Origin of the sequence: Novosphingobium sp., from assembly GCF_030696665.1 — a bacterium.
In the GTDB taxonomy this organism is placed as follows: Bacteria; Pseudomonadota; Alphaproteobacteria; order Sphingomonadales; family Sphingomonadaceae; genus Novosphingobium.
Window position 1 is genome coordinate 57,672 of record NZ_JAUYRV010000046.1, and the last position, 57,671, is coordinate 115,342.

At 60.9% G+C, this 57,671-nt stretch carries 50 protein-coding genes and 3 tRNA genes (1 of these 53 only partly in view); 27 read left to right on the plus strand and 26 right to left on the minus strand.

Annotation, left to right across the window (positions count from 1 at the left end; genetic code table 11):
- From lpdA to Q8R81_RS13185, 3 genes are all read left to right on the plus strand, one after another.
- Positions 1-924, plus strand: partial view of a dihydrolipoyl dehydrogenase gene (gene lpdA / locus Q8R81_RS13175; RefSeq protein ID WP_305618536.1) — the 3' portion only. 489 nt of this gene lie to the left of the window's left edge; only the last 924 of its 1,413 coding nucleotides appear in the window; its start codon lies off the left edge, out of view; its stop codon occupies positions 922-924.
- A gap of 181 nt (positions 925-1,105) precedes the next feature.
- Positions 1,106-4,159 (plus strand): adenylate/guanylate cyclase domain-containing protein, encoded by a 3,054-nt coding sequence (locus tag Q8R81_RS13180; protein WP_305618537.1) that lies wholly within the window; start codon positions 1,106-1,108, stop codon positions 4,157-4,159.
- Between the two features lie 270 nt (positions 4,160-4,429).
- Complete coding sequence (locus Q8R81_RS13185) at positions 4,430-10,042, plus strand: Calx-beta domain-containing protein (protein ID WP_305618539.1); 5,613 nt, start codon at positions 4,430-4,432, stop codon at positions 10,040-10,042.
- 233 nt (positions 10,043-10,275) lie between these two features.
- Here Q8R81_RS13185 and Q8R81_RS13190 read toward each other — a convergent pair whose 3' ends face one another.
- Both Q8R81_RS13190 and Q8R81_RS13195 read right to left on the minus strand, forming a co-directional pair.
- A complete protein-coding gene (locus tag Q8R81_RS13190) occupies positions 10,276-10,854 on the minus strand; it encodes a hypothetical protein (protein ID WP_305618541.1) in 579 nt (192 codons plus the stop codon).
- 43 nt (positions 10,855-10,897) lie between these two features.
- Positions 10,898-10,987: transfer RNA gene (locus Q8R81_RS13195), tRNA-Ser, on the minus strand.
- A 102-nt stretch (positions 10,988-11,089) separates the two neighbouring features.
- Here Q8R81_RS13195 and Q8R81_RS13200 point away from each other — a divergent pair.
- From Q8R81_RS13200 to mazG, 10 genes are all read left to right on the plus strand, one after another.
- On the plus strand, positions 11,090-12,136 hold the full coding sequence (locus Q8R81_RS13200; protein ID WP_305618543.1) for a lytic transglycosylase domain-containing protein: 1,047 nt from the start codon (positions 11,090-11,092) through the stop codon (positions 12,134-12,136).
- Entirely contained in the window at positions 12,120-13,061 is a 942-nt protein-coding gene (locus tag Q8R81_RS13205; protein WP_305618545.1) for an RlpA-like double-psi beta-barrel domain-containing protein, read from the plus strand. Before Q8R81_RS13200 ends, Q8R81_RS13205 begins: the two co-directional genes overlap by 17 nt.
- 36 nt (positions 13,062-13,097) lie before the next feature.
- Positions 13,098-14,279 carry a D-alanyl-D-alanine carboxypeptidase family protein gene (locus Q8R81_RS13210; protein ID WP_305618547.1) on the plus strand — a complete coding sequence of 394 codons (1,182 nt, stop codon included), beginning with the start codon at positions 13,098-13,100 and terminating at the stop codon, positions 14,277-14,279.
- Complete coding sequence (gene tmk / locus Q8R81_RS13215; RefSeq protein WP_305618549.1) at positions 14,276-14,902, plus strand: dTMP kinase; 627 nt, start codon at positions 14,276-14,278, stop codon at positions 14,900-14,902. The genes Q8R81_RS13210 and tmk overlap by 4 nt, the downstream gene beginning before the upstream one ends.
- On the plus strand, positions 14,899-15,855 hold the full coding sequence (locus Q8R81_RS13220; RefSeq protein ID WP_305618551.1) for a DNA polymerase III subunit delta': 957 nt from the start codon (positions 14,899-14,901) through the stop codon (positions 15,853-15,855). The genes tmk and Q8R81_RS13220 overlap by 4 nt, the downstream gene beginning before the upstream one ends.
- Before the next feature lie 35 nt (positions 15,856-15,890).
- Positions 15,891-17,456, plus strand: coding sequence for a methionine--tRNA ligase (gene metG / locus Q8R81_RS13225; protein WP_305618553.1), 1,566 nt, complete (start codon positions 15,891-15,893; stop codon positions 17,454-17,456).
- Complete coding sequence (locus Q8R81_RS13230; protein ID WP_305619387.1) at positions 17,456-18,232, plus strand: TatD family hydrolase; 777 nt, start codon at positions 17,456-17,458, stop codon at positions 18,230-18,232. The genes metG and Q8R81_RS13230 overlap by 1 nt, the downstream gene beginning before the upstream one ends.
- A complete protein-coding gene (locus Q8R81_RS13235; protein ID WP_305618554.1) occupies positions 18,229-18,996 on the plus strand; it encodes an MBL fold metallo-hydrolase in 768 nt (255 codons plus the stop codon). Before Q8R81_RS13230 ends, Q8R81_RS13235 begins: the two co-directional genes overlap by 4 nt.
- Positions 18,993-19,163, plus strand: coding sequence for a hypothetical protein (locus tag Q8R81_RS13240; protein WP_305618556.1), 171 nt, complete (start codon positions 18,993-18,995; stop codon positions 19,161-19,163). Before Q8R81_RS13235 ends, Q8R81_RS13240 begins: the two co-directional genes overlap by 4 nt.
- 70 nt (positions 19,164-19,233) lie before the next feature.
- Positions 19,234-20,010, plus strand: coding sequence for a nucleoside triphosphate pyrophosphohydrolase (gene mazG, locus Q8R81_RS13245; RefSeq protein ID WP_305618558.1), 777 nt, complete (start codon positions 19,234-19,236; stop codon positions 20,008-20,010).
- Here the strand turns inward: mazG and hflX are convergent.
- The 7 genes from hflX to dusB form a co-directional block, all read right to left on the minus strand.
- Positions 19,991-21,346 (minus strand): GTPase HflX, encoded by a 1,356-nt coding sequence (gene hflX / locus Q8R81_RS13250; protein WP_305619389.1) that lies wholly within the window; start codon positions 21,344-21,346, stop codon positions 19,991-19,993. The genes mazG and hflX overlap by 20 nt on opposite strands.
- Positions 21,343-21,918, minus strand: a complete 576-nt coding sequence (hfq, locus tag Q8R81_RS13255; RefSeq protein ID WP_305618560.1) for an RNA chaperone Hfq — start codon at positions 21,916-21,918, stop codon at positions 21,343-21,345. The genes hflX and hfq overlap by 4 nt, the downstream gene beginning before the upstream one ends.
- Before the next feature lie 179 nt (positions 21,919-22,097).
- Entirely contained in the window at positions 22,098-23,483 is a 1,386-nt protein-coding gene (locus Q8R81_RS13260; RefSeq protein WP_305618562.1) for a sigma-54 dependent transcriptional regulator, read from the minus strand.
- 12 nt (positions 23,484-23,495) lie between these two features.
- Complete coding sequence (locus Q8R81_RS13265; RefSeq protein WP_305618564.1) at positions 23,496-25,724, minus strand: ATP-binding protein; 2,229 nt, start codon at positions 25,722-25,724, stop codon at positions 23,496-23,498.
- A 102-nt stretch (positions 25,725-25,826) separates the two neighbouring features.
- Complete coding sequence (locus Q8R81_RS13270; protein ID WP_305618566.1) at positions 25,827-27,263, minus strand: sigma-54 dependent transcriptional regulator; 1,437 nt, start codon at positions 27,261-27,263, stop codon at positions 25,827-25,829.
- Positions 27,260-28,378, minus strand: coding sequence for a nitrogen regulation protein NR(II) (locus tag Q8R81_RS13275; protein ID WP_305618567.1), 1,119 nt, complete (start codon positions 28,376-28,378; stop codon positions 27,260-27,262). Before Q8R81_RS13275 ends, Q8R81_RS13270 begins: the two co-directional genes overlap by 4 nt.
- On the minus strand, positions 28,375-29,424 hold the full coding sequence (gene dusB / locus Q8R81_RS13280; protein ID WP_305618568.1) for a tRNA dihydrouridine synthase DusB: 1,050 nt from the start codon (positions 29,422-29,424) through the stop codon (positions 28,375-28,377). The genes Q8R81_RS13275 and dusB overlap by 4 nt, the downstream gene beginning before the upstream one ends.
- A 101-nt stretch (positions 29,425-29,525) precedes the next feature.
- Between dusB and Q8R81_RS13285 the strand changes: the two genes are divergently transcribed.
- Genes Q8R81_RS13285 through Q8R81_RS13295 form a run of 3 tightly spaced genes read left to right on the plus strand, consistent with a single transcriptional unit; the run spans position 29,526 to position 31,768 of the window.
- Complete coding sequence (locus Q8R81_RS13285; protein WP_305618570.1) at positions 29,526-30,686, plus strand: bifunctional 2-C-methyl-D-erythritol 4-phosphate cytidylyltransferase/2-C-methyl-D-erythritol 2,4-cyclodiphosphate synthase; 1,161 nt, start codon at positions 29,526-29,528, stop codon at positions 30,684-30,686.
- A gap of 22 nt (positions 30,687-30,708) precedes the next feature.
- Positions 30,709-31,260 (plus strand): hypothetical protein, encoded by a 552-nt coding sequence (locus tag Q8R81_RS13290; protein ID WP_305618572.1) that lies wholly within the window; start codon positions 30,709-30,711, stop codon positions 31,258-31,260.
- Positions 31,261-31,264: 4 nt separating this feature from the next.
- Positions 31,265-31,768, plus strand: a complete 504-nt coding sequence (locus tag Q8R81_RS13295; protein ID WP_305618574.1) for a CinA family protein — start codon at positions 31,265-31,267, stop codon at positions 31,766-31,768.
- Here Q8R81_RS13295 and Q8R81_RS13300 read toward each other — a convergent pair.
- Together Q8R81_RS13300 and lipA are read right to left on the minus strand one after the other, a co-directional pair.
- Positions 31,729-32,190 carry a type II toxin-antitoxin system RatA family toxin gene (locus tag Q8R81_RS13300; protein ID WP_305618576.1) on the minus strand — a complete coding sequence of 154 codons (462 nt, stop codon included), beginning with the start codon at positions 32,188-32,190 and terminating at the stop codon, positions 31,729-31,731. The genes Q8R81_RS13295 and Q8R81_RS13300 overlap by 40 nt on opposite strands.
- Before the next feature lie 2 nt (positions 32,191-32,192).
- The gene (lipA, locus tag Q8R81_RS13305) at positions 32,193-33,137 is read right to left on the minus strand and encodes a lipoyl synthase (RefSeq protein WP_305618578.1); all 945 of its coding nucleotides are present in this window, start codon (positions 33,135-33,137) and stop codon (positions 32,193-32,195) included.
- 65 nt (positions 33,138-33,202) lie between these two features.
- On the opposite strand from lipA, the gene Q8R81_RS13310 reads away from it, so the two are divergent.
- A complete protein-coding gene (locus Q8R81_RS13310) occupies positions 33,203-33,853 on the plus strand; it encodes a carbonic anhydrase (RefSeq protein ID WP_305618580.1) in 651 nt (216 codons plus the stop codon).
- 84 nt (positions 33,854-33,937) lie between these two features.
- On the opposite strand, the gene Q8R81_RS13315 is transcribed toward Q8R81_RS13310, so the two are convergent.
- On the minus strand, positions 33,938-35,266 hold the full coding sequence (locus Q8R81_RS13315; RefSeq protein WP_305618582.1) for a hypothetical protein: 1,329 nt from the start codon (positions 35,264-35,266) through the stop codon (positions 33,938-33,940).
- A 324-nt stretch (positions 35,267-35,590) separates the two neighbouring features.
- Between Q8R81_RS13315 and gyrA the strand changes: the two genes are divergently transcribed.
- Complete coding sequence (gene gyrA, locus Q8R81_RS13320; RefSeq protein ID WP_305618584.1) at positions 35,591-38,356, plus strand: DNA gyrase subunit A; 2,766 nt, start codon at positions 35,591-35,593, stop codon at positions 38,354-38,356.
- Positions 38,353-38,706, plus strand: coding sequence for a DUF952 domain-containing protein (locus Q8R81_RS13325; RefSeq protein WP_305618586.1), 354 nt, complete (start codon positions 38,353-38,355; stop codon positions 38,704-38,706). Before gyrA ends, Q8R81_RS13325 begins: the two co-directional genes overlap by 4 nt.
- Here Q8R81_RS13325 and Q8R81_RS13330 read toward each other — a convergent pair.
- Positions 38,684-39,349, minus strand: coding sequence for a lysoplasmalogenase (locus tag Q8R81_RS13330; RefSeq protein WP_305618588.1), 666 nt, complete (start codon positions 39,347-39,349; stop codon positions 38,684-38,686). The two genes, Q8R81_RS13325 and Q8R81_RS13330, sit on opposite strands and share 23 nt — an antisense overlap.
- Before the next feature lie 83 nt (positions 39,350-39,432).
- On the opposite strand from Q8R81_RS13330, the gene trmFO reads away from it, so the two are divergent.
- On the plus strand, positions 39,433-40,800 hold the full coding sequence (gene trmFO, locus Q8R81_RS13335) for a methylenetetrahydrofolate--tRNA-(uracil(54)-C(5))-methyltransferase (FADH(2)-oxidizing) TrmFO (RefSeq protein WP_305618590.1): 1,368 nt from the start codon (positions 39,433-39,435) through the stop codon (positions 40,798-40,800).
- A gap of 19 nt (positions 40,801-40,819) precedes the next feature.
- Here the strand turns inward: trmFO and Q8R81_RS13340 are convergent, their stop codons facing one another.
- Positions 40,820-41,296: an EF-hand domain-containing protein gene (locus Q8R81_RS13340; RefSeq protein ID WP_305618592.1), complete on the minus strand. Its 477-nt coding sequence runs from the start codon at positions 41,294-41,296 to the stop codon at positions 40,820-40,822.
- A gap of 92 nt (positions 41,297-41,388) precedes the next feature.
- Positions 41,389-41,970, minus strand: coding sequence for a hypothetical protein (locus Q8R81_RS13345; RefSeq protein WP_305618594.1), 582 nt, complete (start codon positions 41,968-41,970; stop codon positions 41,389-41,391).
- A 243-nt stretch (positions 41,971-42,213) separates the two neighbouring features.
- On the opposite strand from Q8R81_RS13345, the gene Q8R81_RS13350 reads away from it, so the two are divergent.
- From Q8R81_RS13350 to Q8R81_RS13360, 3 genes are read left to right on the plus strand one after another with little or no spacing between them, the layout of a single operon-like run.
- Positions 42,214-44,070: a TadE/TadG family type IV pilus assembly protein gene (locus Q8R81_RS13350; RefSeq protein ID WP_305618596.1), complete on the plus strand. Its 1,857-nt coding sequence runs from the start codon at positions 42,214-42,216 to the stop codon at positions 44,068-44,070.
- Positions 44,067-44,663, plus strand: coding sequence for a TadE/TadG family type IV pilus assembly protein (locus Q8R81_RS13355; RefSeq protein ID WP_305618598.1), 597 nt, complete (start codon positions 44,067-44,069; stop codon positions 44,661-44,663). Before Q8R81_RS13350 ends, Q8R81_RS13355 begins: the two co-directional genes overlap by 4 nt.
- 29 nt (positions 44,664-44,692) lie before the next feature.
- A complete protein-coding gene (locus Q8R81_RS13360) occupies positions 44,693-45,334 on the plus strand; it encodes a TadE/TadG family type IV pilus assembly protein (protein ID WP_371135385.1) in 642 nt (213 codons plus the stop codon).
- A gap of 75 nt (positions 45,335-45,409) precedes the next feature.
- Here the strand turns inward: Q8R81_RS13360 and Q8R81_RS13365 are convergent, their stop codons facing one another.
- From Q8R81_RS13365 to Q8R81_RS13385, 5 genes are all read right to left on the minus strand, one after another.
- Entirely contained in the window at positions 45,410-46,798 is a 1,389-nt protein-coding gene (locus Q8R81_RS13365) for a pyruvate dehydrogenase complex E1 component subunit beta (RefSeq protein WP_305618601.1), read from the minus strand.
- 1 nt (position 46,799) lies between these two features.
- Positions 46,800-47,960, minus strand: a complete 1,161-nt coding sequence (gene pdhA / locus Q8R81_RS13370; protein WP_371135367.1) for a pyruvate dehydrogenase (acetyl-transferring) E1 component subunit alpha — start codon at positions 47,958-47,960, stop codon at positions 46,800-46,802.
- 236 nt (positions 47,961-48,196) lie between these two features.
- A tRNA-Arg gene (locus tag Q8R81_RS13375) sits at positions 48,197-48,273 on the minus strand.
- A gap of 36 nt (positions 48,274-48,309) precedes the next feature.
- Positions 48,310-48,386, minus strand: a tRNA-Arg gene (locus Q8R81_RS13380).
- 15 nt (positions 48,387-48,401) lie between these two features.
- On the minus strand, positions 48,402-48,857 hold the full coding sequence (locus Q8R81_RS13385) for a (deoxy)nucleoside triphosphate pyrophosphohydrolase (protein ID WP_305618602.1): 456 nt from the start codon (positions 48,855-48,857) through the stop codon (positions 48,402-48,404).
- Between the two features lie 67 nt (positions 48,858-48,924).
- On the opposite strand from Q8R81_RS13385, the gene Q8R81_RS13390 reads away from it, so the two are divergent.
- Together Q8R81_RS13390 and Q8R81_RS13395 are read left to right on the plus strand one after the other, a co-directional pair.
- Positions 48,925-49,092, plus strand: coding sequence for a Flp family type IVb pilin (locus Q8R81_RS13390; RefSeq protein ID WP_305618603.1), 168 nt, complete (start codon positions 48,925-48,927; stop codon positions 49,090-49,092).
- Between the two features lie 115 nt (positions 49,093-49,207).
- Positions 49,208-49,390 (plus strand): Flp family type IVb pilin, encoded by a 183-nt coding sequence (locus Q8R81_RS13395; RefSeq protein WP_305618605.1) that lies wholly within the window; start codon positions 49,208-49,210, stop codon positions 49,388-49,390.
- 109 nt (positions 49,391-49,499) lie between these two features.
- On the opposite strand, the gene Q8R81_RS13400 is transcribed toward Q8R81_RS13395, so the two are convergent.
- The 5 genes from Q8R81_RS13400 to Q8R81_RS13420 form a co-directional block, all read right to left on the minus strand.
- Positions 49,500-50,984, minus strand: coding sequence for a M48 family metalloprotease (locus tag Q8R81_RS13400; protein WP_305618606.1), 1,485 nt, complete (start codon positions 50,982-50,984; stop codon positions 49,500-49,502).
- A gap of 132 nt (positions 50,985-51,116) precedes the next feature.
- Entirely contained in the window at positions 51,117-52,073 is a 957-nt protein-coding gene (locus Q8R81_RS13405; RefSeq protein ID WP_305618608.1) for an acetyl-CoA carboxylase carboxyltransferase subunit alpha, read from the minus strand.
- Positions 52,074-52,124: 51 nt separating this feature from the next.
- A complete protein-coding gene (locus tag Q8R81_RS13410) occupies positions 52,125-53,006 on the minus strand; it encodes a tyrosine recombinase (RefSeq protein ID WP_305618610.1) in 882 nt (293 codons plus the stop codon).
- Between the two features lie 4 nt (positions 53,007-53,010).
- A complete protein-coding gene (locus tag Q8R81_RS13415; RefSeq protein WP_305618612.1) occupies positions 53,011-54,687 on the minus strand; it encodes a hypothetical protein in 1,677 nt (558 codons plus the stop codon).
- Between the two features lie 233 nt (positions 54,688-54,920).
- Complete coding sequence (locus Q8R81_RS13420) at positions 54,921-55,061, minus strand: hypothetical protein (protein WP_305618614.1); 141 nt, start codon at positions 55,059-55,061, stop codon at positions 54,921-54,923.
- A gap of 98 nt (positions 55,062-55,159) precedes the next feature.
- Here Q8R81_RS13420 and Q8R81_RS13425 point away from each other — a divergent pair, with 98 nt between their 5' ends.
- Together Q8R81_RS13425 and aroB are read left to right on the plus strand one after the other, a co-directional pair.
- Positions 55,160-55,741, plus strand: coding sequence for a shikimate kinase (locus Q8R81_RS13425; RefSeq protein WP_305618616.1), 582 nt, complete (start codon positions 55,160-55,162; stop codon positions 55,739-55,741).
- Positions 55,732-56,838 carry a 3-dehydroquinate synthase gene (aroB, locus tag Q8R81_RS13430; RefSeq protein WP_305618618.1) on the plus strand — a complete coding sequence of 369 codons (1,107 nt, stop codon included), beginning with the start codon at positions 55,732-55,734 and terminating at the stop codon, positions 56,836-56,838. The genes Q8R81_RS13425 and aroB overlap by 10 nt, the downstream gene beginning before the upstream one ends.
- A gap of 42 nt (positions 56,839-56,880) precedes the next feature.
- Here the strand turns inward: aroB and Q8R81_RS13435 are convergent, their stop codons facing one another.
- Positions 56,881-57,663, minus strand: a complete 783-nt coding sequence (locus Q8R81_RS13435) for an enoyl-CoA hydratase-related protein (protein ID WP_305618619.1) — start codon at positions 57,661-57,663, stop codon at positions 56,881-56,883.
- Positions 57,664-57,671: the final 8 nt, after the last annotated feature.

A 57,671-nucleotide genomic window follows, 5' to 3' on the forward strand; every position in this document is an offset into this window, starting at 1 on the left:
CATGCCATGACACCCAAGGTCATGCCTACCAAGCTGCTGGTCATCGGGTCTGGTGCCATCGGCATCGAATTCGCCAGCTTTTACAACGACATGGGTGCCGAAGTTACGGTCGTTGAGATGATGGACCGCGTTGTGCCGGTTGAGGATGCCGACGTTTCCGCATTCCTCGAAAAAGCGCTGACCAAGCAGGGCATGAAGATCATGACCGGCGCGGGCGTTGAAAGCCTTGCCGTCTCGGCTTCGGGCGTAAAGGCCAAGATCAAGGGCAAGGATGGTAAGGTCGCAGAGGGCGACTACAGCCACGTGATCGTTGCTGTGGGCATTGCGCCCAACACCGAGAATATCGGCCTCGAAGCGCTGGGCGTGAAGGCCGAGCGCGGGATCATTGCCATCGATGGCTATGGCCGCACCAACGTCAAGGGCCTATGGGCCATCGGCGACGTGACGCCCGGGCCGTGGCTGGCCCACAAGGCGAGCCACGAAGGCGTGATTGCCGCCGAGGCTATCGCGGCGGAACTTGGCAACAAGGACGTTCATCCCCACCCGATGGACCGCGCCAACATCCCCGGCTGCACCTATTGCCATCCCCAGATCGCCAGTGTCGGCCTGACCGAGGCGAAGGCGAAGGAGGCGGGCTACACCGTGAAGGCCGGCACGTTCCCCTTCATTGGCAACGGCAAGGCGATTGCGCTGGGTGAGCCTGAGGGCTTTGTGAAGACCGTGTTCGACGCAAATACCGGCGAACTTCTGGGCGCGCATATGATCGGGGCCGAAGTGACCGAGATGATTCAGGGCTATGTGATCGGCAAGACGCTGGAGACGACTGAGGCGGAACTGATGCACACAGTGTTCCCGCACCCGACGATCAGCGAATCCATGCATGAGAGCGTGCTGGCGGCCTATGGGCGGGCAATCCACATCTGATTTCTGAAATTTTCCCGACAATGTATTGTTGGAAAACGAAATAGCGCGGACGGGGCAACCTGTCCGCGCTTTTGGTTATTGCAGATGCCGCGCATTTTGACTTTGCGGTGTTTATGGATCACTCTGGCTGCGGGATTGACGATTACCTCTTTGCGCAAGTGCGCTTCCTCTGTGGAGGGGTGTGGACGAATTGGGCGGGACCGCACGGTTGGCTGTGGAGACTGGGGGTGCGGAGACTGGGGCAGGAGCGCCACAGTTCCGGGCCGGGCTGACCTATCTCCAACGCGCATTCTTCAGCCTGATGATGGTGGCACTGCTGTGCGCGATCAGCCTGCCATTCTTCCTGAGCCCCACGCAATTGCTGCAGGACGGCGGCGTGAGGCAGGGAATTGCCGATTTTGCGGGTCAGCGGCCTGACCGGGTGCCCATCCGGCTTGAAGGCCAGTGGACGATGGTGTGGCACGATGCGCCATACGCCGGGCGGGCTTTTCCGATTTCGGTGCCGGGCACATGGGCCAGTCAGGCTGGGCCGGATGGCAAGCCATTGCCCGCACAAGCCCGTGCCAGTTACTTTGTGACGCTGCGGAGCCTGCCACCCGGTTCCTACACCCTGCATATCCCGACTGTCTTTGCCGCCAACCGCGTATTGGTGGACGGCAAGGTGGCGAGCACACGCGGCGTAGTGGGGCGCGATGCGGCCAGCACGCGTTATCAGTGGCGATCGACAGATGTTCCGCTGGTGGCAACCGGGGCCAACATCCGGGTGGAGGTGGATGTGGCGAGCTACCTCCACCGGCGTAACGGGATAGAGGCTTCACCGGTGATCGGCACCGTGGAAGCGATGCGCAGTTGGGGCGGGCTGCGCTGGGCGCAGGAAATGCTGTTCCAGGTGGCGCTGACCGTGCTGGGCGCAATCAGTCTGGCCATTTTCCTGTTCCGGCGAAGCGACCGTGTTTCGCTGTTCGTGGCGCTGGGCTGCTTTGGCTTCATCCCTTCGACGATGATGCTGGGGTACGACAACCTGCTGTTGATGTTGGTGCCGGACCTTGGGTTGCGGCCGATGCTGGCGCTGGTGGACCTGTTTGGCACGGCATCGGTGATCTTCGCGCTCGCCTATGCCCACACGCTGTTTCCGGCGGAGAGCCCGAGGCGCATGTTCTGGATATTGACCGGGCTGGTTGGGCTGGTGTGGCTGGTGCAAGCCTTCAACTACACATTTTCGTCAGTCCTGACGACGTCTCAGGTCACCGCTTACAGCTTTCTGGCGCACGCATCTGGGCTGGCCTGGATCATTGTCATCCTGATCCGCGCAGTGTTGAACCGGCGGGACGGGGCCGTGCCGTTTCTGATCGGCATGGGTGCGATGTTTGCCAGCGTGAGCATGATTTCGGTGGTGGCGTTTGGTGTGGCACCCGGCAGCCGCGTGGCGGGGATCGATTACACCGCATTCGGCGTGGTGATCATGCTGTTTTCGCACCTTGTGGTGCTGGCCGAGCGGTGGGCCGTGACGATCAACGCCAGCGAAGTGATGAACGAGGAACTCCGCCAGTTGCTGGAAGTCAGTTCATCGATCAATGGTGAGATGAAGCTGGAAGCGCTGCTGAAGAAAATTGTCGAGGCGACCAGCCGCATCCTGCACACCGAGCGGTCGACGCTTTACCTCTACGATGCCGAGCATGACGAACTGTGGTCGATGGTGGCTGAGGGGGTGGCGCAGAAGGTCATTCGCATTGATGCGGGGACCGGTCTTGCGGGGGCAGCATTCCGGTCTGGTGAAGTTGTGTCGGTAGCCGATGCCTATGCCGATCCGCGCTTCAATCCCGGAGTCGATGTCGAGACAGGGTTTGTGACGCGGGCTGTCTTGTCCATGCCGATTACCACGCGCGATGGGCGCATTATTGGAGTAATGCAGGCGCTGAACCGCGTCGACGGCGGCACCTTTACCACGAATGACGTGGTGCGCATGGCCGCCTTTGCCGCGCAATCTGCCATCGCCATCGAGAATGCGACGCTGTTTGCCGAAGTGGTGGCATCGCGCAATTACAGCGAGAGCATTCTGAATTCGATGTCGGCGGGGGTGGTCACGCTCGACAGTGAGGGGAGGATCAGCAAGATCAATCCAGAAGCCAGGCAGATGCTGCGGTTGAGTGATGATCCGCAAGCGGACTCAGCTGCTGCCGGTGCGCGCTTTGCCGCCGCCAATCCGTGGCTGGCGCAGGAGATCGCCTCGGTGGCGCAGGACGGATCTGTGCGCAACCTGATCGACGTTCACGTGACCGTGAGCGACGGTCAGGACAAGGATGCCAACGTAAGCATCGTGCCGCTGCTGGCAGAAACCGGGCAGGTGGGCACTCTGGTGCTGATTGACGACATATCCGAAGGCAAGCGCATGGCCTCAACGATGCGCCGCTTCATGCCGCAGGAAGTGGTGCAGGAAGTATTCAGCCGGGGCGACGACCTGATCTTTGGATCGGCGATACCGGCCAGCGTGCTGTTTGCCGACATCCGCAGCTTTACCACGCTGGCCGAAACGCTGACCCCGCGCGACACGGTGGACATGCTCAACGAGATTTTCACCGAGCTGTTCGAAGCGGTATCATCGACCAATGGCATGATCGACAAGTACATGGGCGATGCGGTGATGGCTGTTTATGGCGCGCCGCTGCCGCATATTGACGACAGCGCCAACGCGGTGAGCGGGGCAATTGCGATGATCGGTGTAACGCAGCGCCTGAACGAGGCCCGCCGCGCACGCGGACTGGTGCCGCTGCGGTTGGGCATCGGCATTGCCAGCGGCGAAGTTGTCGCCGGGACAATCGGCAGCCCAAAGCGGATGGACTATACCGTGATCGGCGACACGGTGAATCTGGCCGCGCGGTTGCAGGATTCCACCAAGATCTATCGGGTGAATGCTATCGTCTGCGAGGGGACGGCGCGGAAGATCGCGGGCAGATTCCCGTTGCGTGAACTCGATCTGATCCGGGTGCGCGGGCGCAAGCAGCCGACGCGGATTTTTGAGATTGTGGATACCGGCGAACTGAATGCCGAGGGCCTGGCTGATTATGCCGAGGGTGTGCAACTGGTGGCCCAGCGGGATTGGGCGGGTGCAGAGCGTGCCTTTGCCGCCGCCGCGCTGGCCATGCCCGATGATGTGCCATCGGTGCTGATGTTGCAGCGGGTTCGCCATGCGCAAAAAGAATCGCCGCCGGCTGATTGGGACGGAGTCTGGGGTTGAGATCGAGAAAGTTGGTGCAGTGCAGATAAGTAATAACGCGTCGTGCGCCGTTAACTATTTTTCCCCAGCCTTGTTGATTGTTCGAGACTTTACCGTTCTCAGTTTAGAGTTTGAAAACGCAAGAAATTCTGGCTCCTGAAAGCTGAGCCGCGCGCGGAAAGCATACGCCCGAACGCAAGATGGCTTTCACACTCACGTCATTCAGGGCTTCTATGCCGTCATTAATTTGACGCCAGCCACATGCTGGCGCGATTTTCCGGGGACACATAGATGACCAGCCTGACCGCACTCGGCACTGCCTTTACCGAGAACTTCGACAGCCTTGCCAGCACGGGCTCAAGCTCGACACTGCCCACGGGCTGGGCAATTGCCGAAAGTGGAACCAGCGGTACGGTCAACGGTGCATATACCGCCGGAACGGGATTATCCAATACGGGCGATACCTATAGCTTCGGCGCTGCCAGCAGCACTGAGCGGGCACTGGGCACGGTGCAGAGTGGCACGAACATTCCGTCCTTTGGCGCATCCTTCACCAATGACAGCGGCACGGCAATTGCCCAGTTGCAGATCGCCTATGTGGGCGAACAATGGCGTGTGGGTACGGCAAGCCGCACGGATCGGCTCGATTTCCAGATCAGCTTCGATGCCACATCGCTGACTACCGGCACATGGGTGGACGTTGATGCGCTGGATTTCTCCTCGATCCAGGCAGCGGCGACCGGCGCGACCAACGGCAATGACGCTGCGTTCCGCTCGGCGATTTCGACAACATTGGAACTGGCATCGGAAATAGCGCCCGGCGCAACGTTCTGGATTCGCTGGACCGATTTCAATGCTTCGGGATCAGACGACGGCATGGCCGTGGATGACTTTTCGATCACCGGCATTGCGGCCGCGGCCGGGCCGGGCACGTTCTCTGTCGCCGATGCATCGGCCGAGGAAGACAGCGGCACCCTGACCTTTACGGTAACCCGCAGCGGCGGGACCAGCGGCGAAGCAACTGTGGCGTACAGCTTTGCCAATGGCACGGCACAGAACGGCAGCGATTTCAGCGCAGCGGATGGATCGGTCACCTTCGCTGATGGTGAGGCGAGCAAGACGATCACCGTGGCGTTGAGCGCGGACACCGATATCGAGGATGACGAAGCTTTTACCGTAACGCTCACCGAAACGAGCGCCGGAACGATTGGCACGGCTACGGCCACCGGCACGATCATTGGCGACGATGCGCCGCCGCTGCCGCCCACGCTCTCGATTGCAGGCGCGTCGGCCACCGAAGGGAATGAAGGCACAACGGCGATCAGCTTTGTCGTGACGCGCAGCGGCAGCAGCATCGGCGAAGTGGTCGTCAACTACACCGTCGCTTTGGGCACAGCCACAGCGGACGATCTGGCATCGGGCACTGCTCTCACCGGAACGGTCGTGTTTGCTGACGGGCAGACGACTGCCACGGTGACCTTGCAGGTGAACGGCGACACGACAGTCGAAGCAGACGAGATGTTCACCGTTTCCATCAGCAGCACCGATGAAGCTGTGCAGATCGGTACTGGCAGCGCGACGGGCACGATCCTGAACGACGATATCGTGCCCACGCCAATTGCGAACGTCTTCGTAAACGAGATCACTTATGATCCAGCGGGGACCGATAGCGGCGAGACCATCGAGGTTGCGGGCGTTGCCGGGACGGATCTGACCGGCTGGAAGCTGGTGCTCTATAACGGAAACGGCGGCGCGGCCTATGCAGCGACGGGCGGATCGACGGCGGGGATTGCGCTTTCGGGGACGATTGCCGACCAGTCGAACGGTTACGGCACGCTATCGTTTGCCGCGCCGGGGCTGCAGAATGGTGCGCCTGACGGGATTGCGCTGGTCGATGCGCTGGGGCGCGTGGTGCAGTTCATCTCCTATGAAGGCGTGATGACGGCCACGAACGGTCCTGCGGCGGGCATGACCAGCACCAATATCGGGGTCTCGCAGGAAAACGATACCATCGGCAATTCGCTGCAACTGACCGGTGCCGGTTCTGGCTATGCCGATTTTACGTGGACCGCCGGGCAGGCCAGCAATTACAACGCCGTGAACAGCGGGCAGACCTTCCTTTCGGCAGACACGCCGGGCGAAATCCGCGTGGGCGATGTGAGCGTGGCCGAGGGCGACGCGGGGATCACCAATCTGGTGTTCACGGTGCGCCGTGCGGGCGGCGGCGCGCTGGAAGCGACCGTTGACTATGCCATCAACCTTGATGGCACGGCGGATGCGGGCGATCTGGATGCTGGCGCGGTGCTGACCGGCACGGTCACGTTTGCAGCGGGCGTGAGCGTGCAGCAGATCGTCGTGCCGGTGACGGGTGACATTGCGCCGGAAGGCAACGAGACGCTGAGCGTGACGTTGAGCAACGCAGTGAATGCCAGCATTGTCATCGGACAGGCCAGCGGCACGATCACAAACGACGATCCGGTCGAACTGGCGATCTACGACATTCAGGGGCTTGGGCACGATTCCGAATATGTCGGCCAGACGGTCACAACCGACGGTATCGTCACGGCGGTCGACAGCAACGGCTATTACCTGCAGGACGCCAGCGGTGATGGCGACGCGCGCACTTCAGACGCGGTGTTTGTGCTTACCGGAACTGCGCCGACTGTCGCGGTGGGCGATGCGGTAGAGGTGACCGGCACAGTGTCGGAAGCGCTGCCTGGCAACAATGCCCTGAACTTCACGGTGACTCAGATCAGCCAGACGGCGGCGACGGTAGTTTCGAGCGGGAACGCGCTGCCGGTGGCGACGCTGATCGGGACGGGCGGGGTGCTGCCGCCGACGGACGTTTTCGACAACGACGGCTTTGCAACTTACGACCCAGAAAATGACGCGGCCGATTTCTACGAATCGCTCGAGGGCATGCGCGTTACGGTCGATGCGCCGCTGGTGGTGGCCGGGACCAACAGTTTCGGCGAGACCTATGTGGTGGCTTCGGGCGGCGCAGGGGCGACCGGGGTGAACGACAGGGGCAGCATCACGATCTCGGGCAACGCCGACGGGTTCGATGATTACAACCCCGAGCGCATCCAGCTCGACGATGACAGCGGCCTGTTTGCCGGGTTCGTGCCGGGCTACACACAGGGCGATGTGCTTTCGTCCGTCACCGGCATCATGAGCTACAACTTCCAGTCCTACGAACTGCTGGTGACTGAAGCAGTGTCGATCACCACCGATGTCGGCACGCTGGAGCGCGAGACGACGACGCTGACGGGAACCGCGGACCGGTTGACCATCGCCACCTACAACGTCGAGAACCTTGACCCGACCGATGGGGCCGTGAAGTTCAACCTGCTGGCAAGCGACGTGATCTACAACCTTGCCGCACCCGACATTATCGCGTTGCAGGAAATGCAGGATGCGGACGGGGCGGGGACGGGGTCGGACCTTTCGGCCACGGTGACGGCGAACCTGCTGATCAATGCGATCCTGGCCGCGGGCGGGCCGCAGTATGCCTATGTCGAGATCGCGCCGGATACCGCGAACACCACCGGGGGCGAGCCGAACGGCAACATCCGCAACGGCTTCCTCTACCAGGTCAACCGCGTCGACTATGTCGAAGGCAGCGCCGAACTGATCACCGATGCAGCGTTCAGCAACAGCCGCAAGCCACTGGTAGCGAGCTTTACGTTCAACGAACAGACGATCACTGCGATCAACGTCCACTCAACCTCGCGCGGGGGCAGCGATCCGCTGTTCGGCGCGATCCAGCCGCCTGCCAATGCAGGTGAGGGTGCGCGGATTGGGCAGTCGGAAGCGGTTAAGGACTACGTCGACGGGCTGCTGGCGGTGGACGCCGATGCCTATGTTGCGGTGCTGGGCGATTTCAACGCGTTCTACTTCGAGGACTCGGTGGAACTGCTGGAAGCTGGCGGGGTGATGAGCAACCTGCACCGCCAACTGCCCGAGGAGGAGCGCTACAGCTACAGCTTTGGCGGCAATGCGCAGGCGCTCGACAACTTCCTCGTCACACCGGGGCTGCTGGGTGATGTGATGGTCGATGTGGTCCACATCAATTCGGAACAGGCACCGGGCGCAGGCCGCGTGTCTGACCACGATCCGCTCGTCGCCTCGTTCTTCCTGCCCGCGCCCGATCCTTCGCCGGTGGCAGCGGCCGATAGCGTTGCGGTGGATGAGGACGCCACGACGGCCAACCTGTGGACGCAGTTGCTGGGGAACGACACCGATCCCGATGCGGGCGATGTGCTGACGATCAGCGCCGTGGACACCAGCGCGACCCTTGGCAGCGTTGTGTTCGATCCCGAAACGCAAACGCTGCGCTATGTCGCCGATGCCGACAGCTTTGACAGTATCCCGGCGGGTGAGACGGTGACCGACAGCTTCACCTACACGGTGAGCGACGTTGCGGGGAACACCAGCACCGCGACGGTGACGGTAACCGTGACGGGCGTTGACGACGGCGTAACGCTTACCGGCACGAACGTTGCCAATACACTGACCGGCACGGTCGACAGCGACTTGCTGTACGGGCTTGGCGGGAACGACACGTTGATCGGCAACGGCGGCGATGATCTGCTCGATGGCGGCATCGGTAGCGACAGCATGGCGGGGGGCGCTGGTGACGATACCTATTATGTAGACGCGGTCGGCGACACGGTTGTCGAGCTTGACGAAGAAGGCGATGACCGCGTCATAGCCTCGCGCACATGGGTGCTCGGGGCCGGGTCGGCGGTTGAAACCGTTGAGGCGATTGCGGGCAACAAGGGCATCAACCTCACCGGCAACGCTTTCGCCAACGTTCTGATCGGCAATGACGCTGCCAACAGGCTCGATGGCCTGACGGGTGCGGACACGCTGAGCGGCGGCAACGGCAACGACACGTACGTTGTCGATGATGCTGGTGACGTGGTCGACGAGGCCGGGGGCAATGGCGTTGATACGGTCGAAGCATCGGTCAGCTTCACGCTGAATGCAGACCTTGAACGCCTGACGCTCACGCAAGCCGGCCTGACCGGTACGGGCAATGCCTTGGCCAACATCCTCACCGGCAGCGATGGCGCGGATACGATGTTCGGTGAAGCGGGCGCGGACCGGATCTTTGGCAACGCCGGGGACGACGCACTGCACGGCGGCGAAAACAACGACACCATTGAGGGCGGGCACGGCAGCGATCAGATCCACGGCGATGGAGGCAATGACCGGCTGTTCGGCGGTGTGGGTGACGACATGCTCACCGGTGGCGAGGGCAATGATCTGCTGGACGGTGGCGCGGGTGCTGACGGTATGACCGGCGGCAACGGCAACGACATCTACGTGGTTGATGACGCTGCGGATCAGGTCATGGAAGCGGCGGATGAAGGCACCGACACCGTACAGGCGGCACTGTCTGTCTATACGCTGGCCGACAACGTTGAAAAGTTGACCTTTGTCGGCACAGGCGATTTCACCGGAACCGGCAACGACAGCGCCAACACCATCACTGGCGGCAACGGCAACGATACGCTTGCAGGTGCGGGCGGCAACGATATCATCAATGGCGGCGCGGGCGCAGACGTCCTGATCGGCGGCATGGGCGCGGATCGCTTCGTGTTCTCCGGTCTGGACAGCTTCGGTGTTGGCACATTTGACCGCATCGCCGATTTCACCACGTCACAAGGAGATCGCATCCGGCTTGACGCGATTGACGCCGATGCGCTGACAGGCGGCAATCAGGCCTTCACGCTGATCGGCACAGCGGCCTTCAGCGGAAGCGCCGGTGAACTGCGCTATGATGCAATCGGCGCAAATTCGATGGTCTATGGCGATGTTGACGGCGACGGAATTGCCGACTTCCAGTTCCAGGTTGACGGCGTGACGTCATTGGTCTCGGCGAACTTTTTCCTTTAAGCGGAGAGTGACACCGGCATGGTTTGAAACGACCGTGCCGGTTCCGCTGTGGCCTGCGGTTCGCGCGGCCTCCACAAGCTGATGACTCACTAGTTTGAAGGTACCCAGAGGTGCGTTAGGTGCGTTTAGGTGCTATTCGGAAATCGCGTTAAAATCAGCCTCACCGGCATGGCACCGGTGGGCTGCAAGCATTTTGTAGCGAGGGCGCTGTCCCAATTTTGTTTTGGGCGCGATCACTCGAATATGCAGGATCTGACGGGCGACGCGACGGCTTCGAGCGCGGCGTAGTTGGACTTGAACCGGAACCAAGTTCCAAGTGGTTGAAAGCCATCGTTGCCTAGGCTGCCGGTACTGCTGGCAGCCAACTTTACATTTCGCATGATAAGCACCACGCGTCCTGGTTCCAACGCTGCCTCCAAATCGAAACGCATGATCCATCCTGAAAGACCGGTGGTTCTGTCGGTTTGACCTTGCGCCACGAGAAACTGATTCTGGTCATCAACGACCTTAAAGACACTCGCGCCTTGCACCGTGCTCCGATTGTCTTGTCGATAGTAGTTTCCGGTTGCTGGACCGACCCACGACCCTGCGCTGTCCCGCAGTTGTACTTCGTCGTTATGAAGATTGGTTGCGATACAGCGTTTCACTCGAGAGAATTCTACAGGCTTGTCTGTTGCAAAAGACCAGTCGATCTTCTCCACGGTCTTGTTCTTCGCGACGGTCACATTCGCGGGGAAGTTATCCTTTGCATACGCAATGGGCGAAGTTGCCAGCGCAACGCCTGCGAAGACAAATGGAGTAAATTGGCGCATATTTCCCCCAGCGCAGCCACGTCGGCGATATATCGAAATGACATGGCGGACAGGGTGGGATTCGAACCCACGGTGAGCTTCCACCCACGACGGTTTTCAAGACCGTTGCCTTAAACCACTCGGCCACCTGTCCGCGTTCCGTCGGTCTGAGCCAACGAACGGTTCGCCGTTAGCGCTTTCCGCTTCGGACGCAAAGGGGATTCCCATAGTTTATGAACCGTGCGACACGCGGGGAATGGGATTTTTGAAACGGATAGGTGGCCTGCGGGCTGCCGGTGTTGCGGCTCTGGCGCTTTTGGCGGCTGGACCAGCGGTAGGCCAAGTGGATGCCGAGGAGCAAGGTTTTCAAGGATATCTGCAGCTTCTCGCAGCGCGTGGGCGGGCCGAGGGTGTGCGCGAATCAACCATTTCGGTGATGACTCAGGGGCTGACGGTCAACCATCGGGTGATTCAACTGGATCGGGCGCAGCCGGGGTCGTCATCGGGCGTGATTCCTGCGTTTGAGCCATATCGACGCCAGCATGTTGATGCTTCGCGCATCACACGTGGACGGCGGCAATATGCGGCAGCGGCCGGGCAACTTGGCGGGATCGAGCGGCGCTATGGCGTGCCGGGACCAATCATGCTGGCGATCTGGGGGCACGAGACGGACTACGGCGGCTATACCGGGGACTTCGATCTGGCCCGGTCCCTGGCGACGCTGGCCTATGAGGGGCGGCGGCGTGAACTGTTTGCCGACGAGTTCATTGCCGCCATGAAGATGGTGGATCGGGGCGTGCCGCGGTCAAAGCTGGTGGGCAGCTGGGCCGGGGCATTTGGCAATCCGCAGTTTCTGCCGTCGGTCTATCTGCGTGTGGCGGCCGATGGAGATGGTGATGGGTTTGCCGACATCTGGACGAATCGCACCGACACGCTTGCCTCTATCGCCAACTATTTCCGCGATGCCGGGTGGCGCACCGGGCAGCCCTGGGGCGTGGCGGTGGGCGTGCCTGATGGGCTGGACCGTGGTTCGCTGGGCACCACGATGGTCAGCCCGCGTTGCCCGCGCGTGTTTGACAGGCATACCGGTTGGAAAAGCATGGCCGAGTGGCGCGCATTGGGAATCGTCCCGAAATCAGGCGCTTGGCCGGCTGACAATGTCATGGCCAGCCTGCTGGAGCCGGATGGGCGCGGGCGGACTGCTTATCTGCTAACCGGAAATTATAGGGTTATCCTCGATTACAACTGCTCGAACTTTTACGCTCTGTCCGTGGGACTTCTTGCAGATGAGATCAGCCGCTAGCCTGACCGCGATTGCCGCAACCTTGCTTTTGACCGCCTGTGGCGGTGCGAATGCCAAGGATTCCGGGCTTTCCAAAGGCACTTCCGAAGCCGCGATGCGCGGTCCCGCCGGTGATTACCCGATGATTCTGGGGGAGCCTTTCACAGTCGATGGGGTGACATATACCCCTGCCGATACGCTCAACTATGATTCGGTGGGCTATGCTCATGTTGAAAGTGGTGAGGGCGTAAGTGGGTCTCACCGCACGCTGCCGCTGCCAAGCTATGTTGAAGTGACCTCGCTGGACAGCGGGCGAACGATTCTGGTGCGGATGACGGAGCGTGGGCCGATGACAGGGAGCGACCTTGTTACGCTATCGCCCGGGGCGTGGGCACAACTGGGCATGCCTGCGGGATCGCGGCTTCCGGTGCGGGTGCGCCGGGTAAATCCGCCCGAACCTGAACGCGCCTTGCTGCGCGCAGGTACGAATGCTCCGGCGCGGATGGATACGCCACAAGGATTGCTGACGGCGCTGAAGCGCAAGCTGGGCGTGCCAATTGCAACGCCGGCTCCTTTTGCCGCTGCGCCTGTGGCCAAGATTGAACCGAAGGTTTCAGCCAAGGCCGCACCGGTCGCCAAGGCTATTGCAAAGCCTGCCGAAAAGCCTGTTGCTATGGCAAAGGTTGAGCCGAAAATTGCCGAAAAACCCGCACCTGCCCCGGCCCCTGCTGCCGAGGCGTCGGGCCTTTACGTGCAGGCCGGGGCCTATTCCAGCAAGGCGCGGGCCGACGCTGTGGCCAAGGCTATCGGCGGTTCGGCCTCATCGGCAGGCCGCGTGTGGCGCGTGCGCGTGGGGCCGCACAAGTATCGTGGACAAGCCGATGCGGCGCTGGCGAAGGTGCGCGCGGCGGGCTATGCCGATGCCCGGGTCGTGACCGCGCCGTAATCTGAACCGCGCGGGAGGCCCCGATTGTACCGGGGAATGCTCTTGCGCGTTAAGGTCTTGGCGGTTCTGGCGATTGTTGCTGTCGGCATGGTGCCGGTGCAGGCGGCTGCCCCGGTGGTAGATACGCGGGTCAACGTTGCGCCCATGCCTCAGATCGACGCGCCGATTGCGCTTCTGCTGGATGTGGGATCTGGGCGCACGCTTTATGCGCGTGACGTCCATCGCCGTTTCGTGCCCGCATCGATCACCAAGATCATGACCAGTTATGTGGCATTCGATTTGCTGACGAAGGGCAAGTTGCGGCTCGATCAGAGGATCGGAATGCGGCCCGATACATTCCGTGAATGGCACAATGTGGGCAGCACAATGTTCCTGCCCGCCGATGCGCAGCCGACCGTGGCGGAACTGATCGAGGGGATTGTGACCGTTTCGGCCAACGACGCCTGCGTCGTGCTGGCGGAGGGCGCGGTTGGGTCGGTTCCTGCATTCACCAAGCTGATGAACGAGGCGGCGGCGGATCTGGGCATGCGTGACAGCCACTTCAACACGCCGAACGGCTGGATGGACGAAGGCCAGACATATGTCAGCGCCGCCGATCTTGCGACACTCAGCGGCGCGTTGATGACGCGTTTTCCCGAGCTTTACCGCCGGTTTTATGGTCATGCCGAGATGACGTGGGGCGGGATCACGCAGCCCAACCACAATCCGCTTTATGGCGTGGTCGAAGGCGCGGACGGGGTGAAGACCGGGTTCACCAACGAGGCGGGCTATGGCTTTGTCGGCTCGGCTGAGCGCGGCGGGCGCAGGTTGGTGATGGTGCTGGGCGGTTATGACCGGCCCAACTTACGCGCCATCCAATCGCGCGCATTCATCGAGTGGGGATTTGGTGCGTGGGAAGCGCAACCACTGTTTGCCAAAGGCGCGACGGTGGGGGCTGCGGTGGTGCAGGGCGGGGCCGCGCGGGAAGTGCCGCTTCTTGCGCCAAGAGGATTGAGCGTGACGGTGCCGCGTGGTGCCAAGCCGCGCTACACCCTCGCCGTGCGATACAAGGGACCGTTGAAAGCGCCGATTGCCAAGGGTGAGACGGTGGCAAGTCTGCTTGTGCGCATGCAGGGGGAGCCGGTGCATGTGTTGCCGCTGGTTGCGGGTGCGGAGGTGCGGAAGGGCGGCATGGTTGACCGCTTGCGCGACGGCGCTTTGGGTGTCGTGGGCCTGTGAGCGGACGTTTCATTGCGCTGGAAGGCGGGGAAGGCGTCGGCAAATCAACGCAGGGGCGCATGCTTGCCGAGGCGCTGCGGGCGCGGGGAATTGACGTTGTGACGACGCGCGAGCCGGGCGGCACCGCCGGCGCCGAAGCAATTCGTGCGATGCTGCTGTCCACCGAAGGCGATGGTTGGGGCGCGCGTGCGGAGGCGCTGTTGTTTGCAGCGGCACGCGCTGACCACGTCGAGAAGCTGATCCTGCCAGCAGTTGCACGCGGGGCGTGGGTGGTGTGCGATCGTTATGTGGACAGCAGCCGCGCCTATCAGGGCGGTGGCGGTGGGCTTTCAGATAACGATGTGATGACGCTGCATCGCATTGGTAGCGCGGGGCTTTTACCCGACCTCACGGTGCTGCTGGCGGTGCGGCCCGAGGTTTCGGCAGAGCGCCTTGCCTTGCGCGATGGCGGCGCGGCGGATCGGATTGGCGGGCGCGGTGCCGACTATCACGCGCGGGTAGCAGCCGCGTTCCGCGCCTTCGCCGAGGCTGAGCCGGGACGCTTTGCCGTGGTTGACGCCGAAGGTTCGCCAGAGGAAGTGCATGGCCGGGTCATGGCAGAGCTGATGGAACGACAATCGTGATCGGGCATGAGGAACCGTGGCGGGCATGGCGTTCGGCCCTGGCGGGGGACCGGATGCATCACGGATGGCTGCTGGCCGGGCGCGAAGGACTGGGCAAGGCGAGCTTTGCGCGGGCAGCGGCGGCCGAACTGGTGACCGAACCGGGGGTGCCGCAACCGCCGGTGGAAGCGCACCCCGATATCCTCGTGCTGTCACCGCTGCCCGCCAATGATGATGAGGTGAAGAAGCGTGACGAGGGCAAACCCTATCAACTGAAGCGCAGCATATCGGTCGATCAGGTGCGCGGCCTTCAGCGGCGGCTGACGACGCGTCCGACGCTGGGCGCGCGGCGGGCGGTGATTATCGATTCGGCTGATCTGCTGGAGAAAAGCGCGATCAACGCGCTGCTGAAGAGCCTTGAGGAGCCGCCGCAGGGGACGTTTTTTCTGCTGGTCGTCCATGCACTTGGTCGATTGCTGCCAACCGTGCGGTCGCGCTGCCTGATCGTTCGGTTTCATCCACTAAGCGATGCCGACGTCGCGCGGGCGCTGGATGCGGCGGCACCGGAACTGAATGACGAGACACGGCGCGCTGCGCTGGCGGTCTCGGGCGGCTCCCCGGGGGCTGCGCTGGCCTTTGCCGAGCAGGATCTGGGGCGCGCGCAGGCGATTTTCGAAAAGCTGATCGAGCGGGGTGACCGCGATATGAGTCTGCGGGCAGCGCTTTCCGGCGCAATCGGGGCACGGCCTGACCGTGAGCGGATCGGCGCAGCGATTGAGGCTGCACGGATGACCGTAGTGCGAGCGCTGGAGCATGTTGACGACGCCGGAAAGCTGCGTCTGGCTGAAGCCCATGCCAAGTTGGTCAAACTTGCGGGTGACGCGCCAATCTACAACTACGATCCGGCTATGCTGATGTTGGAAATCGGCTCCTTGCTGGCATCGGCTGGGCCGACTAGGGAAGGCGTTCGATAACGACGCGGATTCCTTGCAAGAAAGCGACTGGCCCAATGGGCGAACCCTATTACATCACCACCGCCATTTCCTACCCCAACGGCAAGCCGCACATCGGCCACGCCTATGAGGCAATTGCCGCCGACGTGATTGCGCGGTTCCAGCGGGCGATGGGGCGCGATGTGCGGTTTCAGACCGGGACCGATGAGCATGGGCTGAAGATGGCCCAGAAAGCGCGCGAGCTGGGCGTCACACCGCGCGAGCTGTCAGATGAAATGTCATCGTATTTCATAAAGATGTGCGATGAATTGAATGTGTCATATGACGTGTTCATCCGCACCACCGAGCCGCGCCATCACGAATCCGTGCAGGAACTCTGGCGGCGCATGGAAGCGAACGGCGACTTGTACCTTGACCGTTACGAGGGCTGGTATTCGGTTCGCGACGAGGCATTTTATGACGAAAGCGAACTCGTGGCCGGGGAGGGGGGCGAAAAGCTCTCTCCGCAGGGCACACCGGTGGAATGGACTGTCGAAGGGAGTTGGTTCTTCCGGCTTTCAAAATATGCCGAGCCGCTGCTGAAGCTGTACAACGAGCACCCGGAGTTCGTTCAGCCGGATAGCCGCCGCAACGAGGTTGCCCGTTTCGTTGAAGGAGGCCTTCGCGATCTTTCAGTTTCGCGGACCAGTTTCGACTGGGGCATCAAGGTTCCCGGCAGCGATGGCCACGTGATGTACGTGTGGGTGGATGCACTTACCAACTACCTGACAGGCTTGGGCTTCCCCGATGAAAGTGGTGATTTTGCAAAGTATTGGCCTGCAAACCTCCACTTGATTGGCAAAGATATTGTCCGGTTCCACACGGTCTATTGGCCAGCATTTTTGATGAGTGCAGGCTTGGCCGTGCCAAAGCAGGTGTTCGGCCACGGCTTCCTGCTCAACCGTGGTCAGAAGGAATCAAAATCGCTCGGTAACGTCACCGATCCGATCGATCTGGCCGAAAGGTTCGGTGTCGACCAATTGCGCTATTTCCTGATGCGTGAAGTGGCGTTCGGGCAAGACGGTTCGTACTCGCCCGAAGCCATTGTGATGCGGTGCAACGCCGAACTGGCGAACAGTTACGGCAACCTTGTGCAACGTACACTTTCCATGATTTTCAAAAACATGGATGGAAAACTTGAGAAGTTTGAAACGGCTGAGCCGGACGACGTACTGCTTGCGACCGTGGCCTACGCTTGCCGCGAGGAATTGCCGCGCGAGTTCGAAGCCCTGAACTTCTCGGTGGGCATCGAGGCGTGGATGCGCGCTGTCTTTGCGTGCAACGCCTATGTGGATGAGCAGGCTCCCTGGGCACTGCGCAAAACTGACCCGGAGCGCATGAAAGCCGTGCTGCTGACACTGTTCATGGCCATCCGCGACCTGACCATCGCCATCGCTCCGGTCGTCCCGGGGTCAGCGGCCGGTGTGCTGGATCAACTGGGCGTTCCCCACGACGAACGTGGCTTCGCCGCTTTGACCGATGCTGACTGGTACATGGCGCGCGTGGCGAAAGGTGAGACGCTGGCGCAGCCAGTGCCGGCGTTTCCGCGCCTTGAACTGCCCGAAGAGTCTGCCACGGCATGATGCTGATAGATTCCCACTGCCACCTCAACTACAAGGGACTTGTCGAAAGTCAGCCTCAAGTGCTTGATCGCGCGCGTGAAACTGGTGTTCGAGGGTTCCTCAATATTTCCACTCGCCAGCGTGAATGGGCCGACATCGTCAGCACCGCAGAGCGTGAGAGCGATGTCTGGGCGAGCGTTGGCATTCATCCGCACGAAGCTGATAGCCACGCCGATCTGGGCGAAGCGGTGCTGCTGGAAGCTGCGGCACATCCGCGTGTGATTGGCATTGGTGAAACGGGTCTTGATTACTTCTACGATCATTCAGACCGGCAGGTGCAGCAGGATCTGTTCCGCGTGCATATCCGCGTTGCACGGGAGACAGGGCTGCCGATCATCGTCCACACGCGCGATGCAGAGGACGATACGACCCGGATTATCGCTGAGGAGATGGGGAGGGGCGCTTTCCCGGCACTGATCCACTGCTTCACAGCTTCGGCACCATTCGCTGCGAAAATGCTGGAACTGGGGCTTTCGATCTCGCTTTCGGGGATCGTGACATTCAAGAATGCCAAGGACTTGCAGGCGATTGCTGCGGAGTTGCCTGAAGATCGTCTGCTGGTTGAGACCGACGCGCCGTTTTTGGCGCCAGTGCCGCATCGCGGGAAAACCTGCGAGCCTGCGTTCGTCGCAGATACCTGCGCTTTTGTCGCCGGATTGCGCGGGACGAGCAAGGAGGCGCTCGCCGACACGACGGGAGCAAACTTCTTCAGACTGTTCAGCAAGGCAGTGCTGTGAAGCTGACGATCCTTGGCTCTGGCACCTCAACCGGCGTGCCCCGGATCGGCAATGATTGGGGCGATTGCGACCCGAACGAGCCGCGCAACCGGCGCACGCGCGTGGCAATCATGGTCGAAGGTGAGGATGGCAGCCGGTTGCTCGTGGATACGCCGACAGATCTTCGGCATCAGTTCCTGAGTTGCGGGATCGACCGAGTGGACGGAGTGCTGTGGACGCATGACCATGCCGACCACTGTCACGGCATCGATGACCTGCGCCCTTTGCGCTATGGCCGTGCGGGACCAATACCAGGCTATGCGGCGTCTGAAACCGTGCGACGTCTGCGCCAGCGTTTTGGCTATGTCTTTGCCGGGCAGCACGGCTATCACACGATTGTTGAATTGGACAATCTGGATCGCGTACGGATGATTTGCGGCATCGGTATTGGACATTGCCAAATGCCCCACGGGCCGGCGCAGTCGACCGCATTTCGCTTTGATCAGGACGGAAAAACAATAGGTTACGCGACAGACTTCAGCGAGATTACCGATGAGATGATTGACCTGTTTTACAAGGTCGATGTACTTGTGGTGGATTGCCTACGGCGCAAACCGCATCCCACGCACTCACATCTTGAAATGGCGCTGGAACTCATCGAGGCGACGCGCGCCGGGCGTGGCGTGCTGACGCATCTCGACAAATCTATGGATTATCAGACACTCAGCGCCGAGACGCCGGATCACGTTGAGCCGGCATTTGACGGCATGGAGATCGTTGTATGAGCGGTGACGACATCGTCAGGCTGATCGCGATTGCAATGGCTCTGGTGCTGCTGGCCGCCAATCTGCGCGGAAAACAGATCGGATTGTCTGAAGGGCTGCGCATGGCTGCATTGTGGGCGTTTCTGTTTGTCGCCGTGGCGCTGGTGTTCACGGCTATCGGGTGGTGACGCGGCGCTTCGTTTTCACCTCTAGTTTACATAATACTTATTATCAAGTTTGATTGAATGGACCAATGCGATGGCAGCAACGGCAACTACACCCAATCTTGACCGCCTACTTGGCATTATGGCGCGGCTGCGCGATCCGCGGCGTGGATGCGAATGGGATTGCGCGCAGACATTCACGACGATTGCGCCTTATACGATTGAGGAAGCCTACGAGGTCGATGATGCGATTGCGCGCGGCGATATGGCAGCGTTGAAAGAAGAACTCGGCGACTTGCTGCTACAGGTAGTGTTCCATGCGCGAATGGCTGAGGAGCAAGGCCTCTTCTCATTTGAAGATGTGGCGTCCGCGATTTCGGACAAGATGGAAGCGCGCCATCCGCATGTGTTCGGCGATGAAAGCGATGAAGGCCAATCGCGTGAGGATCGCTGGGAAACCGCGAAGGCCGCAGAACGTGCGTCAAAGGGTGCGCAAAGTGCGATGGATGGCGTTGCGCTGGCATTACCGGGGCTGATGCGCGCCGAGAAGCTGCAAAAGCGTGCAGCCAGACAAGGCTTTGATTGGCCCGATGCACAAGGTGCTGCCGCAAAGGTTTTTGAAGAAATTGAGGAACTTCGTGAGGCTTCTTCAGAAGATGAACGCACTGAGGAAGCCGGTGATCTGCTGTTTGCAGCGGTTAACTTGGTGCGCAAATATGGCGTGCCGCCCGAAGACGCGCTCCGGGCGGCAAACGCCAAATTTGAGCGGCGCTTCCGGGGCATGGAAGCGCGCGCCGAGGGCGAGTTTGCCTCGCTTCCGCTCGATCAGCAGGAAGCCCTGTGGCAGGCGGTCAAGCAGTCAGAGCGGTGAAGCGGCCCAGTTCGCGCTGTGTAAGACGAACTTTTATGCGCATCGCGGGTTCATTTTCGGCCCCATCAATCTGATTTTCTTCAAGAATGTCACCATGCGCATGGAGCCATGCCAGACGTTGCCCGTCTGACAGCGGCACGGTGAGTTCGAGCGTCTGCGCTCCACCGGTCAGCATCTTGCTGAGTTGGTCAAGCAGGAGATCGACGCCCTCACCCGTCAGCGCCGAGATGGGAACCACCGGAACGTCGGTAATCTTGGCCGCGATGAGATCGTGCCGCATCGCCTGCTCCTCGGCGGTGAGCATATCCCACTTGTTCCACGCCTCGATCACGGGGACGAGAGGCTCCCCCTCCCCGTTGACGCCGAGATCAGCAAGTATCTGTTCGACTTCGGTTTTCTGGTCTGCCGTGGCCGGGTTGGCGACGTCGCGGACGTGTACGATCAGATCGGCCGCAGTCACCTCTTCGAGCGTGGCGCGGAACGCTGCGACGAGTTGGGTGGGGAGATCCGAGATGAAGCCCACGGTATCGGACAGGATCGCCTTGTCCACGCCGGGAAGCCGGATTGCACGCATCGTGGGATCGAGCGTGGCGAAGAGCAGGTCTTCGGCCATCACATCGGCGCCGGTCAGGCGATTGAAAAGAGTCGACTTTCCGGCGTTGGTGTACCCGACCAGAGCGATCACCGGCCACGGCGCGCGCTGGCGGCGTTCACGATGGAGGCCGCGCGTGCGGCGCACTTGCTCAAGCTCTTTGCGCAGCCGCGACATGCGGCTACGGATCTGACGGCGGTCCGCCTCGATCTGGGTTTCACCGGGGCCGCCAAGGAAGCCGAAGCCGCCGCGCTGGCGTTCCAAGTGGGTCCAAGAACGGACGAGCCGCCCCGCCTGATAATCCAGATGTGCAAGTTCGACTTGCAGGCGGCCTTCCGCTGTGGCTGCGCGCTCGCCGAAGATTTCCAGGATCAGGCCCGTGCGGTCGATGACCTTGCGCTTGAGCTTGTCTTCGAGGTTGCGCTGCTGGATCGCCGAGAGAGCGCCATCCACGATGACCAGTTCGGCATCTGACTGATTGCAAGCCACAGCCATCCGCTCGACCTGACCTTCACCGAACAGCGTGGCTGGGCGAACGGCGCGGATCGGCAGGATGAAGGCGTCAACCACCTCGATGCCGATGGCGTGGGCAAGGCCCTGCCCTTCCTCAAGCCGGGACTCAGCGTCTGCGCCGAGGCCCCCTCCCCGCTGCTTTATGTCAGGGAGGACGACGACGGCGCGCGCGCCACGGGTGACTTCACCGGCTATGTCGCCGGTATTATTGCCAAATTCAAAAGTACTCAGGAATCCTCACCATCCCAGTCGCCGGTGAGGTCAACGTGACCGGCAGGCTGAATTGTCGAAACGGCATGCTTATAAGCGAGTTGCACGTAGCCCTCACGCTCAAGCAGCATGCAGAAAAGGTCATAAGAAGCGACACGGCCCTGCAGCATCACGCCGTTGACCAGAAACATTGTGACCTGCACGGCAGCATCGCGCACGCTGGACAGGAACACTTCCTGCAGCAGGCGCGCCTTCTTGCCGTTTTCCTCACCCCCGGACTGGAAGTGAGCGACCGAAAGCTGCTGGGCCGGCATAATCGTGGAAATCGCGTGCTTGTAGACAAGCTGCGACTGGCCATCGCGGCGCAACAGGATCGAAAAATTGTCGAACCACGTGACGATGCCCTGCAGCTTTACACCCTTCACGAGGAACATCGTGACCGGAACCTTGTTCTTGCGCAGGTGGTTGAGGAACAGATCCTGAAGGTTCTGCCCTTTGCCGCCGCTGGGGGCAGCCACTGGCACCGGCGTTTCCGCCACGGGTGCAGGTTCAGCCTTCGGTTTCGGGCGCGCGGTAAGCGTTTTGCCGGTCATTTCTCGTGACTCCATTTTATATTGGCTCGGGCCCTTAACGGACCTTAGCGATCTGGCCTTCGTGCATAAGCACCCCAGCCGGGTTCAATGTTGAGTTTAAGCTGCTGCGCCGGTCACGTAAACAGCGGAAATTGCGTTGGGTTCCGAATAAATGCGTATTCACAGTTGCAGTTTCAACGTCAGTCGTCTTCATCATCATCACGCCGCTCGGCCATGCCGAGGAGCTTGAGCTTGCGGTGCAGAGCCGAGCGTTCCATGCCGATGAAGCTGGCGGTCTTGGAAATATTGCCCGAGAACCGGCGGATCTGGACCTTCAGATATTCACGCTCAAAGTTCTCACGCGCCTCGCGCAGGGGGACGCCCATCAGCGTCGAACCACTCGAATCACCGCCTATCGGAGTGGCCACGATCTCGGAAGGCAGCATGTCCGAATCGATGCGGGCGAGACGATCGCGGGGGGCGAGAATTACCGTGCGTTCAACTACGTTGCGAAGCTGACGGACGTTGCCCGGCCAGTCATAGCTTTGCATTGCAGCCATCGCTTCGGGCGAGACAGCTGGCGGGGTTACGCCCTGCTCATTGGCGCAGCGGGCAAAGAAATGGTCGACGAGCGCCGGAATGTCGTCACGCCGTTCGATCAGCGACGGGATCGCAACAGGCACGACGTTGAGTCGGTAGTACAGATCCTCGCGGAAGCGACGTTCGGCGATTTCCTTTTCCAGTGGGCGCGACGAGGACGAGACGACGCGCACATCGACCCGCAATTGCCGGTGCCCGCCGACTCGGACGAAGGACTGTTCGGTAAGGACGCGCAGGATGCGGGCCTGGCTGGACGCCGGCATGTCTGACACTTCATCGAGGAACAGCGTGCCGCCATCGGCCATTTCGAGCAGCCCTGCCCGCACCAGTTTGCCGTCCACTTCCTCGCCGAACAGTTCCTGCTCGAACCGTTCAGGCGTGATGCGCGCAGAATTGACCGTCACGAAAGCGTTCTGCGCACGGGGGCTCCAAGAATGCAGCAACCGCGCGGCGACTTCCTTGCCCGATCCGGCGGGACCAGTGATGAGCAGGCGGCTGCCCGTGTTGGCGACGCGCTTGAGCGTGGCGCGGACCTGATTGATCGCCGAACTGTTGCCGGTGAATTCATCGGACATGGCGAAGCCCTGGCGCAGGCGCTGGTTTTCGCGGCGCAGGCGTTCGGTTTCGGTGGCCCGTTCAACCAGCAGGAGCAGGCGTTCAGCTTCGAATGGCTTTTCGAGAAAGTCCATCGCACCGCGCCCGATGGCCGAGACGGCGGTATCGATATTGCCGTGGCCGGAAAAGATGATCACCGGCAGTTCCGGCTCGCGCCGCTTGATTTCGTCGAGCACTTCGAGGCCGTCCATTGGGCTGCCGTGGAGCCAGACGTCGAGCAGCACGAGGCTGGGACGGCGTTCGTCTATTGCGGCAAGCGCCGATGTACTGTCAGCCGCCAATCGGCAGCCATAGCCTTCGTCGGAGAGAACGCCGGCGACGAGTTCGCGGATGTCGCGTTCGTCGTCCACGATGAGGATGTCGAGTGCCATGTTGGGGTCCTGTCAGTCCTGTTCAGCGTGCGCGGGTGAGGTAGAAAGCGGATCGCGGGCGAAGCGCATGGTGACGCGGGTGCCGCCACCGGGTTCTGGCGTGAAGGCCATTTCGCCGCCGTGTTCTTCGACGATCTTGTGGACGATGGCGAGACCGAGGCCGGTCCCCTTCTCGCGCGTGGTCATGTAAGGTTCGAGGATGCGGTCACGCTCAGCAGGAAGGCCGATGCCGTTATCGGTGACGCTGACCGTGACAGTCTGGTCATCACCAGCCAGCGTGACGGCGATCCGCCCCCTAAAATCAATATCTGCAGACTTTGATTTCATTTCAATCGCTTCGACTGCATTTTTGACAACATTTGTCATAACCTGGCCGAACTGGTGGCGATCGCATTGGACCGGCATCGAAGGCTCGTTGCAGGCAAAGCTGAAATCGATGTTGGCGTGGGCAACTTCCTGCAAGAACAACGACTGACGCACCAGGTCGCTTGCGTCTTCGGCGCGGAACACCGGCTTTGGCAGGCGGGCGAACGAAGAGAATTCGTCGACCATTTTGCGCAAATCACCAACTTGACGGATGATCGTGTTCGTCAGTTCTTCAAACAGTTCCGGATCGTTCTCGATCTGACGCCCATATCGCCGCTTCAGGCGTTCAGTCGCAAGCTGGATTGGCGTTAGCGGGTTCTTGATTTCGTGCGCGATGCGGCGGGCAACGTCGGACCAAGCGGCGCGGCGCTGGTCAAGCAACTGTCGGGTGATATCTTCAAAGGTGATAACGTGACCGTTGCTGTCCTGCGCCACGCGCACGGCAAGCGTGCGCAGATCACCGTCGAGCGGGTGCTGGATCACGTTGTTGGGCTGGCCGGAGGCAACGAGTTGGGCAAAGACCGGCGAGAGTTCCACCAAGGGGCGGCCAATCGGGCTTGGTGCATCAGTGGGCAGAATTACGCGCTGAGCCGACGAATTGATCAATTGCACGGCCCCATCGCGCCCAATGGAGATGATTCCGGCGGTGATGGATTCGAGCACGGCCTCGATAAAGGCACGGCGCACTTCAAGCTGGGCGTTGGCGGAAACAAGCGCCTGCGTCTGCCCTTCAAGCTGCTGGGTCATGCGGTTGAACGCGCGGGCGAGCAAGCCGACCTCATCGGTACCGCTGCTTTGCGCGACACGCATGGCAAAGTTGCCACTGCCGATGGTGCGCGCTGCGGATACGAGTTCGGCCAGTGGCGCCACCTGCCTGTCGGCAAAACGCAGTGCGGCCCATACCGCGACGGCAACCAGCGCAAGGCTGACCGCGAACAACAACACATTAAAGCGCAGCTGCAGCGCCCTCGCCCGCGTGGTCAGCATGTCGTAGGACTTGAGCACGGTTTGCGCGCGCTCCCACTGTTCAAGCGCAAGTGCGTTCGACGTGCGGGCGGCATAGAGATAGATGCCGCGCTGCTTGTCTACCGGCGTGATGGCTTCGATGCGTTCGGCAGAAGCGTTGACGACGACCATTTCCCCTGAATCGAGGCGCTTCAGATCCTGATTGGTGACACGTTGCTGGCGTTCAGACTTTTCGGGGTCGACGATGGCCGCAGTGCGAAGCGAGCCGTCGGGCATACGCTCCAGAATCGCGGACTCGTTCATCTTGCGGCCGAGCACCTGATACGAATAGCCCTCGGCGAATTCGGTCGACGTGATCGGGGCTTGATTCAAATAATCGCGGATGTCGCCCGCCATTGCGATGGTTTCGTTGCCCACATCGCGCAGCTTGTCTTCATAATACCCGCGCGCAAGCTGGTTCGCGTTTTCGAGCATGCCGCGCGAATTGTCGGAGAACCAGAACTCTACACCGGACTGGAACAGCAGCGAGGCAAAGACCACCACCAGCAGCGTGGGAATGGCCGCAATCAACGAGAACAGCCAGACGAGCCGCACATGAAGCCTCCCGCTTGATCCCAGCAGGCTTTTGGTGGCGCGGCGAATGGCGAGACGGCGCCCCCCCAGCACGAGCAGTGCCATAGCCGGAACCAGCGTGCCGATCAGCAGGCTCGACGTGAGGCGCGAAGGCAAAATCTGGCCGTCGGAGCTTGCGCCGGTCAGCGTAAGCCAACTGACCGACAGCATCAGGGCAAGAATGGTGGTGGCCGCAACTTCAAGCAGAAAGAAGACGTTTGCCCTGCGCAAGCTTAGGAGCGCGCGGCGATACCAGCGCGGCATTCGGCGGATCGAAACTTTGCCGGCCTGTTGCATAGTTGCAAGGTAACAACACCCCTGTTGCATAAATGCAAGCAGAAACCGACCAACGCCAGACTACGCGGGATAAACGACTGATCGGCACAAGAGCGTGGATGTTCAATCCCTGCGCGATACATCTTCCGGCGATATCGCAAGGTCGACAAGACGCTTGCGCAACGTGTTGCGATTGATGCCCAGTATCTGCGCGGCGCGAAGCTGATTGCCGCCGGTCTGCGCCAGGACATTCAGAAATAGCGGCCGCTCAAAGGCTGCCAGCGCAGCATCATAAACCGTCCCCGCCGCAGGGGCATTGCCAGCAACCCAATGATCGACCGCCGCAGCCAGATCGGACGGATCGGTGGGCAGACCGGATCCGGTGCTTTGGACTGCGGCATTTTCGGCCTGCGCCAGCAAAGGCTCAATCGTGGCAACGTCAACAAGTTCGTCCCGCGCCAGCAAGGCGAGGCGATAAATGAAGTTGCGCAATTCGCGCACGTTGCCGCGCCAAGGCTGGCGTGAAAGCAAATCGACACCGGCCTGCGTCATTTGGCGGCGCGGCAGGCCTTCAGCCGCAGCACGGGTCAGGAAGTGACGGGACAGCGCCGCAATATCATCGGCGCGCTCCCGCAAAGGCGGTAACTCGATAGGGACGACCGCGAGGCGATAGTAGAGGTCTTCACGGAACGTGCCGGCAGCGATCATCGGCAGGAGATCGCGATTGGTGGCCGCGACGATTCGGCAATCGAGGGTTATCTCGTCTCGCCCGCCGACCCGGCGGATGCGGCCTGATTGCAGCGCGCGCAGCAGGCGGGTTTGCGCCTGCATTGGCATGTCACCAATTTCGTCGAGGAACAGCGTCCCGCTGCTGGCTTGTTCGAATTTGCCGATGGACCTGGCGACTGCGCCGGTAAACGCACCCTTTTCGTGACCGAACAGTTCACTTTCGATCAGTTCTGCGGGGATGGCCGCAGTGTTTACGGCTATAAACGGGCCTGAGCGGCGATTGCCAAGCTGGTGGATTGCTTCGGCGACCAGTTCCTTGCCCGTGCCGGATTCGCCCAAGATCAGCACCGTCAGATCATTGCGCAGGACGCGCGTGATCATGCGGTAGACCGCCTGCATCGCCGCGCTGCGACCGACCAGCGGTAAGCCTTGCGGGACGTCCTCCGGCAGATCGGGTTCCGCTGCCTCGGCCATCCCGATGGCTTGGGTTACCGTGCGGACCAGTTCTTCAAGGTCGAAAGGCTTGGGGAAATATTCGAAGGCCCCGGTGTCACTGGCGCGGACAGCGGTATCGAGTGTGTTTTGTGCCGAAAGAATGATGATCGGCAACGAAGGATGCGCTTCGCGCACGGGACCGAGCGTTTCGATGCCATCGCCGTCGAGCAGCATCACGTCAGTCAGCAGAAGGCGGTAGTCAGCCCCTGCGAGAAAGCGATCCCTGCCAGCGATGGAATCGCAACGGTCGACATTAAACCCTTCGGCTTCGAGTGCCGCGGTGATGACTAGGGCGATGGATGCGTCATCTTCGACGAGCAGGACGCGCTTGGTCATAGCTGCACCGATCCAGCGACTGGGAGGTGGATGCGGAAATGAGTCAGGCCCTGCGCCTCGTCCCGATCATGAGTGATGCGGCCATTCATTTCGCGCACCAGCTTCTGCACCAGCGCCAGACCGAGGCCCTGCCCGTTCTTTTTGCCGGTCACGAACGGCTCAAAAATGTGATCGCGCAGTTTGGGGTCGATCCCCGGGCCGTTGTCGGAAACGCGCAATTCAATAGGCAGCCGCAACGGCTTTCCTCCCGGCCCTGCGTGAAGCTGGATGCCGCTGGCAAAGCGCGTGCGGACCGAAATCTTCGGCGCCCCCTCATGCTGGCAAGCCTCTCGCGCATTGCTCATCAGGTTGAGCAGGACTTGCACCAGCGAATCCGGATTGGCCATGATCGGGGGAAGCGAAGGATCGAACGCCTCTTCGATAAGCGCCGCTCCGGGATGCGCTGCAGTGATTACTGCCTGCGCACGGCGCACGGCTTCATGAAGGTTGCACTGCTGGGCAGGTTCGGCACTTCGGCGCGAAAGCGACTGCATCTGATCGATCAGCTTGGCAATGCGATCCACTTCAGCCGTGATCAGACCGGTCATCGCGCGATCACGTTCCGAAAGCTTGCGATCAAGCAACTGTGCCGCGCCGCGTATGCCGGCGAGAGGGTTCTTGATTTCATGTGCGAGTACATCGGGCGCACGCAGGGCGATTCCCTCCCCGCCCCCGGCCCCGCTGCCATCACCGCTCAACGCCTCAACCCCGACGCCTTCGTGCAGCATCAACAATTGCCAGCCCGGACAATGCGTTACCGGGCTGGTCATCACGTCAAACCGGCGCGGTGGCTGGCCCATGATGCGCACCCGCACGCCGCGCGCGAACAGTTGCGCCTCACCATCGGCAAGGCGGCCCAAGATAAGGGGCTCTTCAAAATCGAACAGTTCGGAGACCGATTTGCCGACGAGGCGGCGGTAGCTTTGCCCCATCAACTGCTCAGCAGCCGGGTTGACCGTGGCGACGATCAGATCCGGGTCGAGCTGCAAAAGGGCGAGCGGAAGGCTGGCGACAACGCGCTTGGGTTCAGGCTTTTGCCCGGGTTCGGAACGGCGCCAGTCGGGAAGCGCGATCATGCGGCGGCGCGCTGGCCAGCTGTTTCGGCAGCAATGAGTTGGTGCTCTATCGCGCGACCATAGAAGTCGGCGAGGCTGGCGAGGACCGCTTCAGGATCGTCGATGAAGTTGACCTTGTTGCGGAAATCGGCCGAGCCGTGGAGGCCCTTGGTGTACCAGCCCATGTGTTTGCGCGCCATGTTGACGCCGGTGATCGTGCCGTAATGCTCCTGCATTGCGTGATAGTGTTCGACGATCAGGGCGTATTGTTCGGGCAGGGTCGGATCGGCCAGAGGCTCCCCGGTACTCAGCCAGTGCATGATCTGGCCCAGCAGCCAAGGACGGCCATAGGAGCCGCGACCGATCATCACGCCGTCAGCGCCGCTTTGCGCGATGGCGGTGGCCACGTCCTCGATACCGCAAATGTCGCCATTGACGATCACGGGGATGGATACCGCATCCTTCACACTGCGCACGAAGGCCCAGTCGGCAGTGCCCTTGTACAGCTGGTTGCGTGTCCGACCGTGGACGGTGATCATCTTGGCACCCAGATCTTCGGCAATGCGCGCCAATTCCGGGGCGTTGAGGCTGTCGTGGCACCAGCCCATGCGCATCTTGACGGTGACGGGAACATTCACCGCCTTGACCGTCGCCTCGATCAGGCGGGTGGCAAGCGGGATGTCGCGCATAAGGGCTGAACCGGCGTCGCCATTGACGACCTTGCGGACCGGGCAACCCATGTTGATGTCGATGATCGCCGCACCCTTGTCCTCCGAGAGCTTGGCGGCTTCGGCCATCTGATCAGGCTCGCACCCGACAAGTTGCATCGACACGGGCTCTTCGATCGGATGCCACGCAGCCTTCTGGATCGACTGGCGGGTTTCGCGGATCGCGGCTGGGCTGGCGATCATCTCGGTCACGTTCAGGCCGGAACCGAAGCGGCGCACGATGGTGCGGAACGGCAGGTCCGAAACGCCCGTCATAGGGGCGAGCACGACCGGGCAATCGACGGTGACAGGGCCGACCTGAATGGGCTTCAACTGTGGCGGGACGGGGACTTCGGACATGGATGATCAACTGCCTAAAAAACAGGCAGCGCTTAGTCGATTACAGGTGAAACGGCAAGGCTGTTGCTCCGGCATGCCAAGCGCTGGTAGAGGCGCGGCGGATGGACGCTTCTCTTCCTCTCGGGCCAACGCGGATCGCGGCGGTTGTGGTCGCTGCGGGCAAAGGGCTGCGCACGGGTGGTGCGGTGCCCAAGCAATTCGTGGTGTGGCGCGGAAAGCCACTGCTGCGTCACTCGGTTGAAGCATTACTGCAGGCTGGGGTCGCCCCCGTGATCGTGGCGATACCTGATGGCTGGGAAGATATTGCCGCCGAGGCGTTGGCTGGTCTTTCGCAAGTGCGATTCGTGGTGGGCGGGGCGACGCGGCAGGAATCGGTTAGGGCGGCACTTGAGGCGATTGAAGCTGATGCTCCTGTCAAAGTGCTGATCCACGATGCTGCGCGTCCCGTGCTGCCTCGTGCGGTCATTACTGGCCTTCTAGGTGCATTGGATGGCGCTTTAGGTGCTGTTCCGGTTTTGCCCGTGGTAGACAGCATGGTTCGCGGGGCTGAAGGCGCTATTCTTCATCCCGTGGCACGCGAAGAGTTGTACCGGGTGCAGACACCGCAGGCGTTTGATTACCCCACAATCCTTGTCGCACACCGGGCGTGGAGCGGCACACCGGACGCGGGAGATGACGCGCAAGTGGCGATGGCGGCGGGTCATGATGTGGTGCTGGTTGATGGCGATGAAGCGTTGCGCAAGGTGACGTTTGCGGCTGATCTTGAGGAGCAGGCAATGGGCGGTCAGGTCCGCACCGGAATGGGTTTCGATGTCCATCGACTGGTCGAGGGTGAGGAACTGTGGCTGTGCGGCGTGCGTATCCCGCACGGCAAAGGGCTTTCGGGCCATTCCGACGCTGATGTGGCGATCCACGCACTGGTGGATGCACTCCTTGGCGCAATTGCGGCGGGCGACATTGGCGATCACTTTCCGCCGTCTGACCCGCAGTGGAAGGGCGCCTCTTCTGACCGGTTCCTTGCCCACGCAGCGTCCTTGGTGGGCGCGGCAGGGTTTGAGATTGCCAACGTGGATGTCACGGTGATCTGCGAGGCTCCGAAGATCGGGCCGCACAAAGCAGCGATGCGTGCAGCGCTTGCCCAGATTCTCGGGATTGACTTGGACGCAGTCTCGGTCAAGGCGACTACTACGGAACGCTTGGGTTTGACCGGGCGCGGCGAAGGCATTGCGGCACAGGCGGTGGCAACAGTACATGCCCGTTGATCCTTGCAGGAGCTTGAATCACATGAAAATTTCACGATTTGCTTTGGCAGCCTCAGCAGGCCTTGCGCTGTTCCAGTCGCAACTGGCGCAAGCCGCGACGGCACCTGCCTCCTGCCTGTCCGAGGCCGAGGTGACGGCGCTGGTTGGCTATGCCCTGCCCGCCGTGATCGGCGGCACGATGAAGAGCTGCAAGCCGCACCTTGCGACCAATGGTTACTTCGCCACGCGCGGAACCGAATTCCTCGGCCGCTACGCCGCGCGCAAGGACGCCACCTGGCCGATGGCCAAGGCTGCGTTTCTAAAACTCGGGTCGACCAAGGACAGCAAGATGGTCGATACCATCGCCAACATGCCGGACGAGGCGGTCCAACCCTTCGTAGAGGGCATTGTCAGCGAAATGGTGGGCAGCGAGATCAAATCTGGCCAGTGCACCGCCATCGAGCGGGGCGTCCGCCTGCTTTCGCCCCTTCCGCCCGAAAACACGGCTGAACTGGTGACGTTCGTGCTGGTGCTGTCAGACAAGCCAAAGTCGGGCAAAGCTTCATCCTTCCCAATTTGCAAGACGGCGGCCTGAGCGGATGGACAGCCTCCTTCCACCTGAAATCGGCAATCTTGCTCGGCGGGTAGTCGCAGAGAATGCAGCCCTGAACCGCACGATCGCGGTTGCCGAAAGCTGCACTGGCGGTCTGGTTGCGGCGGCACTAACTGAAGTGCCGGGCAGTTCGGCTGTGCTCGACCGGGGGTTCGTGACCTATTCAAACGAAGCCAAGATGGAAGTGCTGGGCGTTTCGGAAGACCTTATCGATACGTTCGGTGCGGTTTCCATCGCGGTGGCGTGGTCGATGGCGCAAGGCGCGCTGAAAAAGTCGTCGGCAGATGTGGCCGTGGCTATTACCGGCGTGGCCGGGCCGGACGGCGGTTCAGACCAGAAGCCGGTAGGCACGGTGGTATTCGCCTGTGCCAAGCGCGGCGAAGACCCTGAAGCGACCAATGCCGAACTCAAGATGTTCGACACGGCATCAACGCGCGCCGAAGTCCGCTTTCAGGCGACGTTGACGGCGCTGGAACTGCTGCTGCCGTAAAGCTGCTCTGCGCGCTTTTCGAATGCGGCGACCATTTTTCGGAATGCCGCATCAAGGTACTGTCCTGCAATTTTTTCGAAGATTGCATTGCGGAACGTGAAATCCACGCTGAAGCCGATGGTGCAGCCGCCGTCGGGGTTCGGTGTGAACGTCCAGTCATTTTCGAGCCGCTTCAGCGGGCCGTCAATGTACTCAACCCTGATCTGGCTTGGGCGGGTTTTGAGAACGCGTGAGGTGAACTTCTCCCGCAGAGCACTGAAGCCCACGAGCAGGTCGGCAATCATCTCGCCTTCGCTGTCAGACTTGATCCGTGTGCCCACCACCCACGGCAAAAACTCGGCATAGCGCCGCACATCGGCGACCAGATCATACATCTGTTCAGCCGACCATTTCAGGTCACGGTTTTCGACGATCCTGGGCAAGATCAGCTCTGCGCTGCTGCCTTTTGGGCAACCTTGGCCAGTTGCGCTTCGCGAGTGGCGCGCATGGCACGGAAATCATCGCCCGCGTGGTAGCTCGAACGGGTAAGCGGCGTCGCGGCAACCTGCAGGAAGCCCTTGGCACGGGCAATTGCGCCGTATGCCTCGAACGCCTTGGGCGTCACGAACTCAATCACCTTGGCGTGCTTGGGCGTGGGTTGCAGATACTGGCCCATCGTCAGAAAATCGATCTGGGCAGAGCGCATGTCGTCCATCACCTGATGGACTTCGAGGCGCTCCTCACCAAGGCCGAGCATGACGCCTGATTTGGTGAAGATGCGCGGGTTATGGCGCTTTACCTGTTCCAACAGCCGCAGCGACGCATAGTAGCGTGCGCCGGGACGGATTGTGGGGTAGAGGCGCGGAACGGTTTCAAGGTTGTGGTTATAGACGTCCGGCCCGGCATCGACGATGGCTTCGACCGCAGATTCCATCTTGTTGCGGAAATCGGGCGTCAGGATTTCGATTGTGGTGTTCGGCGTAAGTTCGCGCAGGGCTTTGATGACCTTGACGAAATGGCCTGCGCCGCCATCGGGGAGATCATCACGGTCGACCGAGGTGATCACAATGTGTTCAAGCCCCATCTTGGATGCGGCGGTGGCCACGTTGATCGGCTCCAGCGGATCGACCGCCCGGGGCATGCCGGTCTTCACATTGCAGAACGCACACGCGCGCGTGCATACATCGCCGAGAATCATCACGGTGGCGTGCTTTTTGGTCCAGCATTCGCCGATGTTGGGGCACGCCGCTTCTTCACAAACGGTATTCAGGCCCAGTTCGCGCATCAGTGCCCGCGTTTCGCCGTAGCCTTTGCTGGTGGGCGCTTTTACGCGAATCCAATCAGGCTTGCGCTGACGTTCTGGGCGAAGATTCTGGGCCGGGTCGTTCATTGCGTTCAGATAGGCGGTAACGGCGGCTCTTGAAAGACCCTATCGTTACGCCCATTAGCTTGGACATGGCCCAAACAACTCCTGAACTCACCCACTTGCTGGCGGGATACCGCCGCTTCCGTGAAACTGGCTGGAACCGCAGGCTGGAGCGCTGGCGCGAATTGCGCGAAGGGCAAGAGCCTCAGGTCATGGTGATTGCCTGTTCCGACAGCCGGGTTGATCCCGCACAGATATTCGACGTTGATCCGGGCGAGATCTTTGTGGTTCGCAATGTGGCCGCGATGGTGCCACCGTTCGAGACGACGCCCGGCCACCACGGCGTTTCTGCCGCACTCGAATTTGCCGTTCAGGTGCTGAAGGTGAAAGAAGTCATGGTCATGGGCCACGGCATGTGCGGCGGCTGCAAGGCGGCGTTGACGCACAGCATGAAAGGCACTGCACCGGGCGATGGTGGTTTTGTCACCGACTGGATTTCATTGCTTGATGATGTGCGTGAGGAAGTCGTGGCCAAACACGGCATCGAGGGGCGCGTGGCAGAGCAGGCAATGGAATTGGCAGGCGTACGACAGAGCATAGCCAATTTGCGCACTTTTCCTTTCGTAAAGCGCAAGGAAGCCGAAGGCGAACTACGCCTGAGAGGAACCTTTTTCGCTATTACCGATGGCATCTTGCACGTGCTCGATGACCAAAGCGGAGAGTTCGCGCCTGTAGTGTGACGACGTTCTATCCCTATCGAACGATGCAAAAAGGGCGGCCCCAGCGGGACCGCCCTTCTTGTTCTTCAGAGCGGTCTTAGCCGATCAGGGGCGTGCCTGCGTTGTGGCGAAAGTCGACCACAGGCGGGCAAGGTTGGTGCGCGCACCGGTAACTTGCGCGAAGCTGGCCTTGGCCTCTTCGAACTTGTCCTGATCAAGCTGGGCAATGCCAAGGCGGGTCAGCGCGCGGTCCTTGTCAATCGCGCCCTTTTCAATCGCCATCTTGTACATTTCCTCGGCCTTGGCCGGTTCGTCATACGAGAGATAGGCGTCTGCCATCGCCAGCGCGCTCTTGCCGTCCTTGCCAGCGCGGGCATCGCGATCCAGCGCAGGAAGCGAGGCCTTGTCGGGCGCGATGCGGCTCTTCGACTGCGAAAGGGCATCGGCTACAAACGCATCGTTCGCCTTGAGCACGCCAGACTTTACGGCCATCTCGGTGACCTTCAGTACTTCGCCGGGAAGACGGCGCGGATCGGCTGCCTCGATGTATTCGACGTATTCACGCTCGACATACTTCGGGTCATTCTGGAACGCGCCCGAGCGCAGCAGCAGGCGACCAAGGTCGAGCGATTCCTGGTTGGTGAATGTACCGAACTCACGGACGAGCTGGCCTGCGCCGAGCCAGTTGAGGGGGGTCGGATCATTCTCGACCATCATGGTCGACCATTCGATCGCTTGCGGGCCAAGGCGGTTCTTGTAAGCAATCAGGTTGGCGCGCTTGAACCAACCTTCAGGCGCGACACCTCCAGCGGCCTTGCGGACGTCAAGAGCGGTTTTCAGAGCAGTAAGCGCTTCGGCGTTCTGGCCCTGCTGCGAATAGGAATCGGCCAGCAGTTCAGCGGCGGTGTCATCCTTGTAGTTGGATGCGACAACCGCCGTCAGTGCCTTGACTGCGGTGGGGTAGTCCTTGTTAGAATAGGCGAAGTTGCCGAGGTAGAACTGATAGTCGGGAACGCTGGCGGCAGGCACCTGTCCGCTATCAAGCATGTTCTGCATGCCGCGCTGGCGCATGGGGAGATCGTTGAGCACGCCGCCAACGGTCACGGCCCAACCGCCTACTGCCATGCGATCAAGCGGGCTTTTCGCGGCAGCTTCAGCGGCTGCGAGTTCGGCAGGCGCATTGGCAAGCACAGCGGCCTGCGCGGCAGCATCGGCACCCTTCTTCTTTGCTTCATCAAGCGCAGTCATGGTCTTTTGCATGGGGCCTGCGGCCGCCACGAATTCCTTCGAGTAGGCAGCCTTTTCGACCTTCGGTTCTTTTTCCTTGGCGGACGCGGCGGTGGCACCGACCGTCAGCGCGCCGGTGGTCAGGGCAAGGGCCAGTGCCGTCTTGCCGATCATGCCGCCAGTCACACGCTTGAAAGTAGCACGCATAGAAATCGTCTCCTGTTCGACCGGATGCGTTCGACGGGGCAACCTCGCCCCGACCTTGCGCACCCACGGTCCTCTCACCTGTGGTCGTAACCGCTAGTGGCGCGGAAATAGCCCTTTGGCAACGGTTTGTGCCCTATCCTTGTTGCCGTGAACGGTGATTGAATGGCACCTCGTCCGAATATTCAGGCAACTTGTCGCACGCGCTCGCAAATGTGGAAAACCGGGCGGGATTGGAGCCTATCGCGGCTGCATTGCTGGCTATCGCGGGGCAATGGGGCTAGGGACTTTGTCCGCCCTTTGTCATTATAACGAAAAGCTGTTCCAGTGAGCGACGACACCACGATCATCGACCCCCCTGCCCCCGCCCCGGAAGGCGAGTTCCAGCGGATCGACATCGTCGACGAGATGAAGACCAGCTACCTCGATTACGCGATGAGCGTGATCGTGAGCCGTGCACTGCCTGATGTGCGTGACGGTTTGAAGCCAGTCCATCGTCGCATCCTGTGGACCAGCCACGAAAACGGGTTCGTTTCGACCAAGGCCTATCGCAAATCGGCGCGTATCGTCGGCGATTGCATGGGCAAGTATCACCCGCATGGCGACAGCGCGATCTATGACGCGCTGGCGCGCATGACGCAGGACTGGTCGATGCGGCTGCCGCTCCTGGATGGGCAGGGCAACTTCGGGTCGATGGACCCCGATCCGCCGGCGTCGATGCGCTATACCGAAGCGCGTCTGGCCAAAGTTGCGGATTCGCTGCTGGCCGACATTGAAAAAGACACGGTCGATTTCACGCCGAACTATGACGGGTCGGAGCATGAACCGCAGGTTCTGCCCGCCCGCTTCCCCAACCTGCTGGTCAACGGCGCAGGCGGCATTGCCGTCGGCATGGCGACAAACATTCCGCCGCACAATCTGGGCGAAGTGATCGACGGCTGTCTGGCCTACATGGACAACCCGCTCATCACGATTGACGAGCTGATCCAGATTATCCCAGCGCCCGATTTCCCCACTGCGCCGCTGATCCTCGGCACGGCGGGCGCACGCAAGGCCTATCATGAAGGTCGCGGCTCGATCATCATGCGCGCGCGGCACACGATCGAAGAGAGCCGGGGTGACCGCCGCTCGATCGTGCTGACAAGCATCCCCTATCAGGTCGGCAAATCGGGTCTGGTCGAAAAGATTGCCGAAGCGGCCAAGGACAAGCGGATCGAGGGCATCTCGGACATCCGCGATGAATCGAACCGTGAAGGCGTGCGCGTGGTCATCGACCTCAAGCGCGATGCCACGCCCGAGGTGGTGCTCAATCAGCTGTGGCGCAACACGCCGGCGCAATCGAGCTTTCCGGCAAACATGCTGGCGATCCGTGGCGGCCGGCCCGAGGTGCTCAACCTCAAGGACATCATCGAGGCGTTTGTACGCTTCCGCGAAGAAGTCATCACGCGGCGTACCAAGTTTGAACTGAACAAGGCGCGTGACCGGGCGCATATCCTGCTTGGTCTGGTCATTGCGGTGACCAACCTTGATGAGGTGGTGCGGATCATCCGTGGGTCTTCGAACCCGGCGATCGCACGCGAGGCACTGATTACGCGCGAATGGCCGATGGGCGACATTGCGCCGTACATCAAGCTGGTCGAAGCGATCGAAGACATCGGTTCGGCGGACTCCGCAACCTATCGCCTGTCCGAAACACAGGTCCGCGCGATCCTTGATCTGCGCCTGCATCGCCTGACGGCGCTGGGCCGCGATGAAATTGGCGATGAGTTGGAAGGTCTTGCCCGGACGATTTCCGAGCTGCTTTCGATCCTCGCTGATCGTGTAAAGCTGTTCGCCGTGATGCGGGACGAACTGCTTGCCGTGCGGCAGGCTTTTGCAACACCGCGCAAGTCCGAGATTACCGCGCCTGCCGATGGCATTGAAGACGAAGATCTGATCGAGCGCGAGGACATGGTCGTCACGATCACGCTCGACGGCTATATCAAACGCACGCCGCTCTCCACTTTCCGCGCACAGAACCGCGGCGGCAAGGGTCGCAGCGGCATGGCGACGAAGGATGAGGATGCCGTAGGGACGATGTTCGTCACCAGCACCCATACGCCGGTGCTGTTCTTCTCGACCGCGGGTAAGGTCTATCGCCTGAAAGTTTGGCGCCTGCCGGAAGGTGGGCCGACCACGCGCGGACGCCCAGTGGTCAACTTGCTCCCGGCGCTCGACAAGGACGAAACCATCGCCACCGTGCTGCCGCTGCCTGAGGACGAGGCGGAATGGGGCAAGCTATCGGTTGTCTTCGCCACTGCCAAGGGCAACGTGCGCCGCAACTCTATGGACGCCTTCGCCAACATCCCGTCGAACGGCAAGTTCGCTATGAAGTTCGATGCGGATGATGAAGGCACGCCGAGCGATGATCGACTGATCGGTGTGGCGCTGCTGGAAGCGAGCGACGATGTGCTGCTGGCAACCCGCGCAGGCAAGGCGATCCGCTTTGCCGGTGACGAAGTGCGCGAGTTCACGAGCCGCACCTCCACCGGTGTGCGCGGCATGACGCTGAAGGGCGATGACGAGGTGATCTCGCTGTCGATCCTGCACCGCGTTGGTGCCAATCCGGAAGAGCGCGAGGAGTATCTCCGCTATGCCCCGTGGAAGGGCGAGAAGGAAGGCGAGATGGCCGACCAGGCGCGCTACGCCTTCATGGCCGAGCGCGAGCAGTTCATCCTCACGGTCTGCGCGAACGGTTATGGCAAGCTGTCGTCGGCATACGAATATCGCCGCACGGGCCGTGGCGGTCAGGGCATCACCAATATCGACAACATCGGGCGCAATGGTCCGGTGGTGGCTAGCTTCCCCGCCACGCAGGGCGACCAGCTCATGCTGGTGACCGATCAGGCAAAGCTGATTCGCCTGCCGCTTACCACGCTGCGCGTGATCGGGCGCGGCAGTGCCGGTGTCCGCCTGTTTAACGTTTCGGGCGGCGAGCATGTGGTAAGCGCGGTTCGTCTGGCTGAGGGCGTCGCTGGCGAAGAAGTCGTTGAGGAAATGGCTGGCGATGCACCCGTTGCCGACGTCTCTGACGCCGGGGATTCGGCTGAATGAGCGGCCGTCCGTTGCTCGCCTACAAAGTGCTGACCGCCCCTGAAATGGCAGCGCTTGAAGCAGATGGGATGTTCAATGGCGCGCCGGTCGACTTGGCAGATGGCTACATCCACCTTTCGACCGAAGCGCAGTTGACCGAGACGGTGGACAAGCACTTTGCCGGGCAGACCGACTTGCACGTCGTCGCGGTTGACCTCGCGGTGTTGGGCGATACCGTTAAGTGGGAGCCTTCGCGCGGCGGGCAGCTGTTTCCCCATATCTACGCGGACCTGCCGCTGAACGCGGCGGTAGCTTACGGCCCGCTGGAGCGAGACGAGGACGGACGGGTCAAGCTCCCGGTTGCGGGCTGAATTCCCCCTTCGCCCGCAACGTGGCGATCACGCCGGTGCAGATCAGGAACTGGCCGAAGTAGTAGAGCGGCCAGATCAACAGGCCGGGAACGGCGCTGCCGGCCAGTGGTCCCATGCGGGCGAAGATCAGCAAGTCCGACGCAGCGAACATCATCGCCCCAAGGCCAACCCGATAGCGCGGAAAACTGCTCAACCATGCAGCAGCGGCCATGCCTGAGAGGCTAAGCGCGTAAAGCGCAACATCGATCCTGCCGGTCAGTTGGTACGAAATCAGCGGAACGCCAAGCAGCGTTGCAATGGCGGCGGCTTTCTGGCTGCTCGCAGGCCGTTCGCGGCGGAATTTCGCATAGAGTGAGATCGCGGCGAGATGGCCGAGCAGAAATGCCATTGCGCCGCTGGTGAAGTTTACCTCCAACACCATATCGCCCACCGCACCCAGCGCCATGACGAGTGCGATCAGGTGCGCGTTGCGGGATGGATGGTGCGCCCAAGCGTATGCGGCAAGAAACGCGACGCCAGCGCCCTTCCACGCGATCAGCCAGATGCCGGGAACATGCCCTTTTGCGGCCAGCCAATAGCTGACGCCCGCAACAAGGCTGGCAACAAGCCAAGGCCGCTTTTCAATAAGTGCGCGTTTCGGCAATGCTTGCCCTTCCCTGCCAACTGGCCTTCCCTGCTAATCGGACGGTATTGCCGCAGCGCCGTCACAATGCCAAGGCGCAAGCCATGACACATCAGGTTCACATCATCGGCGGCGGCATGGCCGGAAGCGAAGCGGCTTGGCAATTGGCCCGGCGCGGAATTCGGGTGCGCCTTTCCGAAATGCGCGGCAGCGGCGATACAACCGCTGCGCACAACGGCGATGGACTGGCCGAACTGGTCTGTTCCAACTCGTTCCGTTCAGACGATCACGAAAAGAACGCGGTTGGCCTGCTGCATCAGGAAATGCGCGAGTGTGGCAGCCTGCTGATGGCGGCGGCGGACAAAGCGCGTGTCCCGGCAGGGTCGGCATTGGCGGTTGACCGCGATGTCTTCTCGGCGGAAGTGGAAGCAGCGTTGCGCGCGCAGCCCACGCTGGATCTGGTGCGTGAACGGGTGGACGTGTTGCCATCCGACGGCCTGACCATCGTTGCCACAGGACCGTTAACGGCCCCCGCCCTCGCCGGGAGCATTGGCTCTGCGACAGGGGCCGACAGCCTTGCGTTCTTCGATGCGATTGCGCCAATCGTCTATCGTGAGAGCATCGACATGGACGTGGCGTGGATGGCATCGCGGTGGGACAAGGGGGCCGAAGCCTCGTTGGCGATGGGCGGCGACGGGCGCGATTACATCAATTGCCCGATGACCAAGGACCAATACTTCGCTTTTCACGAGGAATTGCTGGCAGGCGAGAAGACCGAATTCAAGGAATGGGAAGCGAACACCCCCTATTTCGACGGCTGTATGCCGGTTGAAGTCATGGCGTCACGCGGGGTGGAGACGCTGCGCTTCGGCCCGATGAAGCCGGTCGGTCTCGACAACCCGCACTGGGCAACGCCCGAGCATCCCAACGGGCGATGGCCCTATGCCGTTGTTCAGCTTCGGCAGGACAACAAGCTGGGCACGCTTTGGAACATGGTCGGCTTCCAGACCAAACTGAAACATGCTGAGCAGGTGCGCGTGTTCCGCACGATTCCGGGGCTGGAAAACGCTGAGTTCGCACGGCTTGGCGGGCTGCACCGCAACACCTTCCTTAATTCACCCACGTTGCTGGATCGGCAACTCCGGCTGAAATCCGCGCCGCACATCCGCTTTGCCGGGCAGATCACCGGGTGTGAGGGGTATGTCGAGAGCGGTTCAATCGGGATGTTGGCAGGATTGCTGGCCGCGGCGCAAATAGCGGGCCGGGATTGGACGCCACCACCCCGCACAACGGCTCTTGGCGCGCTACTTTCGCATATCACAGGCGACGCTGAAGCCGAGACCTATCAGCCGATGAACGTCAACTTCGGACTGTTTCCGCCCCTGCACGAAGTGAAGAAGAAGGCGCGCAAGGAAGCCTATACCGAGCGGGCCAAGGCTGACATGGCGGCGTGGGTGGCGACGCTCGGTTGAGCTGATCGAGCAGCGCTGCCTATTTGCAAACGCACTTCTGCTTTGGCTTTGGCCGCTCTTTAGGGCGAGTGGTGACGAACTCCTCGCGCGTGAGGAACAGATCGGCGTTGCCGTCAGCGCCCTTGAACTTGTCGATTGTGGTGTGCGCCCATTCGTCAAACGTCAGCAGGTTGTTGCCGTCCTTGTCGAGTTTGCGAAAATCGCGCGCGCGGCCGCTGAGCATTTCAGTACGGCTGATCCGGTTGTCGCGGTCTTTGTCGACCAGATTGAAGCGGCGGGTTTCGCGGCCTACGCCGGTAGCCTCTGGCGGTGCCGCGCCCATCATGCCATCCACGTCGGCGCTGGGCAAATCCTCCGGCTCAGCGTCCGACGCTTCGGCAACGGGAAGCGCAGGTGCTTCGCCGCCAAACGCCGTTTCCGCCCGTCCCTGCCACCAGAAAACCCCTGCAGCAACGAGCATCAGCGCGGCCAAGCCGCCCAGCAATCCGCGAATCATGATCGAGTGCTCTCCATTCCGGAGGCAAGGCTAGTCCGGACTGGATCAAGCCGGCAGCGGCAGATGATACCGCTTTGGCAGGACTTCGTCGGCTATCGCCCGAGCAGACCGGCGCGCATGATCCGTGCAAGATCGGTGAATGGCGTTGTATTTCCGCCTTTCGCCTCACGCACAGCAAAGGCGCGCAATACGGCAAGCGGACGCATCATCCGCGGCATTGGCGATGGCAGCGGCCCAGCGCTCCGGGGATCATCAATATGTTGCACAGCCGCGCGCACAGCATCCTGCGACGTCACACCGAGGAGATCGGCCAGAGCGGTGTACGCCGTTATCCGGCCCTCCGCCAACGCGCGGCCATCGTCCTCACCGACGATGCTGGCTTCCCAGCCATCGACGATCCCCGAGAGGCGGTGATGGGTGCCCTGCCATGTTTTCAGATGGGCAAGGACAGGTTCACTGACAGGCCAGCGTTCGGGGGCCTCGGTCAGTCTATCGCGCCACCAGGCTAGCCGCAATTGCACCATGATGGGATCGCGACCGGGCCGGGCGGCATCGGCGAGCTTGCGTTCGAACTGAAGCAGCGCCTGCCATGCTCCGCGCGCAGATTTTGGAGCATAGGCGAGCGCAATGCGGTGTTTGGGGTCAAGGCCCTCGGTTGGCACCGGCTCCTGCATCAGTAAATCGCCTCAAACGCTCGAAAACTCCGCGTGCCCCTAACGCATCGGGCGATGTTTTGGAAACATCATCAGCGATATTCGCACGTCCTCTGCGGGCTGACGACGCAGCCAACAGGTTAAAGAGTTGCCAGACGCCTTTTCCGTTGAATTAAGTATCATTGACTATGAAGGGGCATGCTTCGAGCAACATGGACCTCATCTCAACCACCTTTGATCGCGCGCTCGGCGTTGCGAAAAGTGGTGCGCCTGTTCAGTGAACTCGGTCAGGATTCCAGCGGCAACGCCTTGATGATCCTTGGCTTTTCGATTGTTCCGCTACTCGCTCTGGTAGGGTCGAGTATCGACATGGGCCGGGCCTATCTTGTCGAGTCGCGTTTGCAGCAGGCTTGCGATGCGGGCGTGTTGGGCGCTCGCAAGGAATTGGGGGCTATCAGCGAGTTTGATGCAGTCGATGATAGCGTGACGGTTGTCGGCAAAGGCAATCGTTTCTTCAATGCCAACTTTGCCGACGGCATCTACAATTCGATTGATCGCGATTTCAGCATGGAGATCGGGGATGGCAATTCAATCACGGGGATCGCTTCGGTGATATTGCCGACCGACATCATGCATTTCTTCGGCAAAGACCAAATTGAAATCTCGGTTTCCTGCAAGGCGGAACTTACTGTTCCCAATACCGATATCGTCATGGCGCTCGACGTTACGGGATCAATGGCCGAGAGCAATCCCGATGATGTGACCCCAAAAATCTCGGTGCTCAAGGCGGTGGTGAAGGACTTTTACACCACGATGGAGAACACCCGTCAGCCAGAAAGCCGCATCCGTTTCGGCTTCGTGCCCTACTCTACGAACGTCAATGTGGGCGCATTGTTGCAGGACGATTGGGTCGTGTCCGAGTGGGACTATCCTTCGCGCACGCTGATCGGCGGCAAGAATGCTGGTGCGCTCTATGGCTATTTTAGCGCGGTCTCGCCTGTGTCAGGCAGTTACAACACGACCAGTTCGACCTTTGCAGCAACACCAAGTGGCAGCGGGTTTACTTGCGCCAAGCCCAGTGACACGACGACTACGGATACGGTGCTAAAATCCACCACGACTGAAGCCGTGACCGACCCTGACGGCACGCGAACAATTTCAACCTATATCCGGACGCGGAACGGAAAAACCTATGCGGTCAACCTTTCCGGCAGCACCTGCACGCTTTCGACCACAAACTATACCAATTATGCAGACACTTATCGCTACATTACCGAGCCTTCTGTGGGCAGCGGCACATCGTGGCTCTACAAGGATGTGAGGCGCGGCACGTCCGACTGGCGGACCGCATCCAACGGTTGCATCGAGGAACGCTCAACCTACGAGATCGACGATTTCGACAGTGTCGACCTTGATCGGGCGTTGGATCTGGACATCGATCTGGTTCCGACGGCGGGTGATCCCGACACGCAATGGCGTCCGATGTACCCCTCAATGATCTATGAACGTGCCAGATTGTGGAATGGCGCAGGGAACTTCGTCACCGCAACGGTCAGCACCAATGACGAATATCTTGCGCCGGGAGTGGCCGGTTTTGCGGCCTGTCCTACGGCGGCCCGCAAATTGCAGGTATGGACGCAGGCGGATTACGATGCCTATGTCGATGGACTGGTCGCGGCGGGCAGCACCTATCATGACATCGGCATGATCTGGGCCGCGCGACTGCTTTCGCCAACGGGACTTTTCGCAGCCGACAATGCAGACGTTTCAGCCAAGCAGCGCACCAGTCGGCACCTGATATTCCTGACTGACGGGCAGACGTCTTCGCTGGACATCAGTTATGGATCGTATGGCGTGGAGCCACTGGCGCAGCGTCGCTGGAACCCGGCTTCGCCGATTACACTGACACAAACAATCGAGAAACGGTTCTCATTTGTGTGTGAGCAGGCAAAGAAAAAGAACATGAAAGTGTGGTTCATTGCATTCGGGACAGAACTTAACCCCGTGATGACCAACTGCGCGGGTGAAGGGTATTATTTCCGGGCCAGCAACGCCGTCGAACTGGACGAGGCGTTCAAGAAGATTGCCAAGTCTATCGGCGATCTGAGGTTGGCATTGTGACCATTGCCCAAGCCCTGACGACACTGCGCGACGCCGACGATGGCGCGGCAGTGGTGGAGTTTGCCCTGATCGCGCCGACACTTGCGCTGGTGCTGATGGGCCTGTTCGACATGGGATATACCGTCTACGCCAACACCATGCTGCAAGGCGCACTGCAGCGGGCCGCGCGGGCGGCGACCGTTGAAGGTGCGGGCAGCAATCTGGCCTCAATCGACAGCAAAGTTAAAGACGAAGTTCTCGACGTGGTTCCGGATGCTTCGTTGACTTTCACGCGAAAGTCCTACGCCAACTTTTCGGACGTGGGCGTCCCAGAGGACTTTACCGACGCAAACGACAGCGGCGTGTGCGATGATGGCGAAGCCTATGAAGACGCCAACGGCAATGGCACTTGGGACCAGGACCGTGGTGCTGCGGGCCTTGGCGGCGCTCGGGACGCTGTGCTCTACACCGTATCGATGAGCTACGCGCGCAAGTTTCCGATGGCATCGCTAATCGGTTTGTCTGAAACGGTGACGAACAAAGCCACCACGGTCCTGCGCAATCAGCCATACGACCTTCAGAAAAGCGTCGCCAAAGTGGGGAACTGCACGTGAGCCGCGTTCGCCAACTCGTCCACAGGTTGGTGCATGCACGATCAGGCGTTGCCGCTGTCGAAATGGCGTTGGGGCTGCCGGTTGTGCTGATGCTCGGCCTTTGGGGAGCAGAGCTTGGCAATCTCGCGATCACGCATATGCGCATCAGCCAATTGGCGATGCAGATTGCAGACAACGGTTCGCGCATCGGGGATGTTTCGATGCTCGAAAGCCTCAAGGTTTACGAGAGCGACATCAATGACATAATGGCCGGCGCGAATATCCAGTCCGGGAGTCTGGATATTTTCGAGCACGGTCGCGTGGTCGTCAGCAGCCTTGAAGTCGTCCCTGCAACCGAAGATACCCAGTATATTCATTGGCAGCGCTGCAAGGGCAAGCGCAACTTCCAGTCCGCTTATGGTGGCGAAGGCACGGGCACTGACGGATCGCTTGATGGAATGGGACCGACGGGCGACGAGGTAAGCGCTGCCAAGGACGACGCCGTGATTTTCGTCGAAATCGAATATGTCTATCAGCCGCTTGTCAGCGAAAAATTTGTGCCCGATCCGGTCATCCGTACCACCGCTACCTTTAACGTGCGCGATGACCGCGATTTGACCCAAATCTACCAGCGCAATACTGCTTCACCCGATCCCGAGGCGCGCTGCAACATTTACGACGGCATATCCTGATCTGCTGGGCGCAACGAAACGGGGGCACCGACACTGCCGATACCCCCGCCTCGATACTTCAATGAAATTCTTCTATCAGCGATAGCAGACCTGACGGACAGCGACCGCGATCTTGTCCGCATTGATCAGCGCTGCCTTTTCAAGATTGGCCGCATAGGGCAGCGGCACATCTTCGTTGCACACGCGCAGGACCGGCGCGTCGAGGTAATCAAAGCCCTGCTCCATCGCGACGGCGATAATTTCGGACGCGATTGAGCAGACCGGGAAGCCCTCCTCGGCCACGACCATCCGGTTGGTCTTGGCGAGCGAGGCCAGCACGGTCGCCGTGTCGAGCGGGCGCAAGGTGCGCAGGTCGACCACTTCGGCGTCGATGCCTTCATCAGCAAGCTTTGCCGCTGCTTCCAGCGCAAAGCCGACGCCGATTGAGTACGACACAATCGTCACGTCCTTGCCCTCACGCACAATTCGCGCCTTGCCGATGGGCAGGACAAAATCGTCAAGCTTCGGAACGTCGAACGTGCGCCCATAGACCAGTTCGTTTTCCAGGAACACGACCGGGTCTTCGCTGCGGATGGCTGCGCGCAACAGGCCTTTGGCGTCGGCGGCATCATACGGAGCGATGACGACAAGGCCGGGCACGTTGGCGTACCACGGACCGTAGTTCTGCGAGTGCTGCGCACCAACACGGCTCGCAGCGCCGTTAGGGCCGCGGAACACGATCGGGCAGCGCATCTGGCCGCCCGACATATAGTTGGTCTTGGCCGCCGAGTTGATGATGTGGTCAATCGCCTGCATGGCGAAGTTGAACGTCATGAACTCGATGATCGGACGAAGCCCGCCCATTGCAGCGCCGGTGCCGATGCCGGCAAAGCCATATTCGGTGATCGGCGTGTCGATCACGCGGTCAGGCCCGAATTCTTCGAGCAGGCCCTGCGTGACCTTGTAGGCGCCCTGATACTCGGCAACCTCTTCGCCCATCACGAAAACGCGGCTGTCGGCACGCATTTCCTCGGCCATCGCATCGCGCAGCGCTTCGCGCACGGTGGTCGGAACCATAGCAGTGCCTGCGGGCAATTCGGGATCGACAGCAAGCTTCAGGTCTGCCTTTGGCGCGATGGCAGCAGCAGCCTTGGCTTTTGCGTCCTGAACATCGGGTGCAGCGCTTTCGGCAACTGTCTGTTCGACCGCCGGAGCAGCTGCAGGTGCAGCAGCCTTGCCGTCATCTTCACCATTGATAGTGGCGATCACGGTGCCGACCTTCACGCCCTCGGTCCCTTCGGCTACGAGGATTTCACCGATCACGCCTTCATCGATGGCTTCGAATTCCATCGTTGCTTTGTCGGTCTCGATCTCGGCAAGAATGTCGCCGGACTTTACTTCGTCACCCGCCTTGACCAACCACTTGGCAAGGGTGCCCTCCTCCATCGTCGGGGAGAGGGCGGGCATCTTCAGTTCGATGGCCATTTCAATAGGTCTCCACCAGCACGTCGGTATAAAGCTCGGCCATTTCCGGCTCGGGCGAGGTTTCGGCAAAGTCGGCCGATTCCGCGACAGTCTGGCGAATGCGCTTGTCGATTTCCTTGATCTTTTCCTCGGTCACGCCGCGCTTCAGCAGTTCAGCCTTGGCCCCTTCGATAGGATCGTGATTGTCGCGCATATCCTGCACTTCTTCACGGCTGCGATACTTCGCAGGGTCTGACATGGAGTGGCCGCGATAGCGGTAGGTCTTGAGCTCCATCAGCACCGGACCATTGCCAGCACGGACATATTCCAGTGCCACTTCCGCAGCCTGCCGCACTTCGAGAACGTCCATGCCGTTCACGTCCATGCCGGGAATGCGGAATGCGGTGCCACGGCGGTAAAAGTGCGTTTCGGCCGAACCGCGCTTTACCGCGGTGCCCATCGCATAGCCGTTGTTTTCGACCACAAAGATGATCGGCAACTTCCACAGCGCTGCCATGTTGAACGTTTCATAGACTTGGCCCTGATTCGACGCACCATCGCCGAAATAGGCCATGCATACGCCGCCATCGCCGCGATACTTGTGCGCGAATGCAAGCCCTGCCCCCAGCGGCACTTGCGCGCCGACAATGCCGTGGCCGCCGTAGAATTTATGCTCGGTGCTGAACATATGCATCGAGCCGCCCTTGCCGTGCGAAATGCCCGCAGCGCGGCCGGTCAATTCAGCCATGATCACTTTGGGATCGATGCCATAGGCGAGCATATGGCCGTGATCGCGATAGCCGGTGATGACGCTGTCATGCCCTTCATCAAGCGCTGACTGCAAGCCGACGGCAACCGCTTCCTGCCCGATATACAGGTGGCAGAAGCCGCCGATCAGGCCGAGGCCGTAAAGCTGCCCGGCTTTTTCCTCGAAGCGGCGAATCAGCACCATCTGCTCGTAGAACTTCAGCAGTTCCTCGTCGCTGGCATCATAGCGTTTGTGGTTCGCATGGGCTTGCTGAAGACTCCGCAACGCGAAGGCAGCTTCATCGGCGACCGAGGACGCAATTGCTGGTTCTGCCGCAGGCTTTGCTGCGCGGGAAGCCCTTGGCTTGGCAGCAGTTTGGCTCGCGGGTTTGGCGGCAGCGGGATTGGCGGCACTGGGTCTGGCGGACTTTGCCAAGTCTGGGATTCCTTTTCTGGCAGCCTCACGTTCCGTAACGTCCGGAATGCGGCACAAGCCTATACCCGAGAGTGGTGCAATCGCAACGCCGTTCGGTAGATACGAACCCTTTGTGGATACCTATGCAATATTCATGTGCCAATGTGGTTATCACTTCGCGTGCGCAGCACGCGATGGCGCAAGGCATAACGAAAAAAGCCCGCTTATCGCGGGCTTCGTTCGACAAAGTTGATGAATGGTGCACCCGGAGCGATTCGAACGCCCGGCCCTCAGATTCGTAGTCTGATGCTCTATCCAGCTGAGCTACGGGTGCCCACCAATTCATTCCCTACCATCCCCTTGGGGGGAATGGTGCACCCGGAGCGATTCGAACGCCCGGCCCTCAGATTCGTAGTCTGATGCTCTATCCAGCTGAGCTACGGGTGCTTGGGAGACGCGCCTTTAGGGGGGTGTTTCGGCTTTGGCAACCCCTTCCAGCAAAGGAATCACTGCCTTCGCCAGAGGTATATCGAGCGGCGGCATTGGCAGTGACATCAGCCCATCACGCGCAACCCATGCAATGGCGCTGCCTGCTTCCATTGCTCTTGGTTTTCCGCGCCATACGTAAGTGCCGAACAGCAGCAAAAGAACTTGTCGCTTCCTGTCTGCGGACGGTTCCATTGCAAAGAAAACTGGAAAAATATCAGCAACATCCATGCTGATACCAAGCTCTTCGTCGGTTTCCCTTACAAGTGCCGCTTCGCAGCTTTCGCCTGCTTCCACTTTGCCGCCGGGAAACTCCCAAAGCCCGCCGTGTGCCTTGTTCTGGGGGCGCTGTTGCATCAGCACCTGCCCTGCCCCGTCAATCAGAGCCACTGCGACCACGATCTGCACTGTCGGAGGATTTTCCATACTCATGGGAACCATCAACGCTTTCTTAGGGAACAAGGCGTAACATCCACGTTGCCGCTTTCTAGGAACAGTAATGAAGACCTTGCTTCAACAAATTTTTCGCGATGAAAGCGGCGCGACAGCCATCGAATACGGCTTGCTGATCTCCTTGGTCGGCCTCGCTGCTGCATTCGGCATGAAGACGTTCGGCGATGCACTGTTCAACCAGTACATCTACATCAACAATCACCTGATTGAGTGATGGACATGCGTTTACGCCTTCTTAGGCTTTGATACGTAATGATGCGAATGCCTGCTCCGGGGACAAAGTTTGGAGCGGGACGGGAAGAAGAAACCTTACACTCTAGGAGACCGACATGAAGCTTTTCCGCAACCTGCTCGCCAACAACGAAGGCGCAACGGCAATCGAATACGGCCTGATCGCCGCTCTCGTCGCTGTCGCCGCTATCGCTGCTATGGGTTCGCTGGGTGACTCGCTGGGCAACACCTTTAACAAGGTTTCGACCGACATGACGAACGCCCAGGACGGCGATCTCTAATCTGACCTAACTGGTTTGATTGAAGTGGGGCAGGCACCATGTGCTTGCCCCACTTTTCGTTTGTGCGCGCACCACGTGCGCCAATGGCCAAGTTGGGCTGCTGCCCCGCTCAATAAACGACCAGCTTGACCTTCTGTCCTGCCGTCAGCTTGCTCGACGATGTCATGCCGTTGAGCACCAGAAAGCGTTCGAGCGGCTTGTCGGTGAAGGCCATTTTGGCAGACAGCGATTGCAGCGTGTCGCCAGATTTTACAGTTACCAGCGAAACGCGGCGCGGTTTGACCGCCGTGGCCTCTGTCGCGTTGATGCGGCGGAGCGAGCGGAACAGCGAATCGAACTGTGATGATTGCCCAGCTTGGCTCATCGTCGCAAAATGATACGCTTGGTTGGGGCCAAATTCGTAGGCATAGACCACGATATCCACCTGGCCGTTGCCGCTTGTGGCACGCGTAGTACCGTAAGCAGCGGTCAATCCGTTCACCGTCGTCCGCTCAATCGTTTGCGGGGCCAATTGCTGCTCGCTGGAAAGACCCGAAAACACGGTGCGAATATAGCTGTCGAGATTGCCGCTGTAGCTGGCGCTCGAAAACTCGCCCTTCCCGCTTTGACCGGAGATGGCAACGGAACGGGTGCCATTCACAAGGTAGAAGCCGTTTGGCGCCTGAAAGGCGAGTCGCAGAGACGGGTGCGTAAAGCGCGAACCGTCCACAATGCCTTGCGCCGGATCATCGCCATAAGTCAGGCCGTTGATGCTGTTCAAAAACACATCACGGTTTGTCCGCCCGGCGGTCGACGTACCGGCCCGGCTCAAAGCGGCGCGAACGCGCGAGGCTGGATCGGGGTGCGTGCTCGCCCACTGTGGCACCTGGTTACCAGTGCCCTTGATCGCTGCATCAAGCGCGTTCTGGTTGGCCAGACTTTGCAACACGGACGACATCGCGCGCGGATCGTAACCGGCGCGCTGGAGGTAGGCGATGCCAAGATTGTCGGCTTCGGTTTCCTGCCCGCGCGAATATTTCAGCGTAAGCAGCTGGCTGCCCGTGGAGAAAATCTCCTGCCCGATCTTGCCCAATGCGCTGTTGCCCAGAACTGCACCTGCCAGAACCGATCCAAGCGCCCCGAGAATCGAGTTGCGGGTCGCCGCGCTCTGCCGCTTGTTTGAATGGCGCGCCGCCACGTGACCAACTTCATGCCCCAGCACGCCGGCAAGCTCGGCCTCATTGTTCATCAACGCCGCTAGTTGGCGGGTAACATAGATATAGCCGCCCGGAATTGCGAAGGCGTTGTTGACCGGTGAGTTCAGCAAGGTGACGGTGAAATCGCCCTTTGCGTTGCTGAGACCCGATTGCAGCGCAATGGTCTTGCCCACTTGCTCAACATAGGTTGCCTGCGCGCCGGTCATAGGGCCGCCGAATTCCTGCAAAAGCTGCGGGTGGGCTTCGGCACCCTGCTTTTTGTCGGCTGCGCTGATGGACTGCACCGCTCCCTGTGCATTCGCAGCACTGCCGGTCTGCAGAATCCAAGCTGGCAAGACTGACGCCGCCAGTACGGTGACGGTCAGCAGGGCAGCGCGCGAATGGCGGGCAATTGGCATCTTGTTCTCTCCGGTATCGACAGGCAGGCGGGTTTTGTGAGGCCTATGACCAGTCTAGCTGGTTAAGCCCGTACGTCCCGCTCAAGCGCTTTGTCGCAAATCCGGTTCCCGATTGCCAGCGGCCTTGCCGCTTCAGGCACCGATTCGGAGAAAACGTTCCGCTCGAAGATTGCGCAGCTCGTCCGCAGGCTTGCCGACCAGCGCAGCAAGCTCTTCCGAAATCGCGTTGCCCAGCGTGATGCAGGTTCCGTCAGGATCACGATGAGCGCCGCCCACCGGTTCACGCACGATGCGGTCAATCACGCCCAGCCCGTGCAAATCCTGAGCGGTCACCTTCATGGCTTCGGCAGCGTCGGCAGCCTTTTCGGACGTGCGCCAGAGGATTGAGGCGCAGCCTTCGGGCGAAATCACGGAATAGACCGCGTGTTCCAGCATCAGCACGCGCTCAGCACTCGCCAGTGCAACTGCACCGCCCGAACCGCCCTCACCCACGATCGTCGCAACCATCGGCACACCAAGCGCAAGGCAAGCCTCGGTCGAGCGTGCAATAGCTTCTGCCTGGCCGCGCTCTTCCGCCTCGACACCGGGAAATGCGCCCGATGTATCGACCAGCGTCACCACCGGCAGGCCGAATCGGCCGGCCATTTCCATCAGGCGGATCGCCTTGCGGTAACCCTCGGGCTTGCCCATGCCGAAGTTGTGGCGGATGCGCGTTTGCGTATCATGGCCCTTCTCGTGCCCGATCACCATGACCCGCCGCCCGCCGAATTCAGCAGCCAGCTTGGCAAAGCCGCCCACGATTGCCTGATCCTCGCCGTAAAGGCGGTCACCGCCCAAAGGCATGAAATCAGTGAATATCCGCTCAACATAGTCCTTGAAGTGCGGCCGCGCCAGGTGGCGAGCGACTTGCGTCTTCTGCCACGGCGTCAGCGCCTTGTAGGTGCTGGCGAGCAATTCGGCAGACTTGTTTTCAAGCCGCCGGATCTCGGACGTGATGTCGATATCGCCGCCCTGCGCTGTCTCGCGCAGTTCGGCAATGCGGGCTTCGAGCGCGGCGACCGGCTTTTCGAACTCGAGATAGGAAATCATGGCCCTTCCGCTAGGCGCGAGCGTCGATTTGGTCAACTCCCGGGCAATCGCTCAGCCACGCGCTAACGGGTGGCGCTGGTTGACGAGTGTAACAAGGCGGGCCGAATCGACGTGCGTATAGATCTGCGTCGTCGCAATATCGGCATGGCCCAGCAGCGTCTGCAGCACGCGCAGGTCGGCGCCACCCTCAAGCAGATGCGTGGCAAAGGCATGTCGAAGCACATGCGGACTGACCTTTTCGGGATCAAGCCCGGCCCTCAGTGCCAGATCGCGCAATAACTGGAACAGCCGCACGCGCGACAGGTGCCCGCCGCGCGGCGATGGAAAGACGAAGCGGCCCCCCTTCCCTCTGGCAACCAGCCAATCCGCAAGCGCGCGGGCCGCCCGTCCAGAAATCGGCACCATGCGCTGCACGCTGCCTTTGCCCACAATCGTCAGGAAAGGCGCGTCGCGCGGGACGGATGCCAGCGGCAGCGCGACCAGTTCGGTTGCGCGCAGACCTGACCCATAGAGCAGTTCGAGGAACGCCAGCATGCGCAGCCCTTCAGGCGTGCCGCCTGCTGCATCGTCCTCAGCCGCGCGGAAAAGCGCTGCAATTTCCTCATGCCCCAGCAACCGGGGTAGTGGGCGGTGCAGACGCGGACGCGGCAAGGCGGGCGAAGGATCGTCCGCCCGGATCCCCTCATCCACCAGAAATCCGTAAAACTGCCGCAGTGCCGACGCCTTTCGGGCCAGCGATGAAGGCGCAAGATCAATCCACGCCTCGCCAAGGTGCGTGATGTCGGCACGCGTCGCCGCTGCCAGCGGACCGATCACCTCTGCCGCACCAACCAAGTCTCGCCGATAGGCAGCAAGCGTATTTGCCGCAGCCCCGCGCTGTGCTGCCAGCATCGCCAGAAAGCTTTCAACCTCAGCTTCGGCTTTGGCCTTCACCGGATCAAACGCGCGAGACGGCTTCGGCAGCAATCATCCGGGCCTCACCATCCAGCCCCACCCGATGGAGCGCCGACACGATGTGGTAAAGGTGCAGCGGGGTCATCCGGTCCCAACGTTCACCCTGCATACCGAACGCCGCAAGCAAAGCCACAAGCGCCTGATTATTGGACGCTGCCGCATTTTCAATCGCGCTGCTCCACCGCGTTTTCCGTGCAAGATCGAGATCGAACTTCCCGGCAAAGTTGCGCGCTGCGGCCTGATCGACACGCTCAAGTCCCATCAGGCCGGCCAACAGGAACTGCGACCGCAACGATGCTTCTGAATCGTCGTCGGATGCAAAGGCGTTGAGGCCTTCGCTGTTGACCTGATTGGACCGGCCGGGATTTGCGAGAACCAGCAGGCCCCACGCTTCGCTGCCAATGGGACAGAACGGTGCCCATTTCAGCGCGTTGCGATCAAGCCCTGCGGTCAGCATGGATGCAATCAGCGGCGCTGCACTATCCGCGATCCCATCACTCGGAAGCACCCGCGCTGCCGCATGCGAGGTCAGAACAAGGCCGGAAAACGCGCGATCCGGGTCGCTACCATCACCCCACAGCGTCCGGATCGCCTCAAGACGCTCAGCCTGCTCCCCTGCAACATAAGCTTTGCGCAAGGTTTCTGCCCTGCCTGACCATTGGTCTGGCTGATCGTTGCCGCCTTCACGCTCTGCGTAAACCTCGCTGTAAAGATCAATCATCGCGCGTGCAGACATCAATCCGCGCGCGGCCGCGACATCGGCAGCTAGCGCGCGTGATTTCAGCGGTAGCATCGGCGCGCGCTGCGCCAGCACAGCGTAATTTGAACCAGCCTTGTCCCGCAGAGCCTGAGGCGGTTCAACGCCGGTGGCAAAGGACAGGCCGATCGTCCACGGGGTCAACGCGTCGACGTCTTCCCACTCGATCTTTACCGCGCGGCGCACGTTGGTGGCAGCGCCAGCGAATTTCTGGGCCAGCAGAATGTCGATCTTGCGACCTTTGCCCTGCCGCATGGCACGATCAAGCTGCGACATCGCGTTCGAGCCTTCGTTGGCAAAAGCCGAACATATCGCACGAACAAGATCCCAGTCGTTGCCGGGCCGCCCCGCCGCTGTGAGCGCGGTAATGGGACACAGACCAACGGGATCGGCCGTCGCGATAAAGCTTGCCAGCGCCGCGTCTTCAAGCCCCGGTGTAAAATTCCCGCTGTCGACCGACTGGACCATAGCGCGCGCTGCGTCCGCTTCGCCCATGCGCAGCAGCAATTGCGCCCGCATCGCTGCCCACTCAGCCCCGTTCATGCCAACGGGCGTCGCAAGCCGGCTTGCCAGCACCCGCCGTGCAAGGATGTGACCCCAGCGCGAGACGAAACGCCCACGCATCTTGCCGACCATACCTTCGACGAATGCACCGTTGAGATAGTAAGTCGATAGCGCGGGAAAACCGCCATCACTCTCGTCAATCACACCAACGCGGGCAAGGCTGCGCTGCCCGGCCGCAGGAATGTCCGACTTCGGGCGGGCGGATTCGATAAGCTTGGCAAGGAGCGCAGGATCGATAGAGTTGAGCAGCGCCTCGTCGCTCAGGCCTCCACCACCAACTGAACGAGTAGAACTGCCGACCGGCAAGGGTTGGACCACCGGGGTCGAAGTCGTTGTCACACCGGGTGCGGCAGACGCTGCACTTTGGCTTGCAACCGGTTGTGCTGTGCTGGTTGTAGCGCGCGGCGCAGGAGCAGGAGCGCGAGAAGGTGCGTTGCTACGTTGCGGCGCAGGCCGTGCTTGCGGTGCGGGATTATCAAAACCCGGGGGCAGCAGCGATTCCTGCGCCAACAATGTGCCCGACACTGCTGCCAACGCAGCCGCACCGCCCAACCAGAGGAAGCGTTTACGAATCATCGAGAGGCTCCAGCAGGCGCAGTTCCCGGCGTTACCGGCTGTTCGATCCACTGCATTGGCTGCGCCCCACCCTTAACCCATGCTACTGACAGAATTGCGATCAGTGCGATTGCGCCGACCACGGCAAGCTTCTTCATTTACGCGCATCCGGTTTGCGGCCAGGCCACGCCCGGCGGTTGCGACACTTCAGGCGATACTTGCAACCGGCACTAGCGCAAGTATAGGCGGCGCGGCAATGGAACAAGATACGGCCTTCCTCAGCTTATCGGAAATCGGCCGTATCGCGCGCCGGATTGATCGGCCGTTGGTTTTGGTCGGCATGATGGGTGTGGGCAAGACCACCGTTGGCCGAAAGCTGGCGGCGATGCTGCATCTGCCTTTTGTCGACGCTGACGAGGAAATCGAACGCGCCGCGCATATGCCCATTCCCGAAATTTTCGAAACATATGGCGAGCCTTATTTTCGCGATGGCGAGCGCCGAGTGATTGCGCGGCTTGTTGGGAGCGGACGCCACACCGACCGCAAGGTCTTGTCTACGGGTGGAGGCGCTTTCTGCGATGAAGGAACACGCACGCTGTTGCTCGACAAAGGCATCGCCATCTGGCTCGATTGTGATGTCGATACACTGATCGAGCGCGTTGGCCGGAAGGACAATCGCCCCTTGCTGAGAACCGGAGATCCACGCGAAATTCTGGCTCGGCTCAAGGATGAGCGCGCGCCGTTCTATTCTCAAGCCCCGATCCACGTGGTCAGCGGGGTACAGCCGCACCACGTGACTGCAAACAAGATCCTGAAAGCAATCGATCAATGGCTGTAATCCCCGTCGCCATCGCTGGCGCGCCCTACGACGTGCGAATCGAAACGGGCCTGCTGGAACGGGCAGGTGAACATTGCCGTCCTTTCCTGCGCAAGGACCGCGTTGCCATAGTGACCGACGAAAACGTAGCAGCATCATGGCGCCAAAAGGTTGAAGCGTCGTTTTCTGCAGTCGGCGTGGCCAGCGATTGGCTGATCCTGCCCGCTGGCGAAGGCACCAAGAGTTGGGAACAGCTTGCGCGGGTGGTAGACTGGTTGCTGGCGCAGGAAGTTGAACGCAAGGACAACATAATCGCTTTGGGCGGTGGGGTAATCGGAGACCTGACCGGCTTTGCAGCCTCGATGGTCAAGCGCGGCTGCGGCTTCATCCAGATCCCGACGACTTTGCTGGCGCAGGTCGATTCAAGCGTCGGCGGAAAAACCGCAATCAACACGGCTGCGGGCAAAAACCTCGTCGGCGCATTCCACCAACCGGCGCTGGTCCTGGCCGATCCGCTGGCATTGGATACACTGCCTCTGCGCGATACGCGCGCGGGCTACGCCGAGGTGATCAAGTACGGATTGATCGATGACGCGCCGTTTTTTGAATGGTGCGAAGCCAATGGTGCCAAACTGCTGGCCGGCGATTCGTCGGCTCGCGAAACAGCAATCGCGAAAAGCGTGGCAGCCAAGGCGCGGATAGTTGCAGCGGACGAAAAGGAAACTGCCGGCATCCGCGCATTGCTGAATCTTGGACACACCTTTGGCCATGCACTGGAGGCGGAGACTGGTTTCTCCGACCGTCTGCTGCACGGTGAAGGCGTCGGCTTGGGCATGGTGCTGGCGGCGCGTTTTTCGGCGCGGCAAGGCTTGATGTCTGGTCAAGACGCTGCGCGGATTGGCGCGCATATCGGCGGCATCGGCTTACCCGCTTCGATCAAGGCATTGGGGCTGGACTGCAACGGCCGTCGGCTGGCCGGCCACATGCTTCATGACAAGAAGATGGATGCGGGCACCCTGCCCTTTTTGCTGATGCGTGGAATTGGCGAGACGTTCCTCGCCAAGGATGTCGACCTCAACGAAGTCGCGGCGTTCCTCGACGACGAAATGACACGCTGAGATGAGGGCGGCGCGCGTTTAAGCCGCGCACCGCCGGTAGGGCTACTTGCCCGTGAAGGCAGGCTTCCGTTTTTCAAGAAACGCCTTTCCGCCTTCGCCGGCGTCCGCGCTATCGCCCGCCTGCCATTGGCCTTCGGCTTCGACCAGCAGGGCACTGGCGTAATCCGCCTCAAGCGCCTTGGCGAGATTCTGGCGCATTGTGCCCAGTGCGACGGTCGGTCCGGCCGCAAGCCGTGTGGCCAGCGCCATCGCTTCGTCCTGTAGGGCTGCGTCGTCCACGGCCTTATAGATAAGCCCCCAAGTCTCTGCCTTTTCCGCGCCGATCTTTTCGCCCAGCATCATCATCTGCGTTGCGCGGGCCTTGCCGATCAGGCGCGCCAGCATCCACGATGCACCACCATCAGGCACCAGGCCGATATTGACGAAGGCTTGAAGGAAATATGCGCTCCGCCCAGCAACGACGAAATCGGCCGCCAGCGCAATTGAACATCCAACGCCAGCTGCCGGTCCGTTGACGGCTGTGACAACCGGTACCGACAAGCGCGAAAGCGTCAGCATCAGCGGGTTATACGCTTGTGTAAGCGCAGTGTAAGCGCCTCGGCCACCGGCAATTGAACGGTCTCCCCTCGCTGCCAGATCAGCGCCCGAACAGAACGCGCGGCCTTCACCGGTGATCAGCACAGCGCGCGCACCGGCAAGATCGGTCAGGGCAGTTGCCAGTTCCAGCGCCATGTTCGGCGGGCAGGCATTGAGCCGTTCTGGCCGGTTGAGCACAATCTTCAGAACATCGCCGATACGTTCAACGCGAATGGTCTCATAGTCCATGTGGGAAC

Excerpts from the sequence above, each read along its gene's own strand:
- Q8R81_RS13185 (WP_305618539.1), top strand. The coding sequence starts at position 4,430 with ATGACCAGCCTGACCGCACTCGGCACTGCCTTTACCGAGAACTTCGAC.
- Q8R81_RS13190 (WP_305618541.1), bottom strand. The coding sequence starts at position 10,854 with ATGCGCCAATTTACTCCATTTGTCTTCGCAGGCGTTGCGCTGGCAACT.
- Q8R81_RS13200 (WP_305618543.1), top strand. The coding sequence starts at position 11,090 with ATGGGATTTTTGAAACGGATAGGTGGCCTGCGGGCTGCCGGTGTTGCG.
- Q8R81_RS13205 (WP_305618545.1), top strand. The coding sequence starts at position 12,120 with ATGAGATCAGCCGCTAGCCTGACCGCGATTGCCGCAACCTTGCTTTTG.
- Q8R81_RS13210 (WP_305618547.1), top strand. The coding sequence starts at position 13,098 with ATGCTCTTGCGCGTTAAGGTCTTGGCGGTTCTGGCGATTGTTGCTGTC.
- metG (WP_305618553.1), top strand. The coding sequence starts at position 15,891 with ATGGGCGAACCCTATTACATCACCACCGCCATTTCCTACCCCAACGGC.
- Q8R81_RS13230 (WP_305619387.1), top strand. The coding sequence starts at position 17,456 with ATGCTGATAGATTCCCACTGCCACCTCAACTACAAGGGACTTGTCGAA.
- Q8R81_RS13240 (WP_305618556.1), top strand. The coding sequence starts at position 18,993 with ATGAGCGGTGACGACATCGTCAGGCTGATCGCGATTGCAATGGCTCTG.
- mazG (WP_305618558.1), top strand. The coding sequence starts at position 19,234 with ATGGCAGCAACGGCAACTACACCCAATCTTGACCGCCTACTTGGCATT.
- hfq (WP_305618560.1), bottom strand. The coding sequence starts at position 21,918 with ATGACCGGCAAAACGCTTACCGCGCGCCCGAAACCGAAGGCTGAACCT.
- Q8R81_RS13260 (WP_305618562.1), bottom strand. The coding sequence starts at position 23,483 with ATGGCACTCGACATCCTCATCGTGGACGACGAACGCGACATCCGCGAA.
- Q8R81_RS13265 (WP_305618564.1), bottom strand. The coding sequence starts at position 25,724 with ATGCAACAGGCCGGCAAAGTTTCGATCCGCCGAATGCCGCGCTGGTAT.
- Q8R81_RS13270 (WP_305618566.1), bottom strand. The coding sequence starts at position 27,263 with ATGACCAAGCGCGTCCTGCTCGTCGAAGATGACGCATCCATCGCCCTA.
- Q8R81_RS13275 (WP_305618567.1), bottom strand. The coding sequence starts at position 28,378 with ATGATCGCGCTTCCCGACTGGCGCCGTTCCGAACCCGGGCAAAAGCCT.
- dusB (WP_305618568.1), bottom strand. The coding sequence starts at position 29,424 with ATGTCCGAAGTCCCCGTCCCGCCACAGTTGAAGCCCATTCAGGTCGGC.
- Q8R81_RS13285 (WP_305618570.1), top strand. The coding sequence starts at position 29,526 with ATGGACGCTTCTCTTCCTCTCGGGCCAACGCGGATCGCGGCGGTTGTG.
- Q8R81_RS13290 (WP_305618572.1), top strand. The coding sequence starts at position 30,709 with ATGAAAATTTCACGATTTGCTTTGGCAGCCTCAGCAGGCCTTGCGCTG.
- Q8R81_RS13295 (WP_305618574.1), top strand. The coding sequence starts at position 31,265 with ATGGACAGCCTCCTTCCACCTGAAATCGGCAATCTTGCTCGGCGGGTA.
- lipA (WP_305618578.1), bottom strand. The coding sequence starts at position 33,137 with ATGAACGACCCGGCCCAGAATCTTCGCCCAGAACGTCAGCGCAAGCCT.
- Q8R81_RS13310 (WP_305618580.1), top strand. The coding sequence starts at position 33,203 with ATGGCCCAAACAACTCCTGAACTCACCCACTTGCTGGCGGGATACCGC.
- Q8R81_RS13315 (WP_305618582.1), bottom strand. The coding sequence starts at position 35,266 with ATGCGTGCTACTTTCAAGCGTGTGACTGGCGGCATGATCGGCAAGACG.
- Q8R81_RS13325 (WP_305618586.1), top strand. The coding sequence starts at position 38,353 with ATGAGCGGCCGTCCGTTGCTCGCCTACAAAGTGCTGACCGCCCCTGAA.
- trmFO (WP_305618590.1), top strand. The coding sequence starts at position 39,433 with ATGACACATCAGGTTCACATCATCGGCGGCGGCATGGCCGGAAGCGAA.
- Q8R81_RS13340 (WP_305618592.1), bottom strand. The coding sequence starts at position 41,296 with ATGATTCGCGGATTGCTGGGCGGCTTGGCCGCGCTGATGCTCGTTGCT.
- Q8R81_RS13345 (WP_305618594.1), bottom strand. The coding sequence starts at position 41,970 with ATGCAGGAGCCGGTGCCAACCGAGGGCCTTGACCCCAAACACCGCATT.
- Q8R81_RS13365 (WP_305618601.1), bottom strand. The coding sequence starts at position 46,798 with ATGGCCATCGAACTGAAGATGCCCGCCCTCTCCCCGACGATGGAGGAG.
- Q8R81_RS13385 (WP_305618602.1), bottom strand. The coding sequence starts at position 48,857 with ATGAGTATGGAAAATCCTCCGACAGTGCAGATCGTGGTCGCAGTGGCT.
- Q8R81_RS13390 (WP_305618603.1), top strand. The coding sequence starts at position 48,925 with ATGAAGACCTTGCTTCAACAAATTTTTCGCGATGAAAGCGGCGCGACA.
- Q8R81_RS13395 (WP_305618605.1), top strand. The coding sequence starts at position 49,208 with ATGAAGCTTTTCCGCAACCTGCTCGCCAACAACGAAGGCGCAACGGCA.
- Q8R81_RS13400 (WP_305618606.1), bottom strand. The coding sequence starts at position 50,984 with ATGCCAATTGCCCGCCATTCGCGCGCTGCCCTGCTGACCGTCACCGTA.
- Q8R81_RS13405 (WP_305618608.1), bottom strand. The coding sequence starts at position 52,073 with ATGATTTCCTATCTCGAGTTCGAAAAGCCGGTCGCCGCGCTCGAAGCC.
- Q8R81_RS13420 (WP_305618614.1), bottom strand. The coding sequence starts at position 55,061 with ATGAAGAAGCTTGCCGTGGTCGGCGCAATCGCACTGATCGCAATTCTG.
- Q8R81_RS13425 (WP_305618616.1), top strand. The coding sequence starts at position 55,160 with ATGGAACAAGATACGGCCTTCCTCAGCTTATCGGAAATCGGCCGTATC.
- aroB (WP_305618618.1), top strand. The coding sequence starts at position 55,732 with ATGGCTGTAATCCCCGTCGCCATCGCTGGCGCGCCCTACGACGTGCGA.
- Q8R81_RS13435 (WP_305618619.1), bottom strand. The coding sequence starts at position 57,663 with ATGGACTATGAGACCATTCGCGTTGAACGTATCGGCGATGTTCTGAAG.